Source organism: Sporosarcina jeotgali (assembly GCF_033304595.1).
Lineage (GTDB): Bacteria > Bacillota > Bacilli > Bacillales_A > Planococcaceae > Sporosarcina > Sporosarcina jeotgali.
The window spans coordinates 1,891,235-1,948,905 of the sequence record NZ_CP116341.1; the positions used below are offsets into that span (position 1 = coordinate 1,891,235).

At 44.4% G+C, this 57,671-nt stretch carries 56 protein-coding genes (2 of these 56 running past the window's edge); 11 read left to right on the forward strand and 45 right to left on the reverse strand.

The genetic code is table 11. The annotated features are described in order from the left end of the window. The 11 genes from PGH26_RS09330 to PGH26_RS09380 form a co-directional block, all read right to left on the reverse strand. Positions 1–488, reverse strand: partial view of a metallophosphoesterase gene (locus PGH26_RS09330; RefSeq protein ID WP_323690809.1) — the 5' portion only. 16 nt of this gene lie to the left of the window's left edge; only the first 488 of its 504 coding nucleotides appear in the window; its start codon is at positions 486–488; its stop codon lies off the left edge, out of view. Continuing rightward, the gene (locus PGH26_RS09335; RefSeq protein WP_323690810.1) at positions 485–1,099 is read right to left on the reverse strand and encodes an XTP/dITP diphosphatase; all 615 of its coding nucleotides are present in this window, start codon (positions 1,097–1,099) and stop codon (positions 485–487) included. The genes PGH26_RS09330 and PGH26_RS09335 overlap by 4 nt, the downstream gene beginning before the upstream one ends. Beyond that, positions 1,096–1,854, reverse strand: coding sequence for a ribonuclease PH (gene rph / locus PGH26_RS09340; RefSeq protein WP_323690811.1), 759 nt, complete (start codon positions 1,852–1,854; stop codon positions 1,096–1,098). The genes PGH26_RS09335 and rph overlap by 4 nt, the downstream gene beginning before the upstream one ends. A gap of 135 nt (positions 1,855–1,989) precedes the next feature. Next, a complete protein-coding gene (gene murI, locus PGH26_RS09345; protein WP_323690812.1) occupies positions 1,990–2,796 on the reverse strand; it encodes a glutamate racemase in 807 nt (268 codons plus the stop codon). A gap of 1 nt (position 2,797) precedes the next feature. Continuing rightward, complete coding sequence (locus tag PGH26_RS09350) at positions 2,798–3,205, reverse strand: MarR family winged helix-turn-helix transcriptional regulator (RefSeq protein WP_431312541.1); 408 nt, start codon at positions 3,203–3,205, stop codon at positions 2,798–2,800. A 215-nt stretch (positions 3,206–3,420) separates the two neighbouring features. Next, positions 3,421–3,810, reverse strand: a complete 390-nt coding sequence (locus PGH26_RS09355; protein ID WP_323690815.1) for an RDD family protein — start codon at positions 3,808–3,810, stop codon at positions 3,421–3,423. 169 nt (positions 3,811–3,979) lie between these two features. Continuing rightward, complete coding sequence (locus PGH26_RS09360) at positions 3,980–4,201, reverse strand: helix-turn-helix domain-containing protein (RefSeq protein ID WP_323693502.1); 222 nt, start codon at positions 4,199–4,201, stop codon at positions 3,980–3,982. 65 nt (positions 4,202–4,266) lie between these two features. After that, positions 4,267–4,722, reverse strand: a complete 456-nt coding sequence (locus tag PGH26_RS09365; RefSeq protein WP_323690816.1) for an acyl-CoA thioesterase — start codon at positions 4,720–4,722, stop codon at positions 4,267–4,269. Positions 4,723–4,891: 169 nt separating this feature from the next. Further along, positions 4,892–5,641, reverse strand: a complete 750-nt coding sequence (gene sdhB, locus PGH26_RS09370) for a succinate dehydrogenase iron-sulfur subunit (protein WP_431312542.1) — start codon at positions 5,639–5,641, stop codon at positions 4,892–4,894. 86 nt (positions 5,642–5,727) lie between these two features. After that, the gene (sdhA, locus tag PGH26_RS09375; RefSeq protein WP_323690817.1) at positions 5,728–7,473 is read right to left on the reverse strand and encodes a succinate dehydrogenase flavoprotein subunit; all 1,746 of its coding nucleotides are present in this window, start codon (positions 7,471–7,473) and stop codon (positions 5,728–5,730) included. Positions 7,474–7,516: 43 nt separating this feature from the next. After that, positions 7,517–8,125, reverse strand: a complete 609-nt coding sequence (locus PGH26_RS09380) for a succinate dehydrogenase cytochrome b558 subunit (RefSeq protein ID WP_323690818.1) — start codon at positions 8,123–8,125, stop codon at positions 7,517–7,519. 230 nt (positions 8,126–8,355) lie between these two features. On the opposite strand from PGH26_RS09380, the gene PGH26_RS09385 reads away from it, so the two are divergent. Continuing rightward, positions 8,356–8,775: a YslB family protein gene (locus tag PGH26_RS09385; RefSeq protein ID WP_323690819.1), complete on the forward strand. Its 420-nt coding sequence runs from the start codon at positions 8,356–8,358 to the stop codon at positions 8,773–8,775. A gap of 315 nt (positions 8,776–9,090) precedes the next feature. On the opposite strand, the gene PGH26_RS09390 is transcribed toward PGH26_RS09385, so the two are convergent. The 15 genes from PGH26_RS09390 to zapA all read right to left on the reverse strand — a co-directional run bounded on the left by PGH26_RS09390 (position 9,091) and on the right by zapA (position 24,608). Further along, positions 9,091–9,621: a transposase gene (locus tag PGH26_RS09390; protein ID WP_431312489.1), complete on the reverse strand. Its 531-nt coding sequence runs from the start codon at positions 9,619–9,621 to the stop codon at positions 9,091–9,093. Positions 9,622–9,642: 21 nt separating this feature from the next. Further along, entirely contained in the window at positions 9,643–10,203 is a 561-nt protein-coding gene (locus tag PGH26_RS09395; RefSeq protein ID WP_323693505.1) for a transposase, read from the reverse strand. Then, positions 10,175–10,657, reverse strand: a complete 483-nt coding sequence (locus PGH26_RS16175; RefSeq protein ID WP_431312490.1) for a transposase family protein — start codon at positions 10,655–10,657, stop codon at positions 10,175–10,177. Before PGH26_RS16175 ends, PGH26_RS09395 begins: the two co-directional genes overlap by 29 nt. Positions 10,658–11,265: 608 nt before the next feature. Beyond that, the gene (uvrC, locus tag PGH26_RS09400; protein ID WP_323690820.1) at positions 11,266–13,068 is read right to left on the reverse strand and encodes an excinuclease ABC subunit UvrC; all 1,803 of its coding nucleotides are present in this window, start codon (positions 13,066–13,068) and stop codon (positions 11,266–11,268) included. A 64-nt stretch (positions 13,069–13,132) separates the two neighbouring features. Then, positions 13,133–13,447: a thioredoxin gene (gene trxA, locus PGH26_RS09405; protein ID WP_191689142.1), complete on the reverse strand. Its 315-nt coding sequence runs from the start codon at positions 13,445–13,447 to the stop codon at positions 13,133–13,135. A 174-nt stretch (positions 13,448–13,621) separates the two neighbouring features. After that, on the reverse strand, positions 13,622–14,605 hold the full coding sequence (locus PGH26_RS09410) for an electron transfer flavoprotein subunit alpha/FixB family protein (RefSeq protein ID WP_323690821.1): 984 nt from the start codon (positions 14,603–14,605) through the stop codon (positions 13,622–13,624). A 36-nt stretch (positions 14,606–14,641) separates the two neighbouring features. After that, complete coding sequence (locus PGH26_RS09415) at positions 14,642–15,415, reverse strand: electron transfer flavoprotein subunit beta/FixA family protein (RefSeq protein WP_323690822.1); 774 nt, start codon at positions 15,413–15,415, stop codon at positions 14,642–14,644. Positions 15,416–15,436: 21 nt separating this feature from the next. Then, entirely contained in the window at positions 15,437–16,210 is a 774-nt protein-coding gene (locus PGH26_RS09420; RefSeq protein WP_323690823.1) for an enoyl-CoA hydratase, read from the reverse strand. A 320-nt stretch (positions 16,211–16,530) separates the two neighbouring features. Next, positions 16,531–17,112, reverse strand: a complete 582-nt coding sequence (gene fadR / locus PGH26_RS09425) for a fatty acid metabolism transcriptional regulator FadR (protein ID WP_323693506.1) — start codon at positions 17,110–17,112, stop codon at positions 16,531–16,533. 91 nt (positions 17,113–17,203) lie between these two features. Next, the gene (locus tag PGH26_RS09430) at positions 17,204–18,910 is read right to left on the reverse strand and encodes a long-chain-fatty-acid--CoA ligase (protein WP_323690824.1); all 1,707 of its coding nucleotides are present in this window, start codon (positions 18,908–18,910) and stop codon (positions 17,204–17,206) included. Between the two features lie 240 nt (positions 18,911–19,150). After that, the gene (locus tag PGH26_RS09435) at positions 19,151–19,564 is read right to left on the reverse strand and encodes a DUF350 domain-containing protein (protein WP_323690825.1); all 414 of its coding nucleotides are present in this window, start codon (positions 19,562–19,564) and stop codon (positions 19,151–19,153) included. 77 nt (positions 19,565–19,641) lie between these two features. Beyond that, positions 19,642–21,999 (reverse strand): endonuclease MutS2, encoded by a 2,358-nt coding sequence (locus PGH26_RS09440; protein WP_323690826.1) that lies wholly within the window; start codon positions 21,997–21,999, stop codon positions 19,642–19,644. 16 nt (positions 22,000–22,015) lie between these two features. Further along, positions 22,016–23,722 carry a DNA polymerase/3'-5' exonuclease PolX gene (polX, locus tag PGH26_RS09445; protein WP_323690827.1) on the reverse strand — a complete coding sequence of 569 codons (1,707 nt, stop codon included), beginning with the start codon at positions 23,720–23,722 and terminating at the stop codon, positions 22,016–22,018. Between the two features lie 76 nt (positions 23,723–23,798). After that, a complete protein-coding gene (locus PGH26_RS09450; RefSeq protein ID WP_323690828.1) occupies positions 23,799–24,338 on the reverse strand; it encodes a CvpA family protein in 540 nt (179 codons plus the stop codon). Between the two features lie 9 nt (positions 24,339–24,347). Continuing rightward, a complete protein-coding gene (gene zapA, locus PGH26_RS09455) occupies positions 24,348–24,608 on the reverse strand; it encodes a cell division protein ZapA (RefSeq protein ID WP_323690829.1) in 261 nt (86 codons plus the stop codon). Between the two features lie 160 nt (positions 24,609–24,768). Here zapA and rnhC point away from each other — a divergent pair, with 160 nt between their 5' ends. Together rnhC and PGH26_RS09465 are read left to right on the forward strand one after the other, a co-directional pair. Further along, on the forward strand, positions 24,769–25,719 hold the full coding sequence (gene rnhC / locus PGH26_RS09460) for a ribonuclease HIII (protein WP_323690830.1): 951 nt from the start codon (positions 24,769–24,771) through the stop codon (positions 25,717–25,719). Positions 25,720–25,748: 29 nt separating this feature from the next. Next, on the forward strand, positions 25,749–25,982 hold the full coding sequence (locus PGH26_RS09465) for a hypothetical protein (RefSeq protein ID WP_323690831.1): 234 nt from the start codon (positions 25,749–25,751) through the stop codon (positions 25,980–25,982). Positions 25,983–26,213: 231 nt separating this feature from the next. Here PGH26_RS09465 and PGH26_RS09470 read toward each other — a convergent pair whose 3' ends face one another. The 5 genes from PGH26_RS09470 to PGH26_RS09490 form a co-directional block, all read right to left on the reverse strand. Next, entirely contained in the window at positions 26,214–27,167 is a 954-nt protein-coding gene (locus tag PGH26_RS09470) for a nuclease-related domain-containing protein (protein WP_323690832.1), read from the reverse strand. Between the two features lie 240 nt (positions 27,168–27,407). Beyond that, on the reverse strand, positions 27,408–28,076 hold the full coding sequence (locus PGH26_RS09475) for a hypothetical protein (RefSeq protein ID WP_323690833.1): 669 nt from the start codon (positions 28,074–28,076) through the stop codon (positions 27,408–27,410). Between the two features lie 5 nt (positions 28,077–28,081). Next, complete coding sequence (gene pheT / locus PGH26_RS09480; protein ID WP_323690834.1) at positions 28,082–30,493, reverse strand: phenylalanine--tRNA ligase subunit beta; 2,412 nt, start codon at positions 30,491–30,493, stop codon at positions 28,082–28,084. 12 nt (positions 30,494–30,505) lie between these two features. Continuing rightward, the gene (pheS, locus tag PGH26_RS09485; RefSeq protein WP_323690835.1) at positions 30,506–31,543 is read right to left on the reverse strand and encodes a phenylalanine--tRNA ligase subunit alpha; all 1,038 of its coding nucleotides are present in this window, start codon (positions 31,541–31,543) and stop codon (positions 30,506–30,508) included. A gap of 369 nt (positions 31,544–31,912) precedes the next feature. After that, positions 31,913–32,677, reverse strand: coding sequence for a TrmH family RNA methyltransferase (locus PGH26_RS09490; protein ID WP_323690836.1), 765 nt, complete (start codon positions 32,675–32,677; stop codon positions 31,913–31,915). Positions 32,678–32,772: 95 nt separating this feature from the next. On the opposite strand from PGH26_RS09490, the gene sspI reads away from it, so the two are divergent. After that, positions 32,773–32,985, forward strand: coding sequence for a small acid-soluble spore protein SspI (gene sspI / locus PGH26_RS09495; RefSeq protein ID WP_039044417.1), 213 nt, complete (start codon positions 32,773–32,775; stop codon positions 32,983–32,985). Between the two features lie 62 nt (positions 32,986–33,047). On the opposite strand, the gene argF is transcribed toward sspI, so the two are convergent. The 3 genes from argF to PGH26_RS09510 form a co-directional block, all read right to left on the reverse strand. After that, complete coding sequence (gene argF, locus PGH26_RS09500) at positions 33,048–34,007, reverse strand: ornithine carbamoyltransferase (RefSeq protein ID WP_323690837.1); 960 nt, start codon at positions 34,005–34,007, stop codon at positions 33,048–33,050. A 130-nt stretch (positions 34,008–34,137) separates the two neighbouring features. Next, positions 34,138–35,226 (reverse strand): M42 family metallopeptidase, encoded by a 1,089-nt coding sequence (locus PGH26_RS09505; RefSeq protein WP_323690838.1) that lies wholly within the window; start codon positions 35,224–35,226, stop codon positions 34,138–34,140. Between the two features lie 75 nt (positions 35,227–35,301). Beyond that, positions 35,302–36,288, reverse strand: coding sequence for a diaminopimelate dehydrogenase (locus PGH26_RS09510; protein WP_323690839.1), 987 nt, complete (start codon positions 36,286–36,288; stop codon positions 35,302–35,304). Between the two features lie 204 nt (positions 36,289–36,492). Between PGH26_RS09510 and PGH26_RS09515 the strand changes: the two genes are divergently transcribed. Continuing rightward, the gene (locus PGH26_RS09515) at positions 36,493–37,659 is read left to right on the forward strand and encodes an MFS transporter (protein ID WP_323690840.1); all 1,167 of its coding nucleotides are present in this window, start codon (positions 36,493–36,495) and stop codon (positions 37,657–37,659) included. A 165-nt stretch (positions 37,660–37,824) separates the two neighbouring features. Here the strand turns inward: PGH26_RS09515 and recQ are convergent, their stop codons facing one another. The 3 genes from recQ to pssA all read right to left on the reverse strand — a co-directional run bounded on the left by recQ (position 37,825) and on the right by pssA (position 40,826). Then, a complete protein-coding gene (gene recQ / locus PGH26_RS09520; RefSeq protein WP_323690841.1) occupies positions 37,825–39,597 on the reverse strand; it encodes a DNA helicase RecQ in 1,773 nt (590 codons plus the stop codon). A gap of 70 nt (positions 39,598–39,667) precedes the next feature. Then, positions 39,668–40,102, reverse strand: coding sequence for a hemerythrin domain-containing protein (locus PGH26_RS09525; protein WP_323690842.1), 435 nt, complete (start codon positions 40,100–40,102; stop codon positions 39,668–39,670). Between the two features lie 190 nt (positions 40,103–40,292). Next, a complete protein-coding gene (gene pssA / locus PGH26_RS09530) occupies positions 40,293–40,826 on the reverse strand; it encodes a CDP-diacylglycerol--serine O-phosphatidyltransferase (RefSeq protein ID WP_323690843.1) in 534 nt (177 codons plus the stop codon). Positions 40,827–40,871: 45 nt separating this feature from the next. Here pssA and asd point away from each other — a divergent pair, with 45 nt between their 5' ends. Continuing rightward, positions 40,872–41,672: an archaetidylserine decarboxylase gene (asd, locus tag PGH26_RS09535; RefSeq protein ID WP_323690844.1), complete on the forward strand. Its 801-nt coding sequence runs from the start codon at positions 40,872–40,874 to the stop codon at positions 41,670–41,672. 16 nt (positions 41,673–41,688) lie between these two features. Continuing rightward, positions 41,689–42,174, forward strand: coding sequence for a DedA family protein (locus tag PGH26_RS09540; RefSeq protein ID WP_323690845.1), 486 nt, complete (start codon positions 41,689–41,691; stop codon positions 42,172–42,174). A gap of 368 nt (positions 42,175–42,542) precedes the next feature. Here PGH26_RS09540 and cydC read toward each other — a convergent pair whose 3' ends face one another. Genes cydC through PGH26_RS09560 form a run of 4 tightly spaced genes read right to left on the reverse strand, consistent with a single transcriptional unit; the run spans position 42,543 to position 48,400 of the window. Further along, positions 42,543–44,273: a thiol reductant ABC exporter subunit CydC gene (gene cydC, locus PGH26_RS09545; RefSeq protein ID WP_323690846.1), complete on the reverse strand. Its 1,731-nt coding sequence runs from the start codon at positions 44,271–44,273 to the stop codon at positions 42,543–42,545. Continuing rightward, entirely contained in the window at positions 44,270–45,994 is a 1,725-nt protein-coding gene (cydD, locus tag PGH26_RS09550; RefSeq protein ID WP_323690847.1) for a thiol reductant ABC exporter subunit CydD, read from the reverse strand. Before cydD ends, cydC begins: the two co-directional genes overlap by 4 nt. Continuing rightward, positions 45,994–47,010 carry a cytochrome d ubiquinol oxidase subunit II gene (gene cydB / locus PGH26_RS09555; protein WP_323690848.1) on the reverse strand — a complete coding sequence of 339 codons (1,017 nt, stop codon included), beginning with the start codon at positions 47,008–47,010 and terminating at the stop codon, positions 45,994–45,996. Before cydB ends, cydD begins: the two co-directional genes overlap by 1 nt. Continuing rightward, on the reverse strand, positions 46,997–48,400 hold the full coding sequence (locus PGH26_RS09560) for a cytochrome ubiquinol oxidase subunit I (protein WP_323690849.1): 1,404 nt from the start codon (positions 48,398–48,400) through the stop codon (positions 46,997–46,999). The genes cydB and PGH26_RS09560 overlap by 14 nt, the downstream gene beginning before the upstream one ends. A 315-nt stretch (positions 48,401–48,715) precedes the next feature. Between PGH26_RS09560 and PGH26_RS09565 the strand changes: the two genes are divergently transcribed. Continuing rightward, a complete protein-coding gene (locus PGH26_RS09565; RefSeq protein ID WP_323690850.1) occupies positions 48,716–50,194 on the forward strand; it encodes a catalase in 1,479 nt (492 codons plus the stop codon). 65 nt (positions 50,195–50,259) lie between these two features. Here the strand turns inward: PGH26_RS09565 and PGH26_RS09570 are convergent, their stop codons facing one another. Next, on the reverse strand, positions 50,260–51,783 hold the full coding sequence (locus tag PGH26_RS09570) for a polysaccharide deacetylase family protein (protein ID WP_323690851.1): 1,524 nt from the start codon (positions 51,781–51,783) through the stop codon (positions 50,260–50,262). 302 nt (positions 51,784–52,085) lie between these two features. Between PGH26_RS09570 and trhO the strand changes: the two genes are divergently transcribed. Then, positions 52,086–53,060, forward strand: a complete 975-nt coding sequence (trhO, locus tag PGH26_RS09575; RefSeq protein WP_323690852.1) for an oxygen-dependent tRNA uridine(34) hydroxylase TrhO — start codon at positions 52,086–52,088, stop codon at positions 53,058–53,060. Between the two features lie 137 nt (positions 53,061–53,197). Next, positions 53,198–54,022, forward strand: coding sequence for a DUF368 domain-containing protein (locus PGH26_RS09580; protein WP_323690854.1), 825 nt, complete (start codon positions 53,198–53,200; stop codon positions 54,020–54,022). A gap of 42 nt (positions 54,023–54,064) precedes the next feature. On the opposite strand, the gene PGH26_RS09585 is transcribed toward PGH26_RS09580, so the two are convergent. Further along, positions 54,065–55,048 carry an NAD(P)/FAD-dependent oxidoreductase gene (locus tag PGH26_RS09585; RefSeq protein WP_323690855.1) on the reverse strand — a complete coding sequence of 328 codons (984 nt, stop codon included), beginning with the start codon at positions 55,046–55,048 and terminating at the stop codon, positions 54,065–54,067. Positions 55,049–55,186: 138 nt separating this feature from the next. Continuing rightward, positions 55,187–55,495, reverse strand: coding sequence for a DUF6509 family protein (locus PGH26_RS09590; protein WP_323690856.1), 309 nt, complete (start codon positions 55,493–55,495; stop codon positions 55,187–55,189). 202 nt (positions 55,496–55,697) lie between these two features. Here PGH26_RS09590 and PGH26_RS09595 point away from each other — a divergent pair, with 202 nt between their 5' ends. Then, positions 55,698–57,395, forward strand: coding sequence for a M3 family oligoendopeptidase (locus tag PGH26_RS09595; RefSeq protein ID WP_323690857.1), 1,698 nt, complete (start codon positions 55,698–55,700; stop codon positions 57,393–57,395). 81 nt (positions 57,396–57,476) lie between these two features. On the opposite strand, the gene PGH26_RS09600 is transcribed toward PGH26_RS09595, so the two are convergent. Continuing rightward, positions 57,477–57,671, reverse strand: partial view of a zinc-binding dehydrogenase gene (locus PGH26_RS09600; protein WP_323690858.1) — the end only. The gene runs 783 nt beyond the window's last position; only the last 195 of its 978 coding nucleotides appear in the window; its start codon lies beyond the right edge, outside the window; it ends in the stop codon at positions 57,477–57,479.

The window sequence follows — 57,671 nt, forward strand, 5'->3', positions numbered from 1 at the left end:
AACACTTTTTCTACAGCTTCGCCAGTCTCCGGACTGCGGAATGTCACCATAAGAGAATCCCCTTGTTCGATCACCGCATACGTCGCAACACGCCCGTCTCTAGGAAGCAGCGTACTCCCTGGATTTACATACAGCACGCCATCCTGCAGTTCCGCCCCGTACAGGTGTGAGTGGCCGAATAACACGATGTTGGCATTCACTTGCTCTGCAGCGTATTTCAGCTGCATGAGCGACTCTTTCACACCATGCTGGTGGCCGTGGACCATTACTATTTTTTGATTGCCCAATTCAGTTGTTGCTGACTCCGGAAATGTCCCGTTCCAGTCACAGTTGCCTTGAACAATTTCAATCCCTTGCAAAATGCCCGCATCTGCCGCCAATTCACTATCACCACAATGGAAATATCCATCTGCACCGGTTTCCCGATCACGGATCGATTGGATCGTTTCCTGATCACCGTGGGAGTCGCTCATTACGATCAGTTTCATGCGTTCATCCCCGCCTCACTGATTAGACTTGGAAGATGCTTTTCGAACTTGCGCATCGCTTCGCCTCTGTGGGAAATCGCAGCTTTTTCAGCCGGCGTCAACTCTGCCATCGCTTTTTCTTCAGATGGCACATAGAAAATCGGATCATAACCGAAGCCATTCTCTCCATGACGTTCAAATAGAATGGATCCCTCACAGCTTCCTGAAAATGTCTGTGTTTCAATTCCAGGACCTGCGATTGCCAGCACGCAGCGGAACCGAGCATCTCTAGAGCCTTCAGGAACGTCTTTAAGGCCGTTTAACGCTTTATCGATATTGGCCTCGTCATCCTTAGGTTCGCCCGCGTAACGTGCCGAGTAGACACCTGGTTCACCGTTTAATGCATCAATCTCAAGACCACTGTCATCAGAAATGACCCATTTGCCTAAAAACTTCGCTGTTTCTTCCGCTTTTAGAATCGCATTCTCTTCGAATGTCGTTCCCGTTTCCTCTACTTCAATCGGCTCGTCTAGATCTTTCAAAGAAATTACTTCGATGCCGTGTGGTTTGAATAACTCTTCGAAATCTCTTACTTTCCCTTTATTGTTTGTTGCAACTAAAATTTGTTTCATTGTGCAGCCTCCTCTTTTGACTCAATCATGTCACAAATCGTTCCGAGTGCTTGTTTTTGCAGGTCAATCAATTGCTGGATGCCGTTTTCCGCAAGATCCAGAAGTCCATTCATCTCTTTGCGAGTGAATGTAGACTCTTCGCCTGTGCCTTGTAACTCAACAAATTCGCCGGTGCTCGTCATGACAACGTTCATATCCACCGCTGCGGATGAATCTTCGACGTAATCCAAATCCAAAATGAGCTCATTTGAATCTGATTTTCCAACACTTGTTGCAGCCAGGTATTGAGTAATCGGGAATTTCGGCAATTTTTTTCGCTCGACGATCCCCGCAGTGGCCATTGCCATCGCTACAAACGCTCCCGTAATCGATGCTGTACGTGTTCCGCCGTCGGCTTGGATGACATCACAGTCGATCCAAATCGTCCGCTCTCCCAGCGCTTCCAGGTCAATGACTGCCCGCAATGCTCTGCCGATCAAACGCTGGATTTCCATCGTACGGCCGCCAATTTTCCCTTTAGATGCTTCACGCTGTGTCCGTTGTCCTGTTGCTCTAGGCAGCATGGAATATTCTGCAGTTACCCAGCCTTTTCCGCTTCCGCGTAAAAACGGCGGTACCCGATCTTCCACAGATGCTGTACAAATCACTTTTGTATTGCCAACTGTGATCAGAACCGAGCCTTCCGGATGAAGTAAATAATCCTTTTCAATCTGTACATTTCTTAGAGCGTCAACTGCTCGTCCATCATGTCTCATTAGTATATTCCTTCTTTCTTTTCATCCATCCATCTTATCATAACCATTCAAACCCGCGCAAAAACCCGGCTGCCAGCTCGCCGGGTTAAGATTACTTTAATTATTTCAACAAGCATCACTGCGGCATCCTGCATCTTAAAGAACTAGCTTCTCCACCATAGGATCCTCTATATGCAGCCAGTCTTTTACGATTAATTCAAAATGAGCTGGGTCACCCGTTGTGTAGAACACAGACTTTCGTGCAGTCACGGTTTCCCGCTGTAACTGCAGTTCATCCAAAATCCGAATGGACATATCTGCTGTCGCTGAACCTGATGTAATGAGTTCAGTGCCTGCAGGCAAATGCTTCCGAATAAAGTGCGACAACAGCGGGAAATGCGTACATCCCAATATTGCAGCATCGAACGTCTCGTCAGATAGTGGAACAAGCGTCTTTTCGACAACTCGGTCCGCCTCTTCTAACTTGTATACGCCGCGTTCTACAATGGGAACAAATTCAGGACACGCGAGTCCATGAATATACGCATCAGGCGCCAATGCTAAAATTGCATGGTCATATGCCTGACTCTTCACAGTCCCGCTTGTCCCGAGAACTACAATCCGCTTTGTCTTCGATTTTTCAACCGCTGTTCGGGCACCTGGCTCAATCACTCCGATAATCGGGAAATTGAACAAAGGCTGAACGTGCTCCAATGCAAATGCGGTCGCCGTGTTACAAGCAATGACAGCCATTTTGACGCCGAATTTGTCGAGTGCACTGATAAGTTCATGCGTGAACTGGACGACTTCTTGCGGAGACCGATTGCCATATGGGCACCGGGCGTCATCTCCTATGTATAAAAATTGTTCGTTCGGCATTCGATTCAGAAGCTCGTCCATCACAGTGAGACCGCCCACTCCTGAGTCGATAATGCCGATGGGTAAATCTGAGAGTTCGGTCATGTTAATCTTTGCTCATTTCCACGTGTAGTTTTGACAGCAGTTCTGTAAACGTTGACAATTCTTTCGGGTTAAAATCTTTTACTACATCTTGCAAGTATTCGCGTCGCTTATCGATTACCTCTTCGATTACTCGCTCTCCTTCAGCTAACAGATGAATTCGTACCACACGACGGTCTTTTTCGTCCCGTACACGTTTCACCAATTCATTCTTTTCCATTCGATCGACTAAATCAGTCGTCGTGCTGAATGCCAAAAACATTCTGTTCGACAAATCACCGATTGTCATATCTCCATGTTCAAATAACCATTGGAGCGCAACGAATTGAGGAGGTGTAATCGTATAGTTACTTAAAATCTTGCGCCCTTGCTGCTTTATGATTGCTGCGATATAACGCAAATCTTTTTCCATATGATGAATTTCTTCAAGATTTGCTGTGACCTTTTCCGTCAATGATACCAGCTCCAAATCATGAGTTTGCTTATTATTTTCCTCTTAAATCATCTAAAAAGCAATACATATCTAGTTGTCTGATCTTCTGAGGTTTCACATTTGACCATGACTCCACGGGATTGTCACATTTGAACGAGGTGCTTGTGCAGTTTCTCTTGGACGTCACTGACCCCTCAAATTTCCTTCACAATTGTTCCTGCATAAGAATCATGAGGTAAAACCTTTCCATCATCTTTCTCGAACCCTTGACGATTGCCGATAAATTGAAACGTATTAAACGTATCTCGATAAAAAGTTCGTTTTAATAGCTGTTTTGTATTCAAATCCGTTCCATTTTCGCTTTCCAAAACTAATCCCATTTTCTTATAACCAACAGTTTGTCCACTTCTAACTAGTTGAACACATTCAAGTGTGCACATAACAACTGATGGCGTCACAAGTGCATGAATTGCTTCATTTTTCACCTTTTTACGGAGAAAATATTCACTTACGCCAATTACGGCAGCGGATAGTGCTAAGTCTATAAAATAGGCTTTCATTCGTTTTTTTGTAATTGGTTTCATTTACTGCTCCCCCTATTGAATTGCATGAATGAATTCGGTAAATCTATTCCTTGTTCACCTATTTTACCACATGCTCAGCTACCCATCCGACTCACATATCTTGCAGCCCCATCATAAAAAGAAAAAAGGCTGCAGATTCCTCCACAACCTTTCTTAAAGCATACAGGTATTAATCCAAACTGAGCTCGCCGAGTCTAAGCAATTCTATCATCGCTTGTGCTCGACCAGAAACGCCCAGTTTTTGAATCGTATTTGAAATGTGATTGCGGACCGTTTTTTCACTGATGCCAAGCTTTGCCGCAATTTCTTTCGTTGTATGGTCAGCTATGAGCAATGTAAAAATTTCACGTTCCCTGCCAGTGAGAACAGATCGGTTGTTTAACTCCTCCATCAAGACGCGCCCCTCCTATTCGGTTTCCCTTTACAGTATTCCAAATAGAGAAAGGCTGTGCCGGCTTAATTCCTAGTTCTTTCGAAGAACAACTCTTTTTCCTCTTCTGTCCAAGCTGCACCCGAGCCTGTTTTCTTCGAAATTTGAACCATCGCACCGCGTCCTGTGAATACAACTTCCCCCTTCGTATTCTTCGCCATATAATGAATATCGACTGAACTGTTCCCAATCGAGTCGGCTTTTACATACACATCAATCGATTCGTCAAAAAACACCTGCTTCATATAATCACACTGCAAATCCGCCACAACCGGAATCCGCTCTCCCTTAGGATCCAGCCAATCATTCATCAAGCCTAAGCTTTTCAAATAATCAATCCGTGCCTGCTCAAAATACGCAAACGTCACGGTATTATTCAAATGCCCAAACATATCGGTCTCCGAAAATCGAACTCGCATAGGCGCTGAAAATCGAAACCCGGCTTCCCACTCTTCAAAATTCTCAATATAACTCTGCTTCATTCTATTCTCCCCCAGTTCAATAAGTGAATCATCATTCATTCTTTGATTATATCAAACAACTCAGACAATAAGTAGCGAAACCCTGCAAGGGATTTTTAGAGTTCATTCCAACAAAAAAAGCCCGGAAAATCAGCTCTCGCTGAATTTCCAGGCAGTTTTCTAGCAGACATCAGTCTACCATATGGTCACTTCCGAAGAAGTTCTTAAACATCTGTACAGTTGTCGCACGGTTCATCGCCGCAATTGACGTCGTCAAAGGAATTCCTTTTGGACACGCAACTACACAGTTCTGTGAGTTGCCGCACTCTGCAATTCCTCCATCCGTCATCAATGCTGCCAAGCGCTCGTCCTTGTTCTGTGCACCCGTTGGATGGGTATTGAACAAACGAACTTGTGAAAGCGCGAATGGTCCCATGAAGTTCGTGCTGTCGTTCACATTCGGGCATGCCTCAAGACATACACCGCAAGTCATACATTTTGAAAGTTCATATGCCCACTGGCGCTTACGCTCAGGCATACGCGGACCTTCACCAAGATCATACGTACCATCGATTGGAATCCATGCTTTGATTTTCTTAAGAGAATCGAACATGCCTTCACGATCGACAACCAAGTCACGAACGACTGGGAATGTACGCATCGGCTCTAATTTAATAGGCTGTGTCAACTGATCAACCAGCGCAGTACATGACTGGCGCGGACGTCCATTGATAACCATTGAACATGCTCCGCAAACTTCTTCCAGACAGTTCATGTCCCAGTTAATCGGCGTAGTCTTTTCACCATTTTTATTCACTGGGTTCCGTCGGATTTCCATGAGTGCAGAAATGACGTTCATGTTGGGCTTATATGGGATTTCGAAAGATTCCATGTACGGTGCAGATTCAGGTGTATCTTGCCGCTGGATATCGAATAGAATTGTTTTACCTGGTGCTGTTTGTTCTTGTACAGCAGTTTGTTGTTCGCTCACTTCTGTCAGTCTCCTTTCGATAGGGAATTATCGACTTACGATTTAGAATAATCGCGTTTACGAGGTGGAATCAAAGAAATGTCTACATCTTCATACGTTAAGATTGGTGCAGATTCTCCGTCGAACGTCGCAATTGTCGTTTTCAAGAAGTTTTCATCATCACGTTCTGGGAAATCAGGCTTGTAGTGCGCACCGCGGCTCTCGTTACGGTTAAGCGCACCGAGCGTAATCACGCGAGCTAGATACAACATGTTCTTTAACTGACGAGTAAATGTCGCACCTTGGTTTGACCACTGTTGCGTATCCGTCATATCGATGTTTTCCCAACGCTCAAGCAATTCAAGGATCTTTTTATCTGTCGCTTCCAACTTATCGTTGTAACGAACAACCGTTACGTTCTCAGTCATGAGTTCACCAAGTTCGCGGTGAATTACATACGCGTTCTCAGTACCCTTCATGTTAAGAATTGCATCCCACTTCTCTTGCTCTTCTTTCACAGCGTCGTCAAATATTTTAGAAGGCATGTCATCTGCAGAGTGCTTCAGACCCTTCATATACTTAACGGCTTCTGGTCCAGCAAGCATTCCGCCATAGATCGCAGAAAGCAATGAGTTCGCGCCTAGACGGTTACCGCCGTGTTGCGAGTAATCACATTCACCAGCAGCAAACAATCCTGGGATTGAAGTATGCTGTTCGTAATCGACCCATAGTCCGCCCATTGAATAGTGAACTGCCGGGAAGATTTTCATCGGAACTTTACGTGGGTCATCCCCAGTAAACTTCTCATAAATCTCAATGATTCCGCCAAGCTTAACATCAAGCTCATGTGGATCTTTGTGGGACAAGTCCAGATAAACCATGTTTTCACCGTTGATACCAAGGCGCTGGTTCACACACACGTCAAAGATTTCACGCGTTGCAACATCACGCGGCACAAGGTTACCGTAAGCTGGATATTTTTCCTCTAGGAAGTACCAAGGCTTACCGTCTTTATAAGTCCAAATCCGGCCGCCTTCACCACGGGCAGATTCACTCATAAGACGAAGTTTGTCGTCTCCAGGAATTGCTGTCGGGTGAATCTGGATGAATTCGCCGTTTGCATATTTCGCACCTTGTTGATAAACGATAGATGCCGCTGAACCTGTATTGATCACAGAGTTTGTTGACTTACCAAAGATGATTCCTGGTCCGCCTGTTGCCATAATGACAGCGTCGCCAGGGAAAGCTTTGATTTCCATCGTTCTAAGGTTTTGTGCTTTAATACCGCGGCAAACCCCTTCGTCATCTATAATAACGCCAAGGAATTCCCAGTGTTCGTATTTCTGAACGAGACCTGCAACCTCTTGCGCACGAACTTGCTCGTCCAATGCGTAAAGGAGCTGCTGCCCAGTAGTTGCACCTGCATAAGCGGTACGGTGGTGCATTGTTCCGCCAAAACGACGGAAGTCAAGAAGACCTTCTGGTGTACGGTTGAACATAACACCCATCCGGTCGAGTAAGTGGATAATACCAGGAGCCGCATCTGCCATCGCTTTAACTGGTGGCTGGTTCGCTAGGAAGTCGCCTCCGTAAATCGTATCGTCAAAGTGGATCCATGGTGAATCTCCTTCACCCTTCGTGTTCACGGCGCCGTTAATACCGCCTTGCGCACAAACGGAGTGAGAACGCTTTACAGGAACGAGGGAAAACAAGTCTACTCCTACGCCTTCTTCTGATGCTTTGATGGTCGCCATGAGGCCGGCTAGACCGCCGCCAACGACAATCACTCTACCTTTTGACATTATTGTTTCACTCCTCAAAGTTTACATAATAACGTATTATTTCTTATGCGAATGCGAATAGTGCGCGCATTCCAATTACAGAAAGTACTACGAAGATAATAAGCGTTACCCAAGTAACGATTTTTTGTGAGCGTGGTGATTGTGCCAATCCCCAAGTAACTAGGAATGACCAAACGCCGTTCGCCAAGTGGAATGTAGCCGCAAGAATACCAAGTGCGTAGAAGACGATCATGAATGGATTAGAGAAAATATCCGCCATCATGTCAAAGTTGACTTCTGCACCGAATAATTTTTGGATACGTGTTTCATAAATGTGCCATGCAATGAAGATGACAAGGAATACACCTGTTATGCGCTGCAACATGAACATCCAGTTACGGAATGTTCCATATCGTTGCACGTTGTTTTTCGAAGTAAATGCTAAATACACTCCGTAAAACGCGTGGAACATGAGCGGTATGTAGATGACGAACCATTCCAGGAAATAAATGAACGGCAGGTTTTCAATGAAATGCGCCGCAGTGTTAAATGATTCAGCACCTCTTGTTGCAAAATGGTTAATGATCAAGTGTTGCGTCACGAACAAACCAATCGGAATAATTCCAAGCAATGAATGCAAGCGGCGCCAGTAAAACTCTGATTCTCTCACCAAGTGATTTACCCTCCCTTATTTATGAGCCGGATGTCTGATTCTGCCTGATAAAACCCCAAGCGAATGTTTGACGGTCCGTCTCTTCATGTTACAATATAATAACATGTACATTGTACTCCTCCATATTGGGAAGGTCAAGGTGACTTACTTGTCTGATTGACCTTTAGTTGCAAATCTTACGACATACCATTTAGAGGGAATTTGATAGATATGAAAGGGATGCTCGCGTTTTGGCACACGAAACAACTGGAGAGCCGACACGATTCGGCTACGAACTACTGAGAGACCATGTAATTCCCGGCATTCTCGGAAAACATGAAGATGACATTTTGTATTGGGCCGGAAAAGAGATTGCCCGGAAGTTCCCTGTCTTTTCCACAGATGAAATTCCTGATTTTTTTAACGAAGCCGGCTGGGGCGAGTTGAGTTTAGCAAGTTCAGGCAAGGAAGAAGCAGATTATCAATTATCAGAACGGATCATTTCTCCTGCCACCAAGGATTCCTACCACTTAGAATCCGGCTTCATTGCCGAGCAATATCAAATTGCGAATGGCTGCTTAACGGAATGTTACGGTTCACGAGATGAAAAAACGGGACAAATTGTCTTGCAGGTACGCTGGGATGAAACCTTTAAAATTGAAAAGAAATAACTGACTGGAGAATGAGCAATGGCTCATTCTTCAGTTTTTTTGTGCGGATCAGTCTTTATGAGATGCGTGCGATGCGATTAGGTCTTCTTTGAAATTGAATTGCTTCGCATGGCGAAGCTCACATTATAAGGTCTTGATTTTGATTGGTTAAGGTCACTTTTTCGCGAGTTGAGATTGGAATTCACCTAGAGTCTCGCCGCGGGATATGGGCTGTGTGTGGTTATGATCGCTTTCCCGGGGGTTATGGTTCTTACGCGAAAACGGGGAGTATCCCTCTAACCTATTACGTCTTAAATGATTACTTTTTGAAAATAATTACAGGTGATACAATACTCTCTTTTCCAAGACCCTAAAGCTTGCTCGACCATACATTAACCGCTTAAGTGTCTTTAACCGATTGACATTTCCCTCTGTCGGACCATTGCTCCAATGCAAACGTATCCCAAGCAGAATGGCATCTAAATCATTTTTCACTCCTTGGAAAAACGATTGGATAGATTTATTTTCAAAACCCTTATGATTTTCTATCCATTGTGGCAATTGGTCAGCTGCTTTTTCTTTGATCAATGATCGAAATGAATGAATCAATTTACTTAATTCTTTTATTTGAGGAAATGTAGACAAAAAATCTGGATAGAAGCTTTGTAGTTCTTCAAGAACGTCTTCATTATCAGGATTCCATAATAACCGTAAGGTCTTTTGCCGAAAAGACAGACCCGGGGTTTCCAAGTTAGCAGAGCGATTACGTGCGCTTGTAATCATTCCAGTCAATGTATCCAGGGATCCAGTATATCCTTGAGATCGGCATGTCTCCTCAATTTGGTCGGAACTCATTTTATCTTTCACCAGTGAAGAAACCAAGGGATATTAGGCGGTATCGGGCGAAGCACGTTCCTCATAAGGAGACACTGTCTGATTTAAGTCGGAGTAGACAGTGTTCCTTACAACACCGAGTTTCCGTGCGATCGTTGCGACACGATATCCCTCTGAAAATAACTGCTGGGATTGTTGAATACGCTGCCATCTTTCTTCAGACCGGTTCCATGGAACCGAATCAGATTCTTGAGCTAAAGTCGTTTCAACTTTTTTATCCACGGTTATAGAAGATGCGTTCCACTTCCTAGGGATACACGAATAAATGGCTTTTTTTGACGCTTCGAACAGCTGATGAAGTACATGCCAGCGATCAGCCACCTGCTGAATAGTAGGCGAAGCATCATGAACTGCCTTGGCATACCCTCTTGATCCGTCCCGAGTAATAAGACAGATTTCCGGATGGCCTAAAAGCCACTTCGTGACTTCCGCTGAATCTCGTGTCGGTATCAACCCTAGCGGCTTGTTTGTCTCCAAATCAATAAAAATCGTTCCATAAGATAGACGCTTCTTGAACGCGAAGTCATCAATTCCTACAAAAGGGAGAGCCCTCAGGGTTCTCTGGGGTAAATGATTTGTTTTTTATGGATCGTAAAATCGTGTCATGACTGACTGGAATGTGAAGAGAGCGGCAGATCTTTTCCGCAGCTAGGCAACTCGTCGAAAAACCAATAGTCTCAATTACTCTTTCTAATCGTTCTGTTCTTCTGTGATAAGGTTGTAGCCATGGGATTCGCTCAGTGAAAACCCGTGCGTTACACTCGGTATTTTCGCAGAACCATTTACTTGTAATCACCTGAATTTCGACCGGAGTATCCGCATTAGCTAAATCTTTCACCAATCGAGTGTATCGGCTATGGCGACGATGGGAAGTTGCCTGGCACTTTGGGCATTTGGAAGAACTAGAACGAAGTTCAATAATAAGAAAAATCACATCATCTGTCTGTTTGAAATACAAGAGTTGATCTTTTTCTATGAACGGAAGTGTTAAATTCGTTAGCAATTCCATAGGGAGCCACCCTTTCGTTTTTTCTAAAACTATACCCAGAAAATGACGAAATGAAGCCTCCCCAAACCACCGTAAGAACCGGGGTTATGATCATATTTACTGGGTTATGAGCGTTTTTTTGTGGGTATGATCACTTTTCCCGGGTTATGATCACCTTTTGTGATTTATGAGCGCAATGTTGTGGTTATGATCACTTTGCTGACTTTTATGAGCACTCCTCCTTCAATACGCAGCGGAGGGAGGAATAGCGAATTCATTTCAACTAAAAATTCGCCATTCACGTTTCTTCTTGATCACTAATTGCTTCGCATGGCGAAGCTCACATTATAAGGTCTTGATTTTGATTGGTTAAGGTCACTTTTTCGCGAGTTGAGATTGGAATTCACCTAGAGTCTCGCCGCGGGATATGGGCTGTGTGTGGTTATGATCGCTTTCCCGGGGGTTATGATCATATTTACTGGGTTATGAGCGTTTTTTTGTGGGTATGATCACTTTGCTGACTTTTATGAGCACATACCTGGTTTTTAGAAACAGCTCCTATGCGGCACTATTATAATAGAAACAACTCTGTCCATATCATGGAAAAAACGGACCAGTGGCCCGTTTTTTTAGTCGCTTGCCGGCTCGGCAGGCTTATTCTTTTCAGCGAAATATTCAGCAACCGATTCAGCAACAGCTGCAGGGAGTCCGGCTTCTATCAGCTGCTCTTTTGATGCAACTTTAATTTTCTTTACTGAGCCAAAGTGCTTCAGCAATTTCTGCTTTCGCTTCGGTCCAACTCCAGGTAGCCCGTCAAGCGCAGATACAAGCGATCCTGTATCGCGGCGCTGCCTGTGGAATGTGATGGCAAAACGGTGGACTTCATCCTGGATTCGCTGCAGTAAATAGAATGCCTCACTTGAACGCTTCAGCGGAATGAGTTCAGGAGGAGATCCATACAACAATTGTGCAGTTTGGTGCTTGTCGTCTTTCGCGAGGCCGGCAATCGGAATGGAAAGTCCCAATTCATCCTCAACTACTTCCCTTGCAATCCCCATCTGCCCTTTTCCGCCATCTATGACAATCAAATCGGGCAATGGCAAATTGTCTTTCAGCACACGCGTATAACGCCGGCGTATGACTTCTCGCATAGCACCGTAATCGTCATGCGCAGCTGCGGTTTTTGTCTTGTATTTGCGGTAATCTTTTCGATTCGGCTTTCCATCGACGAAAGAGACCATTGCTGAAACCGGCTCTACTCCGTGTGTGTGAGAGTTATCAAACGCTTCGATGCGCAGCGGAATTGAAATGTTCATGGCATCACTCAACTCTTCACAAGCTCCAATCGTGCGTTCTTCTTGCCGGTCGATCAGCTGGAACTTTTGCTTCAACGAAATGGAGGCATTCTTATTAGCCAGCTGCACCAAATCTTTTTTCTTCCCGCGCTGCGGAATGTAGACATGGATATCCAGCAATTGCTCAACGATTTCCTGATCAATTCCAGGAGGCAACAACACTTCGCTCGGTTTAATATGCGATAGCTTGCTATAAAACTGCCCGATGAATGTCAGCAATTCTTCTTCTGGATCTCGGTACACCGGAAATAGCGAAACATCTCGCTCTATCAGCTTTCCTTGGCGTACGAAAAATACTTGAACGCACATCCAGCCTTTTTCAACAGCATAGCCAAAAATATCTCGATCCTTAAAATCATGCATCGTCATCGTCTGTTTTTCCATAACGGTTTCAATGTTTGAAATTTGATCGCGATATTCTGTTGCTCGTTCAAACTCAAGACTTTCAGCAGCATCATTCATCTTTTGAGTGAGCTCTTTTTTCATGCTCTTATAGCCGCCATTCAAGAAACGGGCGATATCATCGGTCATTTCTTTGTAGGTCTCTTTAGATACATCATACACACAGGGTGCCAGACATTGACCCAGATGATAGTACAGACAAACCCGATCTGGAAGTGTATGGCACTTGCGATATGGATACAACCGGTCTAACAGTTTCTTCGTTTCTGTTGCTGCCGTCACGTTCGGATAGGGGCCGAAATAGCGGCCTTTATCTTTCTTTACAATACGGGTAACGATTAGTTTAGGATGACGTTCCGCTGTCAGCTTCAAATACGGATACGTTTTATCATCTTTCAGCATGATGTTGTATTTAGGATCGTATTGTTTGATTAAATTCAGCTCAAGAATCAGCGCCTCAATGTCAGACGATGTAATAATCGTTTCAAAGTCTTCAATTTCAGTCACAAGCCGTTGTGTTTTCGCATCATGGGAGCCCGTGAAATAACTGCGGACGCGATTTTTTAAAACTTTTGCTTTACCCACATAAATCACAGTCCCCTGCCGGTCTTTCATCATATAACAGCCCGGCATATCAGGAAGAATCGCGAGCTTATTTTGGATTAATTCATTCATCTTAAATCACCTGCCAAAAAAACCGGGTTCCTCTAGAAAAGGGACCCGGTTCAGGATAGTAAACTTATGCGTGCTGCTCAACCAATTTAGCGAGCTCTTCTTTCGGACGGAAGCCAACCACTTTATCAACAGTCTCGCCGTTTTTCATAACGAGCAATGTTGGGATTGACATGATTCCGAATTTGCTTGCTGTTTCTTGGTTATCGTCTACGTTTACTTTAACGATTTTTGCTTTCCCTTCGATTTCGCCATCCAATTCTTCTAGAACTGGAGCAATCATTTTACAAGGTCCGCACCACGGTGCCCAAAAATCAACAAGTACTACACCATCATTAGTTTTTTCTGTGAAATCTGCATCTGTTGCATTTAAAATAGCCATTGGGTAAGTCCTCCTTTATAGGTAACAACTATGAAGTCATTATAGCATGCAGCTTTTGAACAGGCGAAATATCTGCCTACTCCTGCTGCTGCGCTACTTCACTTCAGATAGGTAAGAGCAGAAGTGACTTCTTCACTTCTGCTCTTATTGTCAGTACCCTATTTCATACTCTGATTAAACAGCAGGTGAACCTTTTAGTTTCTTAACTTCTTCAATCATCATTGGAACGACTTCAAATAGGTCGCCTACGATTCCGTAGTCCGCTACTTTGAAGATGTTCGCTTCAGGATCTTTGTTAATCGCAACGATAACTTTTGAGTTCGACATACCAGCCATGTGCTGGATTGCGCCTGAGATTCCGACAGCAATGTACAAATCAGGTGTTACAACTTTGCCTGTTTGTCCGATTTGCAGTGAGTAATCACAGTAATCCGCGTCACATGCACCGCGTGAAGCTCCAACAGCTCCGCCAAGTAAGTGTGCAAGCTCGTCAAGCGGTTTGAATCCGTCTTCACTCTTCACGCCGCGGCCGCCAGCGATAATTACTTTCGCTTCTGACAAATCTACACCTTCCGTAGATTTACGAACAACGTTTGCAATAACAGAACGAAGATTTGTAATATCGACCGTTAATGATGAAACGTCGCCTGTGCGGCTTTCATCTTTTGCAAGCGGTTCGATGTTGTTCGGACGGATCGTAATGAATAGAAGTCCGCCTTTGCTTTGAACTTTTTCAAATGCTTTTCCTGAATAGATCGGGCGGATGAATTCAGCTGCATCGCCTTCTCCTTCAATCTTAGTTACATCCGAGATAAGACCAGAGCTTAATTTACTTGCCAGTTTTGGAGAAAGGTCTTTCCCCATTGCCGTATGGCCCAATACAATTGCGTCTGGCTTTTCTTGCTCATAGACTGCCATGAACGCTTGACTGTAGCCGTCAGACGTATATTGCTTCAAGTGCGGGTGTTCAACTGTAACAACGCGATCTGCCCCGTATTGAACCATTTCTTGAGCTAAATTTTCAACAGAGTCCCCAAGGAGAACAGCGGTAACTGTTCCGCCTCCTGAAATTGTTTTTGCTGCAGCAATCGTTTCAAATGAGACGTTGCGCAGTTCGCCTTCACGAGCTTCGCCAAGTACTAATACATTTTTAGACATATAGAGTCCCTCCTAGAACGGTTTAAGTTGCCGGTATTATATGACTTTCGCTTCTTTGTTCAATAAGTTTACCAATTCGCTTACCTGATCCGAGATATCGCCTTCAAGAACTCGTCCAGCTGCCTTTTCAGGCGGCATGAAGATGTCTACTGTTTTTGTTTTCGCTTCAACATCGTCTTCATCAAGATCCAGATCATCCAATTCCAATTCTTCAAGAGGCTTTTTCTTCGCCTTCATGATTCCTGGAAGAGATGGGTAACGCGGCTCGTTCAATCCTTGTTGAGCTGTTACGAGCAGCGGCAATGATGTTTCGATTGTTTCAGAGTCTCCTTCAACGTCACGGACAAGTGTTGCGGATGTCCCGTCGATTTTCAACTCAGTAATTGTTGTGACATAGTTAATGCCGAGAAGTTCAGCGACACGCGGTCCGACTTGACCAGAACCGCCGTCAATCGCCACGTTTCCTGCGATAATCAAATCCGCATCTTTGTCTTTTAAGTATTCAGAGATAATTTTAGCTGCTGAGAATTCATCCATCTCATCCAGATCATCCTCCGTGTTGATCAATACCGCTTTGTCTGCGCCCATAGCAAGTGCAGTACGGAGCTGCTTTTCAGCGTCTTCTCCTCCAATTGAAAGGACTGTTACTTCACCGCCGTGTTCGTCACGGACTTGAATCGCTTCTTCAACAGCATACTCGTCGTATGGGTTGATGATGAACTCCGCGCCATCCTCCTGGATCGCACCGTTCTTTACAACAATCTTTTCCTCTGTGTCAAATGTACGTTTTACTAAAGCATAAATGTTCATACTGCAGACCTCCTTGACGTATTATCGTCCATTAAATTTAGGTTCACGTTTTTCTATGAATGCTTGAATGCCTTCTTTGGCATCTTCTGATACAAATACTTCGCCAAACGAATTTGCTTCTGCCTCGACGCCCTTATGATAGGAATCGTCTTTGGTGAATTGAAGCATAGCCAATGCAGCTTTCATTGCTACAGGACTTTTCTTAGCTATTTTGTGTGCAATTGCCATCGTTTCGGATAGCAGCACGTCTTCAGCAAAGACGCGGTTCGCGAGTCCCCATTTCACAGCTTCCAGTCCCGTAATCGGATCGCTCGTCAGCAGCATTTCAGCTGCTTTCGCTTTCCCAACGTACCCTGGAAGTCTTTGTGTTCCAGCGAAGCCGGGAATCAGGCCAAGCTGCAACTCTGGTAGACCGAGTTTTGCGTTTTCAGTGACAAAACGCATGTGACAAGCCATTGCAAGTTCGAGTCCTCCACCCAATGCTGCGCCGTGAATCGCTGCGATCACCGGTTTGTGGTAGGTTTCTAACTGGTCGAAGATGCGTTGACCGTCTGCTGACAGTTTTGAGAACTCCGCTCCTGAAGTGACCGTTGTAAATTCTTTAATGTCGGCTCCCGCAGAGAAGAACTTCCCTTCTCCGTGCAAGACGATGACTCGTACTTCGTCAATGTCTTTCAGTTGTTCTAGCAAGTCGCCAACTTCTAGAATGAGCGCTCTTGAGAGTGCGTTTGCAGGGGGACGGTTGATTGTTGCGACGGCGACCCCTTGGTCAATTGAGACTTTCAAAAAATCCATGTCATCCCATCCTTTTTCAGTACGGTTTGCTGTGATGATTTTTAAAATGGAAGCGCCTTCAATGATAGCATACTAGTTTATTAAAAATAAAGACTTACCACTTTGTTGCGACAATTTGGTGTAAATATAGATGTTTAACTAGGTTGATTTCCACTCCAGATGGACGCGGGCCTACAGGATGTAGGTCACACAACCGTTGCGGCACGATGCCGCGAACTTAGGTTGTTTCCATTTGCATCCCTCCGGAGACGCCATCTTCCGTTACAATCAACGGATTCATATTAGCAAAACAATAATTTTCAATCTTGAAGTTAAACCAGTTACCCTTTCATTCCAGATAGCAGCAGTTTGTGCACTCTTGGAGCCAGTTCAACCAAATCATATTTCTGGTCGTTCATGACCCAGGAGGTTGTGGTTTCGTCGATTGTGCCGAAGACCATTTGTCTTGCGAGCCGGATGTCCAGGTCCGCCGGGAATTCACCGCTGTCGATTCCTTCTCTCAGCAAAGCATCCAGCAAAGTAAGATATTCTTTTAATACCTCGTTAATGCGAAAACGCAGTTCTTTACTGGATTGGCGCAGCTCCAGCTGGGTGACAATCGCTAAGTTGCGATCATCGTGAAGCACTTTAAAATGATTTTCGATCATTTTATAAAGCTTATCGGACGCGGGTAAATCCATTTCCAATATTTCTTTTACGTAGTCTGCAAAAACAGCCATCTTCTCCTGGAATACCGAAATGAGGATGTCTTCTTTGTTTTTGAAGTACAAGTAAATGGTTCCGTCTGCGACGCCTGCTTCTTTTGCGATTTTAGATACTTGTGCTTGGTGGTAGCCATTCTGCGCGATTATCGACACAGCGGCATCCACGATTTTTTTATACTTCGGTTTTTCACGCTTCAGTTTCTCTCACCACCATAAAAAAGAAAATATGAATGATGGTTCATTCATATTTTCATATTAATAGCTATTCAGTTTTTAGTCAAGTATTTTGTCAGGAAGTAAGCTGCTCCTGCTGGTTTTGTTCTGCTTTCTTTTTCTCTTCATCTACCAGAGCTCTTCGCAAAATTTTCCCCACAGCCGTTTTAGGAAGCTCATCTCTGAATTCATAGATACGCGGAATTTTAAATGACGCGATATTTGCCCTGCAATACGTATCCAATTCTTCTTCGGTCAATGAATACCCTTCTTTTAAGACAATATACGCTTTTACAGTCTCCCCTCGATAGGGATCTGGGACACCGGCGACGACACATTCTTGAATGGCTTCATTTTCATACAGCACTTCTTCAATTTCACGCGGTGAAATGTTGAATCCGCTTGCGATAATCATATCTTTTTTACGGTCCACCACATAGAAAAATCCGTCTTCATCCATATAGCCGAGGTCCCCTGTTAAGAACCAGCCTTCGCGGAAGGTTTCCTGTGTTTCTTCAGGACGATTCCAGTACCCTGTCATCACTTGAGGTCCTTTAATCGCAATCTCACCCACTTCTCCGGGTTTCATAGGCTCCGCTGAATCTGGAGGCAAGATAGCTGCATCTGTGTTTGGCCACGGAACACCAATTGAACCGCGCTTCCGCTGTCCTTCCCACACAAAGTTTGCAATTGCTACTGGAGACGTTTCCGTTAACCCGTATCCTTCAACGAGTTTGCCTCCAGTCACTTTTTCGAACTTCTCTTGGACGTCCACAGGAAGAGCTGCCGAACCGCTCAAGCATGCTTTAATGGACGACAAATCATACTTCGCAACATCTGGATGGTTGAGTAAGCCAATATAGATTGTCGGCGCTCCAGGGAATAAGGTTGGCTTCTGTTTATCGATTTCTTTCAACGCTGTCTTGAAATCAAATTTCGGGATCAATACCATTTTGTTGCCGCACATGACGGAGAATATTAAGACCGTCGTCATGCCGTATACATGGAAGAACGGTAAGATTCCCATGGCAACTTCTTCGCCTTCTTTGGATTTGTACAGCCACGCGTTACACATTTCCGCATTCGCAATCAGATTCTTATGCGTGAGCATAACACCTTTCGGAGGCCCAGTCGTGCCGCCTGTGTATTGAAGCAATGCCAGATCTTTTTCAAAATCGAAGTCGAGCGGGATCGTTTCTGCTTGTGCAGATTTCATAATTTCAGTATACAGATGATGAATTCCCCGGTGTTCCACTTTCACGACAATGCCATTCTCTTTCTTTTGAATGAAAGGATAAAGGACGTTTTTCGGGAATGGCAAGTAGTCTTTAATACTCGTGACAATAATATTTTCAAGTTGAGTCTCTTTCAAAATCGATGATACTCTCGGAAATAGTAAGTCTAGAGTAATGATTGCTTTTGCACCTGAATCAGACATAAGATATGAAATTTCACGTTCTTTGTAAAGCGGGTTCGTTTGAACAACAGTGCCGCCAGCATACAAAATTCCATAGTAGGCAATCGCATTTTGCGGACAGTTCGGAAGCATGATTGCTACCCGATCTCCCTTTTCAATTCCCATCTTTCGTAAATAGTTGGCGAACTTCAATGCAGATTCATAAAACTCATTAAACGTAATGTCTTTCCCTAAAAAGTGAATCGCAGTCTTCTTAGGAAACTTTGCTGCAGAACGAGTTAAAAAGTCTTGAAGCGGAATCGGCGCATAGTCAATAACCGCAGGAATTTCGGATGGATATTGTGAAAGCCACGGTTTGTTCGTCATGGAAACAACCTCCTTTTCACTAGTATATTCATAGAATATTCATTCTTTACTAAGTATAACGAATAATGAATGCGTTTACAATGTAAAGAAAGGAAGGAAATTCAAACCCCGTAACTGGACCAGTTACGGGGTTTGCTTGACCATCCACCAAATTCCAATGGCGATGAATAACACGCATAATGCGAGCAGTATTTTTGATAATTTTTCCATTTACATAATCGTCTCCTACTGAATCTGCTTTTATGATATGCTTGCGCCGATTACAAATGACAGACCCACTGAAATAATCATGGAGATGAACCCTACTGAACGGTTGTCTTTCTCAATTTCCTCATCCACTTTAAACATGGGTGTCAAAAATTCAAACAGCACATAAGCAAAAATAAGCAATGTAAATCCAAACAGTCCCCACCCGATCATTTGCGGAAGCGTGTTGTGCTGTTCGATTGAATATCTGAAAATGTTAGCAACGCCAAAGATTTTCCCTCCGGTTGCAAACGCAACGGCCAAGTTCCCTTTTTTTATTTCATCCCAGCATCTGTACTTCGTTACTATTTCGAAAATAACCATCGAAACAATGAGGCAGAGGACAACAGTGCTGAAATAACCGGCTGTTTCTACTAACGGATGACTCCAAAACTCAGTCTTTGACATAGTTTGCAGGCCCCTTTACGGTGATGTCTTAACGTGTACGAATGAGCCTTCAATAGGTTTCACTTTTCTTAAAAAAATTATTTCAACTCAACAACTGTTACTCCAAGTCCGCCTTCACCTGCATCACCGAAACGGAAGTTTTTCACACGGGAATGCTTTTTAAGATACGTTTGGATTCCTTGACGGAGTGCACCTGTACCCTTCCCGTGAATAATCGATACTTGGTGATAATTAGACAGCAATGCGTCATCCAAATACTTTTCTGTTCTGCGAATGGCATCTTCATACCGCTCACCGCGCAGATCGAGTTCAAGTTTAACGTGCTGATCACGGCCTCGGATGGCGGTGGACGCAACGATTTTCTTTTCTTTTTCAGGCTTCACAAATTCCAAACCGGATTGTTCCAGTTTCATTTTCAAAATACCGATTTGAACAACCCATTCCGTATCGGATACTTTGTCAATGAGTGTACCTTTTTGTCCGTAGCTTAAGACTTTCACTTCATCGCCCGCTTGCAGCGGACGCGGCGCGGCTTTTGCTTTCAGCGCTTGCTTCTTCGCTTCTTTTGGAGAAGCATTTTCCAGACGTTTCCGTGCTTCGATCAGTTCGTGTTCTTTCACGGATGCACCAGCAGTCATGCGGAGCGCACGTAAGTCTGAAATGATTGCTTCAGATTCTAGTCTTGCCTCTTCAACTATCTTCTTCGCTTTTTCTTTCGCTTTATCCGTCAACCGAGTTTGCATCTCTTCGTTTTCAGCCAGTTTTTCAGCCAGCTCTTTTTTCAGTACTTCTGTTTCTAAAAGCAACTCATGAGTGCGTTCTGCATCTTTTTCGGATTGAACACGGCTCGACTCTAACGATGCAATCATAGAATCCACTTCGCCGCGATCAGTTCCCGTGAACGTTTTAGCACGTTCAATCAAATGATCTCCCAGACCCAATCGTTTTGAAATTTCAAATGCATTACTGCGTCCAGGCACGCCGATTAACAAGCGATACGTCGGACTTAATGTATCGACATTGAATTCCACGCTCGCGTTCGCAACTCCGCTTCTGTTGTAGCTGTATGCTTTTAGTTCAGGATAGTGCGTCGTAGCCATGACACGCGCCCCCGTTCCATGAACTTCATCTAAAATGGAGATTGCAAGTGCCGCTCCTTCTTGAGGATCGGTTCCTGAACCCAGTTCGTCGAAAATGATAAGCGAATCATGATCGAATTTCTTTAAGATGTCCACGATATTAACCATGTGGGAAGAAAATGTACTCAAACTTTGTTCAATGGACTGTTCATCCCCGATATCAGCAAAAACAGATCCAAACACAGCAATTTCCGAACCGTCCAATACAGGAATAGGCAAGCCCGCTTGCGCCATCAATGTGCACAGTCCCACTGTTTTCAGCGTAACCGTTTTACCGCCTGTGTTCGGTCCTGTAATGACAATCGTCGTAATCTCTTTTCCAAATTCAATCGTATTCGCGACAGCCTCGTCAATCGGCAATAGTGGATGACGGGCCTTCGCCAGTCGCAAATAGCCATCTTGGTTGACTGTCGGCTTGGTACATTTATTGGCCATTCCGTATTTTGCTTTCGCTAAAATGACATCCACTTTCACAAGCTGATCGACTAAGACGAACAATTCATGTGCGTGTTCTTGAACGATTGCAGAAAGTTCGCGAAGAATCTTTTCAATTTCTTCTTTTTCTTTTGATTTCAATGTGCGAATTTCGTTATTCGCCTGTACGACGGCATCGGGTTCAATGTAAACCGTTTGACCCGATGAAGACGAATCGTGAATGACACCGCCATAATGACTGCGGTACTCAGACTTTACAGGGATAACAAATCGTTCATTCCGAATGGTAACGATGCTGTCTGACAACATTTTCGCTGCGTTTTTACCGCGAATGATGCTTTCTAATTTCTCACGCACTCTGCCTTCTTGAATGCGCAGACTTTGGCGGACTGAACGGAGTGCACTCGATGCACTATCCAGCACGCGGCCGTTTTCGTCGACAGCGCTATTGATTTCATGTTCCAGGCCAGTAACGATGGGCATCGCTTCTTTGATCTCAATGAAGTTTGGAATTTCCACTTCTTCATCCTGAACAACCGCTTCGATGAATTGACGGAAAATGCGGCTAGCCCGAATGGTTGACGCAGTTTCCATCAACTCCTGGGCACTTAATACCCCGCCGATTTGTGCACGTCTCGCATGCGGACGAATGTCCGTGATGCCGCCCATCGGAACATTTCCCCGCACACGTAAAATCGCAAGACCTTCATCCGTTTCTTCTAACAATCGTTCCACGGTCTCAAAGTCGGTATTCGGTTTTAATTTTTCCATTTCAGTGCGGCCTGCAGGGAACGTACACTGCTGGGCTGCTTGCGCCAGAACTTTGTCAAACTCTAACGTTTTTAATACGCGTGAATCCATCGCGGATCCCTTCCTTTCACTTATCGACAATTCGCTGTTTGAATTGGTCCAATGACCACGTATTGACGACTGTTTCTTTTTTCAGCCATGCTTTTTGCGCATATTCTACCCCAATTGACATAATCTCTAATTGCTCGGTCGCATGGGCATCTGTATTAATGGAAATCAAAACGCCAGCCTGCTGTGCCATCTCTAAGTATTCTTTGTCCAAATCGAGTCGATGAGGACTGGCATTCAATTCAAGAATTTTACCGTATTTTGCAGCCCATTCGATGAGCTGCGGAACATCTGGGTTGTAGCCATCCCGTTTACCGATAAGACGTCCCGTTGGATGGGCAATCAAATCGACATGCGGGTTTTTCATGGCCGTATGCAGGCGTTCCATGATTTGTTCTTGAGGCTGATTGAAACTCGAATGGATCGATGCGATGACAAAATCGAGCTGAGCGAGCACTTCATCGTCAAAATCGAGTGTGCCATCAGGCAAGATATCCATTTCGGTCCCGCTGAAAATTTCAATATCCGGATACTCTTCGTTGATTTCACGAATTTCTTTCAACTGGTCTAGCAGCCGTTCAGGCGTTAACCCATTCGCTACTTTCAAATAATGGGAGTGATCTGTGATGACCATGTGGCTGTATCCGCGTTCTCTGCACGCGTCTGCCATTTCGCGAATCGAATAGCCTCCGTCCGATGCAGTCGTATGCATATGAAAATCTCCGCGGATATCACCGAGTGTGACGAGACCAGGTAATTCATCGATGCGATCAAGCTCTCTCCCGTCTTGTCGCAAGTTCGGCTGGATAAACGGCAGATCGAAATGAACGAAAAAGTCTTCTTCTGATTCAAACGTAAGGACCGTCCCATCCGCTTGCTCGACACCGTATTCACTGATTTTTTCACCGCGTGATTTTGCGAGCTGGCGCATTCTCACGTTGTGGTCTTTAGACCCGGTGAAATGATGAAGTGCACTGGCGTATTGGGCATCCGTCACGAAACGGAAATCGACGTCGATGACTTCTTCTAATTCCAATGTTACGGATAGTTTGGCGTCACCTGCTGCGATTGTTTCTATCGTAGGAAGTAACTTCAGCAACTTTTCCCGAACCAGTGAAGGCGTATCTGTCACGATGATGAAATCCATATCACTGCTTTGCTCTTTCGTTCTGCGGTAACTTCCCGCAACCGAATACTTACTAATCTCTTCGATTTCATCCAAAATCGGCTCAACTTGTCCGACGAATTTAACCATCTGCCAAAGCGGGAATGAGGTTTTCCGTTCAGACAACTGTTCGATTTCATGGAGAAGCTTTTCTTCGGTTTTCTTTCCGAATCCAGGAAGTGCGCTCACTTCATTTTTCTCACATGCCACTTTTAACGACTCGATCGAATCAATTCCAAGAGCCTCATGAAGTTTCGCAATTCGTTTTCCGCCAAGTCCTGGAATTTCAAGCAAAGGAATCATTCCCGCAGGAACGGTTTCTTGGAGCTCAACCAGCAAGTCAGATTCCCCTTTGTCCAGTAAATCTTGAATGACGGCTCCCGTTCCCTTGCCGATTCCCTTCAAGCTCAAAATATCGTCCATTTCAGCTAAACTTCTTGGGTCGACTTCGAGGACATTCGCTGCTTTACGGAAAGCGCCGACTTTGAAATGGTTCTCTCCGAGTAATTCCATATAGAGTGCAATCTTTTCCATCGTTTGTATAATCACTTTTTTGTTCATCAACAAAACCTCCTCGTTCTATTCGTTCCCTGACTGAACAAAAGCTTCCCGCCGCTCGGAGGGAAGCTGCTCAGACTTATTGTGTGTAAACGTACCACCATTCCTTCACTGTACTGGAAATGACCGGCGTGTGCTCGAACATTGTCTTTGACAGTAAAGAGGAATCTAATAATTTTTGAACAAAGTCGATTGGCAGCAGCGCAAGGAAACTGATGAGTAACAGAATGATAATGTAGAATTCAACAAATCCTAGTGCAGCACCAAAGAAACGTGAGATAAATCCAAGTACAGGCAAGTGTTTCAGGAAGTCGAACATGGATACAAATAGTTGCAGCAAGAATTTAACAACGAAGAAAATCAGGATAAATGCCAATAACCGATAAAACGTCTGGTCCAAATCCAATTGTCCGAATGACCAGCTTAACTTAGACTCCGCGGTTACCCCGGGATACGGGATCCATAGGACGAATTTATCCGCAAGTTGTTTGTAATACGCATATGCAACAATGAATGAAATGATAAAACCTGTCATATGTAAGACTTGTACAAGCAATCCTCTTCGGAAGCCTGTAATCAGTCCTCCAACCAATAGAAATAATATAAGTATATCTAACATTAGCAGCCGTCAGCCCTTCAACTTTTTCAATTCTTCTTCAAGCAATTCTTTTTCGGTTTGCAACTTCAAATAGTCATGTACACTGTTAACAGCTGTCAGCACAGCAACTTTCGTCGTATCCAAATACGTATTTCGCGCACTAAGTTCACGCATCCGGTCGTCCACGAGTGTTGCCACTTGCCGGACGTGAGCAGACGAGTCGGTTCCAATAATCGTATATGTCTGACCGTATATATCGATGGTGATCCGCGTTTTTTGTTCTTCTTCCACTGCCATAACCTCCTGCTGAAAAACTATGAAGTTAATCATACCATGAATACGGTTTATTTGTGAACAAAGGCATTGTCAGCTGACTATTTTTGTGCTTTCTCCTGGACACGGTATACTAGACAAAACGTTTTAGAATGTACGGTTTGAAAGGATGATTTGAATGGCGAATTCTGTACTGATTTTATCTGATGAAAAATTAACAGCGTTAAAAGCATATTATGCGAGCGATGTTGTGAAGCGCAATGCCCCGGGTGTCGTGTTTGCTGCGAAAACAGCGAACGCCTCGATTACTGCGTATCGTTCTGGGAAAGTTCTTTTTCAAGGCGGCGGCGCTGAGATGGAAGCAGCGAAATGGGAAGCAGGTGACGCTTCGGGTGCTTCCGCTGTGTCTTCAAATAAGAAAGTTGTTACAAAAGGCGCGCCTCTTCCCGATCGGCTGGAGATGTTATCTGTAATTGGTTCGGATGAAACCGGGACGGGGGATTTCTTTGGACCGGTGACGGTGTGCGCTTGTTATGTCCGGGCAGATCAGATTCCTCTTGTCGCTGAGCTTGGCGTGAAAGACTCGAAGTTGCTGACGGATCCTTATATGCGCTCAATCGCTCCGGATTTGAAGTCCGTGTTGACATACAGTGTGCTTACCTTGCAGAACGAGAAATACAACACGGTGCAGGCTAAAGGCTGGTCTCAAGGGAAAATTAAAGCATTGCTCCACAATCAGGCGATTCGCCATGTATTGCGTAAATTAGAAGATGAACATCCCGATTACATTTTGATTGACCAATTTGCGGAGCGCGGTGTGTATTACAACCATTTAAAGAACGAACCTGAGATTGTGCGGGAAAATGTGTTGTTTGCGACGAAAGCGGAAGGATTGCATGTCGCAGTCGCGGCAGCATCCATTATCGCCCGTGTCGCATTTTTAGATGAAATGGACCGTCTGAGTGGACTGGCAGGCCGCACACTTCCTAAGGGCGCTGGCAAGAAGGTGGATGAGACTGCGGCTTCAATTTTACTGTCGAAAGGCGAACCGTTTTTACGTTCAATGACGAAGTGGCATTTTGCGAATGCAAAGAAGGCCGCGGTGTTGGCGGCTAAGAAGCGCGGGTGATTTGGGGAACGAGCGGGTGCTAGCCCGGAATGAGCGGGTTCCGGCGTGGAATGAGCGGGTTGCCCAGGGAAACGAGCGGGTTCCGACGGAGAATGAGCGGGTACCTCGGGGAAACGAGCGGGTTCCGACGGAGAATGAGCGGGTTGCCCAGGGAAACGAGCGGGTTCCGACGGAGAATGAGCGGGTTGCCCAGGGAAACGAGCGGGTACCGGCGGAGAATGAGCGGTTGCCCAGGGAAACGAGCGGGTTCAGGACCGGAATGAGCGGGTCCCCCTAGAGATCCCCGCCCCCATCACTAAATGCGCAGCGGAGCGGAGCACACCAATTAGTCTTGGTACTGAATTTGGGAAAGATGGATTGGTCGCGAGCTTGGATATGGATTGAAGAAAGTGGCTTGCCGCGGGCAATTAGTCAGAGAGTTGCAGAATAAATAAATACGCTTCGCAGGGCGAAGCGCACAAATCAACATTTGTAGTTTGTCCTACATCAGGGAGCTAAGTTAATGTCGTGTAACGACTGCCCCGCCCCCTTCCTAGCATTTGAATATCTGATCGGGCTAACATTCTTTTTGCCGTGTGGCGATTGGTTATCCCGGTAAACTCACAAAACTTTCGATTGGTCAAAGGACCTGACATTAGCATGAACCAGTCTAGTACCGCATTTTGATGACTCCCAATTTCTCGTAATCCGCAGACTTGGCAATGCCACCTCAAGTCAGACCATCTCATAATCGTTTGAATTTCACATTCTGAACAAAATACCCCTCCCATGATATCCCGTTCGTCAATCTTAAATCGAGCAGTTACTGGATATGGATTATACTCTTTATGTCCATGCGCTAGCGCCTTTGCAATTTTTGCAATGTCTTGGCTCCCTAATAACTTGGCTTCTTGGATTAACGATCGAAAATAAGTAGGTGCCTCATAGGCTGTAATTACTTCCATAGATGGCTTTTCTTCAATATGCATTTCATTATTATACGCAAATACAATGAGCCCCTTCACTTTCACATGTACATTCTTGCTAGCTAACCACTTTTCGAGAAACTGAATTTTGCGTTCCACTTCGGCAATGGGACTTCGGAATAGCAATCGCGTTCCGTCAGGTAACTGTTTCATGAATTGAGTGGGATTGGCTTTGATGATAATCTTGTCTGCAATGTTTTTAATTTCCGAAATGATAATGGAGTTTGGTGTGATGAAAAGCGAATCGATTTGAAAATGGACGCCTTCGTGTTGTAGGGATAGATCGTGGAGTATGGCGTGCGGATAGTCAGTGCGGACTTCTTTCATGTAGCGATCGTATTCTTGTTCACCTCCATAGCCGGCACGGATTTTATACAGCTCATTCTGGATGAACTCGTATTTTTTATGTGTTGTCGAAAGTCGTTTCTCTAAAGCAAGTAATCCTCTTAATAGTCGTGGCTTTGTTCGATGTTTATAGATCAATGGCGGCACCCCTTTTTTCTTTAGTGTAGCGGTTCATGCAGAGCAAAGGAAGGCTTTGGTCGAAAATAGCATTATCGCGTTTTTGACACAATTCACTTTAGACTATTACTAGGTTGTGGAGTATATGGGCTCAGTAACTAAATGCTTAGGGATAGCGAAGCACACAAATTAATATAGGTTTCATGTATGGGAATGGTTAAAGATTAATTGGTCACGAGTCAGTTTAGGTATGTACAAGTTTTAGTTCCGCGACAATGTGGCTTGTGAAACGAGCGGGTCGCCGTCCGTAATGAGCGGGTTCCGCATTGGAACGGGTGGGTCGCTGTCCGTAATGAGCGGGTTCCCCACCGGAACGAGCGGGTTGCTGCCCGTAATGAGCGGGTTCCCCACCAGAACGAGCGGGTTGCCGTCCGTAATGAGCGGGGTTCTCCTCCGAACGAGCGGGTTGCCGTCCGTAATGAGCGGGTTCCCCACCAGAACGAGCGGGTCGCTGTCCGAAATGAGCGGGTTCCCCACTGGAACGGGCGGGTTCGCCGTCCGTAATAAGCGGATTCCCACCAGAACGAGCGGGTCGCCGTCCGAAATGAGCGGGTTCCCCACTGGAACGGGGTGGTTGCTGCCCGTAATGAGCGGGTTCCCCACCGGAACGGGCGGGTCGCCGTCCGTAATGAGCGGGTTCCCCAATGGAACGGGCGGGTCGCCGTCCGTAATGAGCGGGTTCCGCATCCGAACGAGCGGGTTGCTGTCCGAAATGAGCGGGTTCCCCACTGGAACGGGCGGCTTGCCGTCCGTAATGAGCGGGTTCCGCATCCGAACGAGCGGGTCGCCGGCCGTAATGTGCGTTAAATCTAATACACACAAAAACAGAGGAGGAACCAGCAAATCGCTGGTTCCTCCTCTGTTTTTCATCTAAATCATCCGCGCAAGACTGCACCGGATTTTTCTTTCAATGCCGCGAGTACTTTGTCATGACGCGTGACGACTTCCTCGTCTGTCAATGTGCGTTCTGGATCGAAGTACGTCAACGAGAATGCGAGTGACTTGGTGCCTTCTTCGACTTTGTCGCCTTCGTACAAGTCGAATACAGCTACGTCTTTCAACAATTTGCCGCCTGCTTCTTGGATAATATCCATTAAGCTGCCTGCCGCTTCTTCTTTTGAAACCACTAGTGCGATATCACGTGACATCGAAGGGTAACGCGGCACTTGCTCATAGACGAGTGCTTCAGCTGATTCAGCTAACAACAATGCGAGGTTCATTTCCATCACATATGTTTCTTTCAAATCGCGCTTTTTCTGTTCAGTTGGGTGTAATTGACCGAGCACACCGACTACTGAGCCATTCAACAGGATGTCTGCAGTTCTGCCAGGATGCAAGCCGTCGTGAGTTGCTTTTGCATACGTTACTTTGTCAGTAAGACCAAGTGTATCCATCAGCCCTTCAACGATTCCCTTCATTACAAAGAAATCGACTTTCTTATTTTCTTGCTGCCATGCGTGGTCCACCCATTTGCCCGTGATCACTGCTGCAACGTGACCGACTTCTTTCGGAAGCCCATCTTCCTGCGTTCCTAAGAACACAGAACCCGTTTCATATAACGAAACCGTATCAATGCGACGCGCTACGTTGTAAGTTGTCGCATCCAGCAAGTGTGGTAGCAAACTTTGACGCAATATGCTGCGATCTTCACTCATTGGCATAAGAAGTTCAGTAACCGGAGCTGTCTCCAGTGCAAAGCTTTGAGATTCTGCCCGTGAAGTTAATGAATACGTGATTGCCTGGTAAAGACCAGCGCTCTCCATATAACGGCGAACGAGACGGCGTTTTTCCTGGAAGCTGTTCAATCCGCCCGGAACACTTTCACCAATTGGCAGTGTCATCGGAATTTCATCGTACCCATATAGACGTGCAATTTCTTCGATTAAATCTTCTCGAATCCGCAAATCTTGTCTGCGAGTTGGCGCATCGACGACCAATTGGCCATTCGCTGCTTCAACAGGAATTTGAAGTCGGCCTAAAATCGAGACCATTTCGTCCATCGGAATCTTCATTCCAAGGCGCTGGTTCACATAGTCCGGTGACAATAAAATACGGACGGATTCTTTATCCAACTCATCGAATTGAACCGATCCTGCTAACACTTCTCCGCCTGCTAGTTCAGCCATCAGTTGCGCTGCACGTTCTGCCGCTTCTGCCACTCGGTTCGGGTCTACGCCCTTTTCAAAACGTGTACTTGCATCACTGCGCAAGCCAACGTCTTTCGAAGTTTTACGAACAGATGCAGGCGCAAAATAAGCGGATTCAATGACAACTGTTGTTGTGCCGTCGTGAACTTCGGAATTCGCTCCACCCATGACACCCGCAAGTGCTACAGGCTCTTTACCATTCGTAATCACAAGCTGATCTGCATGTAATGTACGTTCTACATCATCCAGTGTCGTCATCTTTTCACCTTCTGCTGCGTGACGAACGACGATTTCCTTTGTCGCTAGACGATCGTAGTCAAACGCATGCAACGGCTGGCCGTACTCAAGCAATACGAAATTTGTAATGTCGACAACATTGTTATGCGGACGAACACCTGCAGCCATCAAATAGTTTTGAAGCCAAAGCGGGGATTCAGCAACTTTGACATTTTTCACAACTTTTGCAACGTACATCGGATTGTCTTCTACCGCTTCAACTTTCAACGACAAAACATCTTCTGCTTTTTCATTTGAAGCGGTGTACTCAATTTTAGGAAGCTTGACATCTTCAGATAAAATCGCACCGACTTCATACGCAACACCCAGCATGCTGAGTGCATCCGCGCGGTTCGGTGTCAAATCGAATTCCAAGATGACGTCATCCAATCCTGCTAATGAGAGCGCATCAGTACCCGGTGCAGCATCCGCTGGAAGGACATAAATCCCTTCTGCATAAGCTTTTGCAACGGTCTTGCCTTCAACACCCAGCTCTTGAAGAGAACAGATCATGCCGTTTGACACTTCTCCGCGCAATTTCGCTTTTTTTATCTTCATGCCGCCTGGCAATTTTGCGCCTGGAAGTGCAGCAATAATATTTTGTCCTGCAGCTACGTTCGGAGCGCCGCAAATGATTTGAACCGTTTCTTCACCGACGTTCACCTGGCAAATGTTCAATTTGTCTGCTTCCGGATGCTTTTCACATGATTCAACGTGTCCGACGACGATGTTCGTCAAACCTTCAGAACGGTCGATGATTGTATCGACTTCAATGCCCGCACGTGTAATCTTTTCAGCAAGATCCGCAGGTGCGATGCCTTTTGTATCTACATAGTTTTCCAGCCATTTCGTTGATACGTACATGGGGTCTCCTCCTTACACTTCTGTGCGGTTAAATTGTGATAAGAAACGCATATCGTTCGTGAAGAAATGACGGATATCTTCGACGCCATACTTCAGCATTGCAATTCGCTCTGGTCCCATACCGAACGCAAATCCAGTAAAGATTGAAGGATCGTATCCAGCCATTTCAAGGACATTCGGATGCACCATACCGGCACCCAGGATTTCGATCCATCCAGTTTTCTTACAGACGTTACAGCCTGATCCGCCGCATTTGAAGCATGAGATGTCCATTTCAACAGAAGGCTCTGTAAACGGGAAGAAGCTTGGACGCAGACGGATTTCACGTTCTTCACCGAACATTTTTTTCGCAAATAATGCGAGTGTCCCTTTCAAATCGCTCATTCGAATGTCTTCCCCAACGACAAGACCTTCGATTTGTGTGAATTGATGGGAGTGTGTCGCGTCATCGCTATCGCGGCGATACACTTTACCCGGACAGATGATTTTGATCGGCTCGCCTTTTTTAGCAGCCATTGTCCGTGCTTGGACAGGTGACGTGTGTGTACGAAGCAAGACGTCTTCCGTAATGTAGAACGAATCCTGCATGTCACGTGCTGGGTGACCTTTTGGCAAGTTCAACGCCTCGAAATTGTAGTAGTCTTGTTCCACTTCGGGACCTTCCGCGACCTCGTATCCCATGCTGATGAAGAAGTCTTCGATTTCTTCAACGACGCGTGTCAGCGGATGATGATTGCCGAGCTTAACCGGCCGGCCGGGAAGGGAAATATCGATTGTTTCTTTTTCAAGTTTTTCATTCACGGCTTGCTGCTCGAGCAATTCCATTTTTTCTTCTAGAGAAGTCGTAACGGTTTCTCGCACGACGTTGACAAGCGCGCCCATTTTAGGACGTTCTTCTGCCGGGAGTTTCCCCATTCCTTTTAACAGGTCCGTGATCGGCCCCTTTTTCCCTAGATACGCTACACGCACGTCGTTCAGTTCTTTCACTGACGCTGCGGTTTCAATTTTCTGCAGTGCTTCCTGCTTTAACTGTTCCAGCTGCTGCTCCATTGTCATTCTCCTTTCAAAATAGCTTTGTTCAATAAAAGCTTAACAAAATAAAAAAACCCGTCCCCTAAAAAAGGGACGAGGACGAATTCGCGGTACCACCCTGATTATCATGCCAGTCGTGCGCATGATCTCTCAACTTCGGAATAACGGTCCGTAGCCGGCTCATCTTTACAGCGAAATGCTGGTCCTGAAGGCAGCTCGCGGGGTGAACGGTAACAGTTTCGACCATCCATACTTCCAGTCAAGGTATGGACTCCCTAGCGTCAAATGTTCTGTATCCTCTTCCCGGTCAACACTTTTGTTGTCTGTTGCTCTTGTATACTTCATCAGTATAGCGGAATCCGCTTCATACTTCAATACTGGAGCGACTTAGCGGCGTCCATATGTGTACAGCAGGATGCCTGCTGCTACTGCGACGTTCAACGATTCTGCTTCCCCGTACAATGGAATCTTCACAATCGTATCCGCTTGCTCAAGGTATTCATCTGAAACTCCTGCCCCTTCATTGCCCATAAGAAGCGCAAAAGCAGGCATTGCGTCTACCGTGAAATGATCTTTCGCTTGCTGCAGACCTGTTCCAATGACTTGCAGACCGTTTTGTTTGGCGCGGTCAATCCATTCGCTCAAATCCCCTTTTACGATGGGGATATGGAAATGGGAACCTTGACCAGAACGAACGGTTTTCGGATTGAATGGATCCGCACACCCCTTGCCAAGAATCACTGCGTCCATTCCAGCAGCATCCGCTGTACGAATCATTGTACCGATGTTGCCCGGATCTTGGACTGCATCGATGAATAAAAGACGTTTCCATTCGGAATACTTATCTTCTGAAGGAATCGGCTGTTTGCAATGTGCAAAAATGCCCTGCGGGTGCTCCGTTTCAGAAATTTCAGCAGCTACCGCTTTCGTCATTTCAATGATTTGAATCGAAGACTCTTCTAATTCAAACGGAATTTCAACATCTTCACGGAACATGATATGCAGTACGGAACCTTCGATCTTCAAGGCTTCTTCAACCAGATGATGCCCTTCGATGATGAATTCTTCGGAGCGTTCGCGTTCTTTTTTTGTTGTTATAAGTTTTTTCCAATGTTTCACAAGTGCATTTTGCGTAGATTCAATACGTTTCATAGTGTAGGATGACTTCCTTTTTTTCTTTTCAGTGTATCAAAGACAAGCCCTTTTGGCGATACTAAACTCAAGTACGCTGAAAGGAGGTCAGATGAATGGATTTTCAAATTAGAGATGCAATTACGGCAAATATGACGGATAACAAAGCGCAGGATATCCGCGGCGTCGTGGATGATGCCATTGCGCGCGGAGAAGAACATCTGCTTCCTGGCTTAGGTGTGTTCTTTGAAAAGCTTTGGCAGCGCGCCGATGATCAGGAAAAGATGAAGATTACCGGAGAACTCGAGCATGCTTTTGCTGCACAGTGACTCCAAAATCAAAAGGATTGCAACACACCCGTCAGGTGTAATGCGATCCTTTTTTCATTGGATTACAGTAACGCAGCGAGCAATGCTTTCTGTGCATGCATCCGATTTCCAGCCTGTTGGAACACGACGGACTGCGAACCATCGATAACCGATGCGGAAACCTCTTGACCTCGATGAGCAGGTAAACAGTGCATAAACGTGTAATCGGATTTGGCATGGCCAGCAAGTTCTTCATTGATTTCAAATCCTTCGAAATCTGCCAGACGCTGTTCGGATTGTTCATCGTCTCCCATGCTGACCCATACGTCGGTATATAAAATGTCTGCGTCTGTTGCAGCTTTAACCGGATCAGTCAGCTGGGTCATTGTCACACCTGAAAGCTTAGCGGCATTTTCAATAGACTTTGCGATGTCCGCATCCATTTCATATCCGACAGGTGTAGCGATTGCTGTGTGGAGGCCCATTTTAGCTGCCGCCATGAGAAGGGAATGCGCGACATTGTTGCCGTCACCGATATAAACAAGTTTTAATCCTGCCAGCTTCCCTTTCACTTCTTGGATGGTCAATAAATCCGCAAGCGCCTGGCATGGATGCAATTTGTCCGTCAGGCCGTTAATGACAGGAATTGAGGCATTGTCTGCGAATTCTTTCACCATTTCATGTGAATTCGCTCGAATCATTACGCCATCTAAATACTCAGAGAATACTTTCGCTGTATCCGCAATCGACTCGCCCCGGCCGATTTGAAGTTCCGTTGGATTCATCATCAATGCATGCCCGCCTAATTGGAACATGCCCGCATCGAACGAAATGCGGGTTCGCGTTGAATTCTTTTCAAAGACCATTCCTAGGGTTTTTCCTTCAAGCGGTTTAGAAGCGCCCCCTGCTAAAAAGTCTTTCTTCATTTTCGTCGCTTGTTCTAACAGATAATCGATTTCTTCAGTTGAGAAATCCTCGATCGCTAAAAAGTCTTTTCCCTTCAATTGCTTCTCCATATATTTTAATTCGAATGCGCTTGTCATAAAATCATCCTCCATGAATAAAATTGGTTATTCACAGTATAATTATGAATAATTATAAAGTCAAATGTATTTTTATACTTCACTGGAAATAAAAAGAGACAGACCATCACCTGATCTGCCTCTTCCCTATTTATTCAGAAATAATCTTATCGACTGTTTCTCGGTCAAGCTTTTTAATAACTTCCACAATCAGTTTCACAGCGTTTTCATAGTCATCACGGTGTAACATTGCTGCATGGCTGTGAATGTAACGCGTTGCCACTGTGATTGCGATGGATGGAACGCCATTGCCGCTCAAGTGGATTGAGCCAGCGTCTGTTCCGCCGCCTGACATGGAATCGAACTGATACGGAATGCCGTTTTCTTCAGCTGTGTCTACGACGAAGTCACGAAGACCTTTATGCGCGATCATGGAAGCGTCATAAAGAATGATTTGCGGGCCGTCCCCCATTTTAGCTGCTGCTTCTTTTGCAGTAACTCCCGGTGTATCCCCAGCGATACCGACGTCTACTGCAAAACCGATGTCCGGCTTGATTTTGTTGGCTGCTGTTCCAGCACCGCGAAGACCGACTTCTTCTTGGACAGCTCCGACACTATAAAGTGTATTCGGGTGTCCCTGCTTGTTCAGTTCCTTCATGACATCGATGGCAATCGCACAGCCGATCCGGTTATCCCAAGCTTTGGCAAGCAGATATTTTTCATTATTCATGACCGTGAATTCGAAGTAAGGAACCACCATGTCTCCAGGTGAAACGCCCCACTCCATCGCTTCTTCGCGTGAAGATGCACCGATATCGATGAACATATCTTTAATGTCCACTGGCTTCTTGCGCGCTTCAGCAGGCAAAATATGCGGTGGTTTAGAACCGATGATACCTGTAACAGAATCGCCTTTTCGTGTAACGATTGTCACGCGTTGTGCGAGCATGACTTGTGACCACCAGCCTCCGATTGTCTGGAAGCTTAAGAAACCTTTATCGTCAATGCGGGAAATCATGAATCCGACTTCGTCAAGGTGACCAGCGACCATCACTTTAGGACCTTCTGCATCGCCCGTATGTTTTGCGATGAGAGAACCTAGGCCATCCTGGTCAATTTCATCTGCAAACGGTTCAATGTACCGTTTCATTACATCGCGCGGTTCACGTTCGTTCCCGCCTGTACCTTTTGCATCTGTTAGTTCTTTAAGCATGTGCAGTGTGTCATCCATTTTAGCCAAATCCTTCGACCCCCTAAGTAAATATGTTCCTAGTATAGTACAAGTTGGAGCATTTTCAAAGTTTCCACACCATTCTTACAACAATTCTTTTCGCAGCTGTGCTGGACTTTTAGGTGATAAAAGACCTGGCGGAACGTCGAAAACTGTTTTGGCACCGTGCTGTCCTGATTTGTTTAATCGGTGTGCGGCTCGTGCATAGGCAGTGAGGACACTCGAAGTAAACTCTGGATTGCTGTCCAATGTCAACGAATACTCCATTACCTGGTTAGTGCCATTTCCTGTCTTACCGCTGCGGATGACAAAACCTCCATGAGGCATCGAGCTATGGTTCTGCTGCATTTCGTCTTCGCTGATGAAAGAAACAGTTGTATCATAGTCCGCGAAGTAGTCAGGCATTGTAACAATAGTCTCTTCAACAGCCGCTGCATCCGCGCCTTCTTTTAAGACGACATAACACTCACGGACATGCTTCTCGCGTGTCGATAATTCAGGCTGTTCTCCCGCCCGGACTTTAGAAATCGCTTCGTCTGAAGGAATTGTATATTGGACCGCATTCTTTACACCCTCAATCCGGCGTACTGCATCGGAATGTCCTTGGCTTAATCCTTTGCCCCAGAAAGTATACGTAACGCCGTCAGCCAGCACAGTCTCTCCATATAGACGATTCAATGAGAACAGCCCCGGATCCCAGCCGACAGACAAAAGCGCTGTAGTTCCTGCTGGTTTCGCTGCTTCCTCAAGCGCATCAAAATATTCTGGAATTTTAGCGTGTGTATCGAAACTATCGACTGTTGTAAACAGCTTTGCTAAGGCAGGACCTTGTTCAGGTAAATCCGCTCGAGAGCCTCCGCAAAGAATCATGACATCCACTTCTTCTGTATAGTCTTCCACATTTGCTAATGGATAGACAGAAACCCTGTCACCGACCGGGTGAACGCTATCCGGATCTCTTCTCGTGAAAATTCCAGCCAACTCCATATCAGGTTGTTGGGAAATCGCGAATTCTACCCCTTTCCCAAGGTTACCGTATCCGGCGATTCCAATTCTAATCTTCGGTTCCATGCCTCATTCCCCCATTTCGTTTGACTATTCGTTATTTTACAGTTTTTTTAGTGAGATTGCTATTTTTTCTTAACGTTCAGGTCTTTCTACAATTTCGTCACAAGTTTTACCAGATACCTGTGAATTCCTATCTTGCCCGTTGCTTTAAACTCTCTGCATGATAAAATAAGCATGGGTTTTGATTTCTTGAAATGAGGCGGTACTATGCGTTTTTTTGTTTATTTAATCGTGTTCTTTTCCTTTTTTGATTTGTTCTCCCAGCTCCCTATCATGAGTCCATTTGCACTGTCTTTAGGTGCTTCCACTTTTGTCGCGGGGTTAGTTGTTGGAACTTACTCACTTGCGAACGTTTTCGGCAATGTTATTTCAGGATTTGTTACCGATAAAAGAGGTCCATTCAAAATTTTGCTGATTGGTCTTTTAACGAACGCCGTTGCATTGACGCTCTATTCCACAGTTCATGCCCCTTGGCTGCTGGTCGGTGTCCGTTTCGTTCACGGATTTACCAATGGGCTGATCATTCCTGCGGCTTTTACGTTTTTAGCGAATCGGGCAGAACCGGAAAAGCGCGGAAAAAGCGTGGCCATTTCTGGTGCGTTTGTTGGTATGGCCGCAATCGCAGGTCCTGCGTACAGCGGAATCGTCGCTTCCATTATCGGGAATCCAGTAAAGGGAACTCCCACAATCATGCTCGTGAACGGCATCATCATGGCAATACTTGCACTTTTAGCTTTCTTGCTGCTGCGATCCGTCAAGCGGGTCAAAAAGTCAGCAGTAAAGTCCAAGGAAAAGCATGTTGGAGCATTGTTCCGGCACCCGGGCATTCAACGGGCATTCGCAGGCGCCTTTTTCCTGATGTTTTCACAAGGTGTACTGGCGCTGATCCTGCCGCTAAAGGTCGAGTCACTCGGCTTTGATACTAAAACAACAGGAACCCTGTTAAGCACCTTCGGGATCGTGGCAATCCTCGTCTTTCTATTGCCGATCAACCGCGTTTTCGATCGCGTGAGACCGATGATTACACTTGCCTTCGGGATTTCATTAATGGGAGTCAGCATGCTGCTGTTGAGCCGCGCAGATGAGCTTGGCAGTCTTTATGGAACAATGGCTTTATACGGGGTCGGATTCGCATTTCTCTTCCCATCCATCAACTCATTGCTCATCGATTCTTCCGAAGCTGCCTACCGCGGGAAAGCATACGGTTATTTCTATGCCTTTTTCTCAATGGGGGTTGTCGCAGGTTCGTATACAATCGGAGCCTTGAATTTAAATTTCCGCGGCGCGTTTACCTTTACCGGAATACTCTTGCTGATTGTTGCTGGGTATACTATTTATGGGTTGTTCAAACAACGGACAGCTGCGGCTCTGTGACGGAAATTCCCGAGCGATTAACCTATCAAACTCATTGGAATCGGGCAGTCCGGCTGCTTGTCCATCTATTTACAATCAGTCTTGAAGAATAATCGAATGCAAAACAAAAAACATACTAACTTCTAGTATGTTTTTTGTTTTGCCTAGTATTGCGAAATCTCCCGCTCAAATCTCCTGGAGCTGAAAAGATTTAATCTCTTCAATGAATGCCTCTCCATAAATCTCGAGCTTCGTTTGTCCTACACCTACAACGTCCAGAAACTCTGCAGACGTTGCTGGTTTTTTCATCGCCATATCTTTCAGGGTCTTGTCCGAGAACACAACGAATGGCGGAACACCCGCTTCTTGAGCAAGCTGGCGCCGCAGCTGGCGAAGCTGTTCAAACAATGGATCGTTTTCTGTCAGTGCCTTCGAAACAAATGAACCTTTTCTCATAATCTTATCATTGCCAAGCAGGACTTCCTTGCCGCGCTCAGCGACACGGATTGTCGGAAACTGCCCGTTCTCGACTTGTAAACAGTTCGCCGAAATCAGAAACTCGATAAAATCGGAAACTTCTTTCGCATTCTTTTCTTTCAGTAAACCATATGTGGTCAATTGATCAAACTTAAAGTCCAGCAATTTTTTATTTCTAGAACCTGTCAATACTTGTGCGATCATCGTCTTCCCGAACCGCTGTCCCATTCGAATGACACAGGACAATACTTTTTGAGCTTCCAATGTGACATCCATCTGCTCTCGTGTATCTGTACAATTTGCACATCTGCCGCATTTCGGAGCCTCTTTTTCTCCAAAATACGTCACGATGTATTGCTGCAAACAATTTTCTGTATGGCAGTAGTCGATCATTCCTTGCAGTTTTTCGAGCTCTGCTGGCACTCGGGAAGGATCTGGTGATTGGTCGATAAGAAAACGCTGCGTCTGGATATCTTGAGAAGCAAAAAGAAGCACACATTCACTATCCAACCCATCCCGTCCCGCGCGTCCAGCTTCTTGATAATAGCTTTCCATATTTTTCGGCATCTGGTAGTGAATGACGTATCGGATATTTGACTTGTCAATTCCCATTCCAAAGGCATTTGTTGCGACCATCACCGTTGCTTCATCATTCAGGAAACGTTCTTGCTCGTGATGCCGCTCTGTATCTGACATTCCGCCATGATACTTCGCCACTTCAAATCCAGCACGGTTCAGCAATTCATAGATACTCTCAACCGCTTTTCGGGTTGCTGCATAAACAATTCCAGCTTCCCCTTTATTTTTACTTGCAACTTCTTTGATAAACTTCTCGCGATTTTGTCCTTTTACAACCGTAAACACTAAGTTCGACCGCTCAAACCCTGTCATCACCGTCTGTTCTTCGGGAATTCCGAGCTGTATGCGAATATCTTCCCGAACGTTCGGCGTAGCTGTTGCCGTTAACGCAAGCAAAACCGGTTTTTCATCAAAACAGTTCAAGACACGGCTGATATTTCGGTAACTCGGCCTGAAATCATGACCCCATTGGGAAATACAGTGTGCCTCATCAATTGCAATCATCGGAACGTTCATCCGGCTTAATTCTCTCAGAAATGATTCGGACTCCAGTCGTTCAGGTGCAATGTAAAGAAGGCGATATTGTCCTGCAATCGCATTTTCAAGAATTCCGAAATACTCCTCTGAGGATAACGTGCTGTTTATGTAGGCAGCAGGAATTCCGAGTTGCCAAAGTGCATCTACCTGATCTTTCATAAGGGAAATGAGTGGGGATATGACGAGGACCGTTCCTTCAAATAGCATAGCTGGAACTTGATAGCACAACGATTTTCCGCCGCCAGTCGGCATAACACAAAGAGCATCCTGTCCATCCATCACGTGCTGGATGACCTGCTCTTGACCTGTACGGAATGATGTATATCCAAATTTCTCAGCGAGCACAGCAAGTGCTTGTTCCATCATTTAAAGTGCTCCTTTCATTGGAAACACGTCATTCATTTCCAGAATGACGTGTTTGGTTGTTCCATTCATTTCAAGCTTCTTCATCAGGTGATTCTATAAATAACAATCGTTCTTCTTCGCGACTGTGAATTTCGTTCACAACTAGCAATGCATAGAATTTTTGAAGGACGCTTGGACTAATTCCTTCAGTCTCTCTTAACTTTTCAATATCTCCAACGATGATTCTTATCAAATCATGATCGCGCGTCAGCTGGGTAACCGACTTCTCCATCGCAGGATTTTCTGTAACGATTTCTTGATAAAATCCGCCTTCCTCTGCATCGGCATGACTAATAACGCGAGTCTTCCAATAATCGATTAAATCATTCGCTGCACGGTCTGCATTTTTTTGGTCCCCTTCTTGGAGGAAGTCAATCAGCATCTCTGTTTTTCCCACTGCACCAGATAATCCGCCTTCGTGGATCGCCCGGTGAGATTGTAGTTGTTTTAAAGCCGGTCCCGACATTTCAATCATTCCTTTCCGTTGTTTATCTACTTTAAGAATAGCAGATTACACAGGAGAATGGAACGGACATGAGACAAGCGCTGGGTATGAATTGAAAACTGCATAAAACCGCCGCGCACGGCAGCATTCTTCAATTTAAAAACCTCTTCACCGGATCCCGATCTAAGGAACCAAATGAAGAGGTTTTCGTTTATACTTTGGAAATTTTAAAGTTGCTGACCATTGCCCATGAAAGAATGAGCATTGCAATAACAAGATAAGGCGCCCCCACATATGGGATTGCAAAATATAAAGCAGTTAAAATGACACCAGCTGCGGTAATCGGAACGCCGCGGAAAATGCCGTCGAACTCTTCTACATTATAGCGGGCTAACCGGACTGCCCCGCATGCAATGTAAATAATTGTAGCTGCAATCCCAACCCAGAGCATTTCAGATAATGCAGAGTGATAGATAAGAACTGCTGGTGCGATGCCGAACGAAATGATATCACTTAAGGAATCCAATTCTTTTCCGAATGCTGATTCCGTATGGAAGTGACGAGCTGTCATCCCGTCGAAACGATCAAATAAAGCCGCTAGAAAAATGAAAACTAAACTCATGTGGGACAAGTCTCTGGAAATCAGTATAATGGCAATAACTCCAAAACTTAAGTTTACTAAAGTAATTGCATTCGCCAATTGGGCCTTTACTTTAGTATAATCAATATATCTAAATGAAAACATAACAAACCTCCCAATAATATATACTAGTTAAAGATGGTGATTGTATTGAAAAAGAAACTCTTGAAATCATTCGTGGAACTGACCGGAAATCCAGTATCCTCTGGCATACTGCGCCATTTGGCAGCATCCCGTTTCAGCAAACCTCTCATTAAGACATACTCCTCAGCCTATAAAATCGATGAGGCCAGTATGGAATATCCGAGAGGCCACTACAAAAGTTTACAGGCATTTTTCACCCGCAACCTAAAATCCGGAGCACGACCTTTTGACAATTCGGCTGAAACTCTGATCTCCCCCTCAGACGGACAGCTAAGTTCTTTTGGGCGGGTAGTAGACGGACATCAATTTACAATTAAAGGTCATACATACAGTATAAATGAAATATTCATGGATGAGAAGAGGGCATCTGCTTATAAAAATGGATGGTACTTTGTATTCTATCTTTCTCCTGCAGATTATCATCACTTCCACTATCCTGCAGATGGCCGCGTAATCAGCCGTTACGCTCTTGGATCCACATCATATCCTGTTAATAACATGGGACTTACTTATGGAGACAAACCTTTTGAAACAAACTATCGGCTTATCACTGAACTTTCAACTGAACTCGATCGATTAGCACTTGTCAAAGTGGGTGCACTCAATGTAAACTCCGTACAGCTCTACTCTTCTTCAAAAGAAGCTAAAAAAGGAGAAGACTTCGGATATTTCTCTTTCGGATCAACGATTCTGCTATTTGTTGCTGGAGAGACACCATTCACACCGGATGGTTCTGAAAAAGGTGCGATTCGGGTTGGAGAAACTATTGGAACGTGGCAACCGCATACACCATCATCAAAGAATTGACAAAAGAGGGATTTAAGTGAGTATATTTCAAGATTTCGTTACCCATTATGGGTACTTTGCTGTTTTTCTATTTTTGGCGCTCGGTATTTTCGGATTACCCATGCCGGATGAATTCGTCATCGTTTTTACGGGATATTTGTCTTCTTCAGGGCTTCTCAATTTCACAGGGGCAATGACAATTGCGATTTTAGGTGTTTTCATCGGAACACTTGTGACCTATACAATCGGTAAACAAGTGGGCCGCCCAATTGTTGAACGTTTTGGTAAATGGATCGGCCTATCCGAAAAGCGGGTACTGCGGGTCGAACGCTGGTTTAGCCGTTATGGTTCCTGGACGGTAACGCTAGGCTTTTTCGTACCGGGAATGCGTCATTTCGTCTGTTGTTTTTCCGGAATGAGCGGGATGGCGGTAAAGCGGTATATGTTGTTCTCTTCACTCGGTACAACGGTTTCAGGTATTATATGCATCTCACTCGGCTATTTGTTCGGATGGCCATTTTAAACACTCCGCTGCCAGCGGAGTGTTTTTAAATTGGTTAAAGAAGTTTGTATGCGTCGTCCGGAGGAACTGGTTCACTGAAATAGTAGCCTTGAATTCGATCAGCTCTAATTGTTCTTTCGTTTCTACACCTTCCATAATGGTCACTTGACCGATCTTCACGGTCCACTTTTAACTATTGGAAAGGTAAATGGGTTAGGTTTGCTAACGAAGAATACCCCGTCCCAAAATCATCTAATGCTGTACTGATCCCGAGATCATTATTTCAAAAAACAAGAAAAAGACTATGTCAAATGTACGTGTAAAATACATTCGGCATAGTCTTTTCTAAGTATTCAATTTCCCAATCGTCCGCTTCTGATTAGTAAAACTCAGATTCCGCGGTCCAATTCAACAAGGCGTCGGTAGCGCACAGATTTTGCCAGCAGTTCTTCATGTGTGCCTTCATCCGATATTTCTCCAGCTTCTAAAAAGACAATATTGTCCATCAATTCCATTCCCATCAGATGGTGGGTAATCCAAATAACTGTTTTCCCTTTCAGACTCTCCATCATTGTCTGAATGAGGCCGCGTTCAGTTTCAGGATCCAGTCCAACTGCGGGTTCATCGACAATCACCACCGGAGTATGGTTGAGCAAAATTCGTGCCAGCGCAATGCGTTGCCGTTCGCCGCCTGAGAAGCGCCGGCCTGCTTCTTCCGTCTGCGTTTGCAGCCCGTCTGGAAGCTTTTTTAGATAATCTTCTAATCCAACTTGGCGGATTACCCGTTCGACCTCTTCAGTTGTCGCAGAAGGATTGCCTAGACGAATATTATTTTCAATCGTTGTCCCAAACAAATAAGGTTTTTGGTTTAATACACTCACAAGTTGATGGATGTTTTCTCCATACTTTTCTGGGGCTTCCCCTGCGATTCGAATGGTTCCTTCATCCGGCTTTAACGCTCCTAATAAAAGTTGTACCAGCGTCGATTTGCCTGCACCGCTTTTGCCGAGAACCGCTACTCTTTCACCCTGTTTGATGTGGAGAGCAACCCGGTGAAGGGCTTGTCGTTTTTCTGACTCATATGCATAAGACACACCCTCAATGAGGATATCTGCAGCATCGGGCACTTCATCCACCGTTTCAGCTGACTTGAATACGGATTGTGCTGTATCTTCCGTGTGCTGAATACGTGCAAACGATTCGTTGTACGCAGGAATTCGTTCAACGGCGTGTGAAATCGGAATTAACGATTCAATGATTGGAAGTGTGACGAGTGTAAATGCTGCGATATACGTTGGTAAAATCGTTCCATCAATCGCTTGCATTCCAGCCCAGACTCCTACAACCACAGTAATAACACCAGAAATTAAATGAAGCTGGAACGTTCTGTTTTGGTCACGCTTTGCAAGTTCTTTGTCAGTTTCGTAACTGACATTACGCTCAGACTTGAACTTACTAAGGAAATCAGCGGTTCTGCTGCTAATGAGCCAATCGCGAATCCCATAAACTGCGTCCCCTAATGTATGGTACAACTTCGTATGCTGCTGTTTTGACTTTAGTTGGTGTTTCTTCATCATCACTAATGACAGCATTGGATAGATGATGACAATCACACTTAAACACAGTCCGATAAACAAACCGAATTTCCAATCAAAAATAGAGACAGATACAGTTGCAAATACAAATATGAACAAGCCGCTGATTGTAGGGAATAGCGTACGGATATATACGTCTTGTAAATGTTCAATATCGTCTGCTAATGTCCCTAGCAAATCTCCCCGCTTAAAGCGCGAACGGATAAATAGGGCTTGCGGTTCCAGCGCACGATATAGCCGCACGCGCATTTCAGACAGCACTTTTAACACCGCATTGTGTCCCGTCATGCGTTCAGCATAACTGAACGCTGCGCGAGACAATCCGAAAGCCCGGACCAATACAATTGGAACGTAGACAAGTAAAATCGTTTCTGGCCGTTCTGAAGCTGCAGAAATCAAGTAACCCGATGCAAAAATCAGAAGTGCCGCAGATAAGGAAGAACAAATGCCTAAGAGAACAGTCACCGACATTAACTTCCAATACTTGCTCATGTATGGAGTAACGAAGCTTTTGACGTAGTTCATAGCATCATCCCTTCCCGCTGTGCACGCGCTAATTTGCTGTAGACACCGTCTTGTGCAGACAGTTCCTCGTGAGTCCCTTGTTCAGCGATACGGCCATCTTCCATGACAAGAATCCAGTCCATTTCCTTCATCCAGTGCAAGCGATGTGTTGCAAAGAATACGAGCCGATCGTCAAGAATAGGCAGAAGCAATTGTTTGATTTCGTGTTCTGTTTCGATATCCAAGTGCGCTGTCGGTTCATCCAACAACAAGACCGCGGAATCTTCCAGCAGTGCACGAGCAATCGCAACACGCTGTTCTTCCCCGCCTGATAGCGGACGGCCGCCTTGACCAATCATCTCATCATACCCATTCGCCAGTTCATCGACCAGCTGCTCAAGACCCGCTGCTTGCGCGGCTTTATAAACGGTTTCATCACTGGCTTCCGGATGATAAAAACGAATGTTGTTTGCTAGAGTGTCTGAGAAAATTGTTGGGTGCTGCGGGATATAGGTGACTTGCTTGCGCCAAGAATCTGATGCAAGCGAACTGACAGACTCGTTTCCAATCTCAAATGCCCCACTTGAAGGTGATGTAAAGCCTGCTAACAGGTCAATCAGAGTGGACTTTCCAGCCCCTGAAGCTCCGATTATCCCCACTTTTTGTGAACCTGTTACAGAAAACTGTACATCTTTCGTAATTTCAATGTCATGATCGCCTAGTTTACCAATTGAGGCTGCTGTAAATCTGCTGTCTTTCGTAACCAGAGGAATGACAATCGATTCGTGTTCACCATTCGCTTCTGAATCCGCAAGTAGTGAACGTATTTCATCCGCAGCATCTTTTCCATCCATTGTTGCGTGGAAATCAGCCCCTAAATCACGAACCGGCAAAAAGTATTCAGGTGCTAATATGAGAATTACAAGCGCTGCTTCTAGTCCGATCCCGCCATTGATTAACCGTAAACCAAGTTCCACTGCAACGAGGGCTACAGAAAGACTTGAAAAGAAATCCAGGGAGAACGAAGACAAAAATGCATAGCTTAACGAGCGATTCGTAGCAACCCGGTATTTGTCACTCACTTCTTCAATCGCTTTCTCATGGGACTTGCTCCGTCCTAAAAACTTCAGCGTTTCAATCCCTTGAATAGAATCCGCAAAGTGTCGTGAAAGTTGACGGTACGTTCCCATTTGATCATCAATCTTCTTCTTCGATACAATTCCAATCAGAATCAGAAAGATGATTAATATCGGCATTACAAGGAAAAGAGTCACGCCAGACATTAAATCGGACGTGACAATATAAACGAGGATTACTGCTGGGATGATTCCCATTGATAACGATCTTGGGATGAACAGTTCCACGTATTTACGGAATTTCGGGACACCTTCTAAAGTAAGAGTCAGCAAAGATCCTGAACCTTGTCTTGCAATCATTCCAGTGCCATCCCGTAAGAGTGCTTCAGCTAACTGGTCTTGGGTCGAACGAGCAATATCATCTGCAAACTTGAGTGCAACGCGTTCTTTTCCCCATTGAAGGGAATGACGAATCGCATGAGCAACAAAAAACACGGCGAGCGATATAACGGTTCCCTTCCAAGCTAGCCCATGAAACATCCGGGTAATGGCTGAAGACAAGGAGAGAGCTTGCAGGATGATGAATGCCGCTTGAACGACTGTCAAAATCCCAACAAGCGCAAAGGTTTTCTTGCTGCCGTTATACCGAAGAAGATGTCGGTCCATCAATAGTCCAGATGCTCCACATCTGCCGTAACACGTTTACGGAATACGTAGTAACTCCAAATTGTATAGGCAATCACAATCGGAACCATTGTAAACGCAACGAATGTCATTAATTTCAACGAATAGTCACCTGATGCCGCTGCCCGGATTGACATGTTAAATGCAGAATCTAATGAGCTGACCAATACGTTCGGGAACAATCCGATGAAGAACGAAGCCATCACCGCGATCAATGTAATCCCTGTAACCGTAAAGCTTAATGCTTCGCGTCCTTTTGCAATTAAACGGTGAAGGAACGCATACAAAACAATCACAACTGCAAATAGCGGAATCAAGATCGGTCCTCTATTCGCAAACGCTTCTGTATAGACTGCTGTTAGAGCGACAAACGCGATCATCACAACGCCAGTTGCCCAATAGATTTTTAATGCAGCCTCTTTTGCACGGGTACGAATGGATCCTTCTGTTTTTAAAGTGACAAACAGTAATCCGTGTAAATAAGAGATTAGCACAAATGCTAATCCACCCACTACTGTATAGACATTCACGAAGTCAAAGAATCCTGCGTGCATGTTCATATCGGCATCCACAGGCATTCCCTTCAACATACTTGTGAACAAGACACCTAATAGGAAAGGCGGTAAAATACTGCCTGCAAAGATTGCCCAATCCCATGTTTTCACCCATTTTGCGGACTCGAACTTTTCCCTGAACTCGAACGCTACTCCACGGGCAATCAATGCCAGCAGCAAGACGACAAACGGTATATAATACCCGCTGAAAACTGTCGCATACCAATGTGGGAACGCTGCAAACATTGCTCCGCCTGCTGTAATCAGCCACACTTCGTTGGCATCCCAGACTGGCCCAATCGTATTAATGAGCATACGTTTGTCTGTTTCATCTTTAGCGAGGAATTTCAAACTCATTCCTACACCAAAGTCAAAGCCTTCAAGAAATATAAACCCTATGAATAGAACCGCGATTAACACAAACCACAAATCACTTAGAGCCATTAGACACGCCTCCTACATTAAACGGATCTGTAACGGATACGTCTTTTTGCTTACGCTCTTCAGGTCCGCGTTGAATGACCTTCACAAATAACACAACCATAATAATCCCGAGGATTGCATAGATTGTTGAGAACGAAATCAGTGAGAACAAAATCTGTCCTGCTGAAACGTTCGGTGAAACCCCGTCTGCAGTTTTCATGAGACCGTTAACGACCCATGGCTGACGACCGATTTCAGACATGATCCATCCAAATGAGTTACCGATAAACGGTAAGAAAATCACTGGAATCATCACTCTTAAATACCAAGTCGATGCCGCAATCTTTTTGCGGAACAACAATAACAAACCAAGAAGACTCGCACCAACTAGCGCTCCGCCAGTTCCCGCCATAATACGGAAACTCCAAAATGTTGTCTTCACTGGAGGAATGTAATCTCCCTCTCCATACTTCTCAATCATTTGTTTTTCTAGACTTTCCATTCCCAATACTTTACCTGAGAACTCATTGTACGTTAGATAACTCAATAAGTAAGGTATTTCGATTCGACCTGTCGTTACACGATTTTCCGAATCAATATTTGCAATTAATGTCCATGCTGCCGGATCTCCACTATCTTGCCAAAGTCCTTCTGCAGCCGCCATTTTCATTGGCTGCGCATGCATTAAATACTGGGCTTGAGAGTGACCAGTGAACGCAAGACCTAATCCGCCAACTAGACCAACGATCAAACCGATTCCGATAGACTTCTTAAAGAAGTCTACTTGACGCTTTTTAATAAGATAGAACGCACTTACTCCAACTACAAAGAATGCTCCCGTAGCGATACTGCCGAACATGGTATGCGGAAAAGCAACCCACAATTTTTCATTCGTTAACAGCGCGACAATGTCATTCATTTCAGCGCGGCCATTTTGTAAAACATAGCCAACAGGATTTTGCATGAATGAGTTTGCTGCTAAAATCCAAAATGCTGACATCACTGTTCCGAATGAAACAAGCCATATAGAAGCTAAGTGAACTTTCTTAGAGAGCTTCTGTGCACCGAAGATCCAAATCCCTATAAATGTGGACTCAAGGAAAAACGCCAGTAACGCTTCAACTGCTAGTGGTGCTCCAAAAATATCTCCTACAAATCTGGAATATGTCGACCAGTTCATTCCGAATTGGAACTCCTGGAAAATACCTGTGACTACACCGATTGCGAAGTTAATAAGGAAGAACACACTCCAAAACTTCGTCATCTTCATATAGATTTCTTTTTTCTTTACTACGTAGAGCGTTTGCATGATCGCAATGATCAGCGCCAATCCGATAGACAACGGGACAAATATAAAGTGAAACAATGTTGTCGATGCAAACTGGATTCTTGAAAGTAAAACCTCTTCCATCTCTACCTCTCCCCTCAATCTCGATCTGTCTCCATTATAAATTAAACGCTAAAGTACTTTGTGAGCAATTAGCGTATGATCTGTTACAAACCTCAAAACTTCGGGGGGTTTTTGGGGTCTAATGTTGAAATGTTGTCACAAGGTCAGATTTTCATAGAATGCCTCTTCCAAAATAGAATTTTTGTAACGCTAACTATCTGTTAATAATAACTTCTCCTTAACGATAATGATTCTAAACAAAATGCTAGCTATCTAAGAATCCCTCTGCTATAGTTAGGAAACAGTTTCACAATCCATTACATAGGAGGAATACACATGAACAATAATGAGAATGAGTCTCGTAAAAAATTGACAACTGCTGCAGGTGCTCCTGTAGTTGATAATCAGAATTCAATATCTGCAGGTCCCAGGGGTCCTCTACTTCTTCAAGATGTTTGGTTAATTGAAAAGCTTGCACATTTCGACCGTGAAGTTATTCCTGAACGCCGCATGCACGCAAAAGGATCAGGCGCGTACGGTACGTTTACTGTGACAAATGACATTACAAAATACACGAAAGCAAAAATCTTCTCAGAAGTCGGTAAAAAGACAGAGATGTTTGCACGTTTCTCAACTGTAGCTGGTGAACGCGGTGCAGCGGATGCAGAACGCGACATTCGCGGATTTTCACTGAAGTTCTACACTGAAGAAGGTAACTGGGATATGGTAGGAAATAACACACCTGTCTTCTTCTTTAGAGATCCGCTTCAATTTCCAGATTTGAATCATGCGGTCAAGCGTGATCCGCGCACGAACTTAAGAAGCGCGACAAACAATTGGGACTTCTGGACATCACTCCCTGAAGCGCTTCACCAAATCACCATTTTAATGAGTGAGCGCGGAATCCCGCGCACTTATCGTCACATGCATGGATTCGGCAGTCATACGTATAGCTTTATCAGTCCTGATAACGAGCGATACTATGTGAAATTCCATTTCCGCTCTCAACAAGGAATTGAAAACTTAACGGATGAGGAAGCAAGCAAAACAATCGCTACCGATCGCGAAAGCCATCAGCGTGATTTGCTTCTCAGCATCGATAATGGAGACTTCCCGAAATGGAAAATGTACGTACAAGTGATGACGGAAGAAGAAGCAGCGAATATGCCTTTCAATCCATTCGACTTAACAAAAGTTTGGTATAAAGGCGACTTCCCTCTTATAGAAGTTGGAGAGTTCGAATTGAATAGAAATCCAGAAAACTACTTTGCTGAAGTAGAACAAGCTGCTTTCACTCCAGCTGCGGTCGTTCCAGGAATCAGTTTTTCACCTGACAAAATGCTGCAGGCCCGCTTATTCTCTTACGGAGATGCTCAGCGTTATCGTCTAGGTGTCAATCATCATCAAATCCCAGTCAATGCGCCAAAATGTCCGTTCCACAGTTTCCATCGTGACGGTCAAATGCGTGTAGACGGAAATCATGGCAGCAGAACTTCTTACGAGCCGAATAGCGTTGGTGAGTGGCAAGAACAGCCAGATTTCAGAGAACCTCCATTGAAATTACACGGTGCTGCAGATCACTGGAATTTCCGCGAAGATGATGATGATTACTTCACTCAGCCTGGAAAACTCTTCAATCTTATGGATGATGAACAAAAACAACTGCTATTCAGAAATACAGCGGACAATATGGGCGATGCACCAAAAGAAATTAAGATCAGACACATCAAACATTGTTATCATGCGGACCCGGCATATGGTGAAGGTGTAGCAAACGCACTCGACATTTCAATGGATGATGTACTTGTCAACTAATTGTTGAAATAGAGTTCAACCTAAAAAGAACGTACAAGGATTTAAAATCCCTGTACGTTCTTTTTTCATTTATCTAATTCTGAAACAGTGACGAATTTATAGCCTTGGCTTTGCAAATAAGCCATAACACCATCCAATCCATCTGCGGTTGACTGATGTATATCATGCATTAAGATTGTGCTTCCGTCTTTTGTCGATTTTTTCACTTCTTCCAGCAGTTTATTGGCATCCCGATATTTCCAATCCAGTGTATCCACATTCCATAACTTGATTGGGGGGATTGTTTGTTTACTTAACTGATCCGTATATGCACCATATGGCGGCCTGAAAACAGTCGGCTTCTCACCAGTCACTTTTTGAATGATCGCAGTGGTCCGATTAATTTCTTCTAATGCTTTCGGTAATGGCATTTTACTTAAGTCTGGGTGATTCCATGAATGGTTCCCAATTTCATGACCCGCAGCTTTTACGGCTTTAGCTGTATCGGGGTAATATTCTACTCGGCTTCCTAACATGAAGAATGTTGCTTTCGCATCATACTTTTTGAGTATATCCAAAATCTGAACTGTGGATTTCGGATCTGGACCATCGTCGAAAGTGAGCGCAATTTTCTTTTCATGAGGTTCTTCCGTTTTGGGCGCTGCTGTTCCCTCTCCTGATTGCTTGTCGTCTTTCGCTGTTTCATCTTTAGAAGGCTTGTCTTTATCAGCAGTTTCTTCTGTTTTTTCATTCTTTGAAGGGTCTGGTTTAGCTGCTTCCTCTTTTTTCGCAGGAGTTTCCGAAGCTACTTGGAACTCAGGTTTCAATAGATCATTCATTTCTTCGATCGGAATCGTTGCAACTTGCGGACCTGACTTCACATCTTTTAAGGACCCGCTTTCAAAGTAGAAAATCATAGACTCTTCTGAGATTGCATAGTTCTCAAAGTTTTTCCAGTCCGGCTCTGTACGAATCTGCATTTTGTCAGTAATGACTCCATCGCTCAATTTCTCTGTATGCTGGATTTTCTTTCTGACCCGCTCCGTCATTGTGGGAAGCGTATTCGAATCTTCTTTAAAAACCGTTTGAATGTCTTGCTGCTCGCCCGATTTCGTGTTTAAGTGGAATGACTCTATTTCAGATAGACGTTTTTTTCCTAATAGGGACTCATTATTCATCAAAACAAATGAATAATTCCCTTTTTTATCAACATGTGTTTCAAAAGAAATATTCAATTCGCTTTTTCTTTTGTTATCTTCAATTTTCACATCGCGAATTGCTTCTAAATAGTTTTTCTTCGCATGTTTAATATATGTAACTACCTTATTATTAAAGTCTTGGTTTTTACTCTGCGGATATTGAATTGCATATTTGGCTAACGGATCATTAGAAGTTTCAGTCACAATTTTAATGCCCTCAAATTTAGAGTCTGACTTGTCTACAACGACTGCGTCCTTTTCTGATGATGGACTAGTCGCAGATTTCAACTGGTTATTAGAGCTCCCTTTAGAAAAAACAAGCAGAATGGCCGTCATTGCTAAAAACACGATAATTGTCGTAAGCAGCACATCGATTAATTTAAATCTTCTGTTTCCGAACATTTTCTTCATAACATTAAAACTCCTTCATACGCATACTTCCAAGTAATGAACATCCTTTAATTCAGCAAATTTGCTTATCCATGGTAAAATCTAGTTTCTATATCTATTCTAAATACTAGTACAAAAGTTGAGAGATTACAATTGTTTCTAGTCGAATTTTGTTCACTTTTTCAGAACCAGTTTTTATGATATAATATGCTTGTCCCGGATCTTGCAAATGCGGGTTGCTTTTATGTGTAAAAAACTGTAATTGCACCGGGCCGACTGTTTTACCCTATTGCAAAGTGAAAAAACAGAAGGTGGTTAGGACCATGGAAAAAGAAAATTATCGAGTATTGCTGTTTTACAAGTACGTTCAAATTGAAGACCCAGAAACATTCGCAGCAGAGCACTTGAAATTTTGTAAGGAAACCGGCTTAAAAGGACGTATCCTAGTTGGTGAAGAAGGCATTAATGGAACATGCTCAGGTACAATCGCACAAACAGATGCGTATATGGAGCATATGAAGAATGATCCGCGATTTGAGGACCTTTGGTTTAAGATAGATGAATCTGAAGGACATGCATTTAAAAAAATGCACGTGCGCCCACGCAAAGAAATCGTCAACCTCAGCTTGGAAGATGATGTAAATCCTTTAGAAACTACAGGAACTTACTTGTCTCCTGATGAATTCCTTGCACAAATGCAAGAAGAAGATACAGTCGTCATTGATGCTCGAAACGATTATGAATATGATATAGGTCATTTCCGCGGAGCCATCCGACCAGACATCGAAAACTTCCGTGATTTACCTGAGTGGGTTCGTGAAAACAAAGAACAGCTTGAAGGCAAGAAAGTTCTTGCCTATTGTACAGGCGGAATCCGCTGTGAAAAGTTCACAGGCTGGTTAAAGCGTGAAGGGTACGAGGATGTGGGCCAGTTACACGGCGGAATCGTCACATACGGTAAAGATCCAGTCGCAAAAGGACAATTATGGGATGGACAGTGTTACGTATTCGATGAGCGAATTGCAGTTCCTGTAAACCAAGTTGAACACGTCATAGTCGGACGTGATCACTTTGATGGAACACCTTGTGAGCGCTATGTAAATTGTGCAAACCCTGAATGCAATGCTAAAATTCTTTGTTCAGAAGAAAACGAGCATATGTATATGCGCAGTTGTTCCGATGAATGCCGTACACATCCGCGTAACCGCTATTTTGCAGAGCACAACTTGACTAAAGAAGAGTTTAACGAACGGCTGACAGCGATTGAAGCCCGCCGTGCCGAAACACACGTTTCATAATGTATGAAAATGGCGCATAGACGGCACCATCCGACTATGCGCTTTTCTATGCCTGAATTTCTGCGTTATCCTTGATTAGGAACATTTACTAACTAAGTGACGTCATAGGTTCAAGCACTAAATTGGAGGATTCACACATGGAATGGAGAAATATTTATAGAGGATTTTTAATGGGGATTAGTGATTTAATCCCCGGGGTCAGCGGAGGAACAATTGCGTTCCTATTAGGGATTTACGACCGTTTGCTTACTTCAATCAATGGGATATTCAGTAAAGATTGGCGCAAACATATGGGATTCCTGCTGCCGCTTGCAATTGGCATGGGCGCGACGATTATACTTTTCAGCAGAGTTATCAAGTTTCTTTTAGAAAACTACTTCGCTCCGACGCAATTCTTTTTTATGGGATTAATTATAGGAATTCTGCCTTTTATGGCGAAACAAGCAAAAATAAAATCAACGTTTAAAGCTTGGCATTATCTTGTGTTGCTCATTGTTGGTGTTTTGCTGGCGATGACTGCTTTCATAAAACCGGCAGATACTTCCATTATTACATCATTGACTCCCACCACTACAGTAGTTTTATTGCTGTCAGGCTGGGCTGCGAGTACAGCGATGTTATTGCCTGGCATTAGCGGATCATTTGTACTTCTGCTGCTTGGTATGTATTCCACAGCAATCGGTGCCGTGTCTGATTTCAACATCCCGATTATCATCGTGATTGGTTTAGGGGTTGTTTTAGGATTTGCCATTAGCAGTAAAATCATCCACTACCTCCTTAACAACTATGCAACGCTGACGTTTTCAATTATTATCGGTTTGATTGTTGGATCTATTTTTGTCATTTATCCCGGGATTCCTGAAAGCGGCACCCCTTTTGTCATGAGCGGAGTTGCCCTGATTATGGGACTTCTCGTCTCAAACTTGTTCAGCCCGCCTGAAGCGGATTCAAAAAATATGTAAAAAAAAGCCCAGAAGAAATCCTCTGGGCTTTTGTATATTCACTTATGAAAATACGCTTGTACTATGCAATGGCTGTACCCGAGCTTTCGGATCGAGATACGCTTTCGCATTATTTACAGCAATCGGCGCTTCACCAAGTCCAACCGCAATCAATTTCACTTTGCCGTCGTAATTCGTGACATCCCCTGCTGCGTAAATTCCATCAATATTGGTTTCCATGCGAGTATTTACAACAATAGAGTTCTTCTCCATCTCCAGACCCCACTCTTTAATAGGTCCCAATGATGAGATATTTCCGTAGTTGACGATGACATGGTCCATTGGCATAACTTCTTCTGTACCGTCTTTGTGCACAATTTGTACTTCATGCACGTTACCGTCTTCTCCACGCAAGGATTTAATTGAGCGTGAAGTCATGACATTTACTTTCGATTCCATCAGTTGGTTAACGCTAGTTTCGTGTGCTGTGAACCGCTCACGACGATGTACGAGTGTAACGCTTTTCGCAATATCTTCCAGCATTAATGCCCAGTCAACTGCTGAATCCCCGCCGCCGCAGACAAGTACGTTATGGTCTTTAAACATCGCTAAATCTTTAATGCCATAATGTAAGCTCGTATTTTCAAAATGGATTTCTTCTTCAATACCAATTTTACGCGGCTGGAATGCCCCGATTCCTGCTGTTAACAAAATAGTTCTTGTTAAATGCTCCCCTTTGTCTGTCTTTAAAACAAAATGGTCTCCATCGCGAGTCGCAGAAAGTGCAGCTTCGCCCAGCAGAATCTCAGGGTTTGAGTGATGCGCTTGTGTTACTAGGTTAGCAACAAGATCTTTTGCAAGGATTTTTGGGAATCCTCCGACGTCATATATATATTTATCAGGATACAATTCTATTAACTGTCCTCCTAATTGCGGCAGGCTATCGATGATTTTTACTGACATTTCTCGCATCCCTGCATAGAAAGAAGCAAACAGACCTGTTGGCCCTCCGCCAATGATCGTAATATCGACGATTTCTCGATCCATAGTAAACACTCCATTACTAAAAAATTTTGTAGAACTTCCGGACGTTTTTGCATATTTACGCCCTGCCATTCGGCTCTACGCTTATTATCCACTATTTAAAAAAGAATTTCACGTTATTTGAACGCAACCTATACTTTTTTAGTTGTTATTTGACGTTTCTTCTACTTTTTCTACGTTCTCTCTGCAAAACGCGAGAACTTCTTCGATCTCTTCATCTTCCAATTCAAAATCCAATGCTTGCTCTGTTCCTTTTTTAAAGAAGTACGTTGCTGTAACTTTATCTGCTTCCCCATCAACAACGTAAATCGTACGGATTCCAGCGGCATCTTCTTCTACTAATTCATCATCTTCTTCGAACTCCAAGTATAGGTACACCTCATAGCGTTTCCCTGTAAGGATGCCTGTCGGATCTCTCAACTCTGTAACTGTAGACTGTGTAATATTCATAAGTAATTTGTATTCCCCTCTTCAATCAATTTACAATTCGTTCATGCGTACATGTCTTCATCATACCATGATAACCTTATGGGGGATACATTTACACTTGTCCACGTAAAATTACGACTCACAGAAGTTCGTTTTTGCATTTTCCAAGTTTTTCAGGAACAATAGAATGGAATGAAAATTATTAGCAGAGTGGAGGAAGATTATGATTACGTTTGACGAATACCAGTACGCCCGCCCTGAAATGGACGATATTAAAAAAGAATTCACTGAACTTTTGAATGAGTTCAACGACGCCGATTCATTTGAAACCCAAAATGCAGTTATTGAAAAAATCAATGCCATCGGAAATGATTATTCAACACAATCGAATCTCGCTTATATCCGCTCTTCCATTGATACGAATGATGAATACTATCAGCAAGAGAGAGATTACTTTGATGAAGTCAGTCCAGAATTCCAAGGGCTTTCTACTGAATTTTACAAAGCACTCATTGCCTCTAAATTCCGGAAAGAATTAGAAGAACAATGGGGATCACAATTATTCGCTCTTGCTGATCATGCAATTCGCGCATTTTCACCTGAAGTGATGCCGCTCCTTCAGCAAGAAAATAAGTTAACTTCTGAATATGCAAAACTTGTAGCTTCTGCTCAAATCGAATTTGACGGGAAAGAGTTGACGCTTGCTCAACTAGGACCTTATATGGAGTCCACGGATCGAACTGTACGAAAAGACGCTATGAACGCCCAGTATTCGTTCTATGAAAAAAACTCAGAGAAATTTGATGATATTTATGACCGTCTCGTTAAACTTCGTGATGAGATCGCTAAAAAATTAGGATTTGCTACTTTCACCGAACTGGGATATGTAAGAATGTCGCGTGTTGGATACGATGCTGATATGGTTAAAAACTTCCGCGATCAGGTCCGTGACTATATCGTACCGGTTGCAAATAAGTTATACGATCGGCAGGCAGCCCGTATCGGTGTCGACAGTTTGAAGTTTTACGATCAGTCACTTGACTATCTAACCGGCAATGCAGTTCCGCAAGGGTCTCCGGAATGGATCATAGAGCAGGGCAAGGAAATGTATAAAGAATTGTCTCATGAAACGGATGAATTCTTTACGTATATGACGGAAAAGAATTTACTGGATCTCGTTGCGAAAAAAGGCAAAGAAGCTGGCGGCTATTGTACGTTCATCGATAATTACGATTCTCCTTTTATCTTCTCAAACTTTAATGGAACGTCTGGCGATATCGATGTACTGACTCACGAAGCTGGCCATGCCTTCCAAGTCTATTCCAGCCGCAACATTGGAATACCTGAGTATGTGTGGCCAACAAGTGAAGGTGCAGAAGTGCACTCGATGAGTATGGAGTTCTTCACATGGCCATGGATGGAGCTGTTCTTCAATGAGCAGACCGATAAGTATAAGTTCTCGCATCTTAGCAGCGGTCTCTTATTCTTACCTTATGGTGTAGCTGTCGATGAGTTCCAGCATGAAGTGTACAATAATCCGCAGATGACTCCAGCTGAACGTAAAGCAGCTTGGAAGCGGATAGAAGGAATTTATTTACCGAAGCGTGATTATGATGGAAATGAGTATTTAGAAAGCGGCGGCATTTGGCAACGGCAGGCTCACATTTATGAAATTCCGTTTTACTACATCGACTATACGCTGGCACAAATATGCGCATTCCAATTCTGGAAGAAAGACCGAGAAGATCATGATTCTGCATGGAACGATTACGTACATTTATGTAAACTGGGCGGCTCTAAGTCATTCACTGAATTGGTTAAAGAAGCAAACCTAGTCTCTCCTTTTGAAGATGGCTGTGTTGAATCAGTCGTCGGTACTATTGAAGAGTGGTTAGATTCTGTAGATGATAAAGCCCTATAAGGGATATGCTTCAGCATTCAGTTGAATTCATAAAAAAACAGCTCGCTATTTCCTGATTAGGATGATAGCGGGCTGTTGTCTTTATATAGTAAATACGATTTTACCGAACTGCGTACTGTCTTCAAGCATATTGAATCCTTTTATAGCATCATCCAGCGGTATCGTCTGATCGATGACCGGACGGATGTTGTGCTTTTCTGCAAAAGCCAGCATTTCTCTTAACTCATCTCGGCTCCCCATCATTGAGCCGATAATTTCCTGCTGCTTATTGAATAG

Coding starts and splice junctions, on each gene's coding strand:
- PGH26_RS09415 (WP_323690822.1), bottom strand. CDS start 15,415: ATGAACATTTATGCTTTAGTAAAACGTACATTTGACACAGAGGAAAAG.
- pheS (WP_323690835.1), bottom strand. CDS start 31,543: ATGGAGCAGCAGCTGGAACAGTTAAAGCAGGAAGCACTGCAGAAAATT.
- PGH26_RS09430 (WP_323690824.1), bottom strand. CDS start 18,910: ATGACGAACAAACCGTGGCTTTCACAATATCCATCCGAAATTCCTGCG.
- PGH26_RS09525 (WP_323690842.1), bottom strand. CDS start 40,102: ATGTCGGGACCGGCTTTAAAACAACTACAATCTCACCGGGCGATCCAC.
- trhO (WP_323690852.1), top strand. CDS start 52,086: ATGGAAAAAGAAAATTATCGAGTATTGCTGTTTTACAAGTACGTTCAA.
- PGH26_RS09335 (WP_323690810.1), bottom strand. CDS start 1,099: ATGAAACAAATTTTAGTTGCAACAAACAATAAAGGGAAAGTAAGAGAT.
- murI (WP_323690812.1), bottom strand. CDS start 2,796: ATGACCGAACTCTCAGATTTACCCATCGGCATTATCGACTCAGGAGTG.
- rph (WP_323690811.1), bottom strand. CDS start 1,854: ATGAGACATGATGGACGAGCAGTTGACGCTCTAAGAAATGTACAGATT.
- uvrC (WP_323690820.1), bottom strand. CDS start 13,068: ATGAATGAATTAATCCAAAATAAGCTCGCGATTCTTCCTGATATGCCG.
- PGH26_RS09570 (WP_323690851.1), bottom strand. CDS start 51,783: ATGAAGAAAATGTTCGGAAACAGAAGATTTAAATTAATCGATGTGCTG.
- PGH26_RS09565 (WP_323690850.1), top strand. CDS start 48,716: ATGAACAATAATGAGAATGAGTCTCGTAAAAAATTGACAACTGCTGCA.
- PGH26_RS09355 (WP_323690815.1), bottom strand. CDS start 3,810: ATGAAACCAATTACAAAAAAACGAATGAAAGCCTATTTTATAGACTTA.
- PGH26_RS09420 (WP_323690823.1), bottom strand. CDS start 16,210: ATGGATTTTTTGAAAGTCTCAATTGACCAAGGGGTCGCCGTCGCAACA.
- sspI (WP_039044417.1), top strand. CDS start 32,773: ATGGATTTTCAAATTAGAGATGCAATTACGGCAAATATGACGGATAAC.
- cydB (WP_323690848.1), bottom strand. CDS start 47,010: ATGGCTCTAAGTGATTTGTGGTTTGTGTTAATCGCGGTTCTATTCATA.
- argF (WP_323690837.1), bottom strand. CDS start 34,007: ATGACAAGCGCATTCGAATTAAAATATATGGAGAAGCAATTGAAGGGA.
- PGH26_RS09560 (WP_323690849.1), bottom strand. CDS start 48,400: ATGGAAGAGGTTTTACTTTCAAGAATCCAGTTTGCATCGACAACATTG.
- PGH26_RS16175 (WP_431312490.1), bottom strand. CDS start 10,657: ATGGAATTGCTAACGAATTTAACACTTCCGTTCATAGAAAAAGATCAA.
- polX (WP_323690827.1), bottom strand. CDS start 23,722: ATGAACAAAAAAGTGATTATACAAACGATGGAAAAGATTGCACTCTAT.
- PGH26_RS09515 (WP_323690840.1), top strand. CDS start 36,493: ATGCGTTTTTTTGTTTATTTAATCGTGTTCTTTTCCTTTTTTGATTTG.
- cydC (WP_323690846.1), bottom strand. CDS start 44,273: ATGAACTACGTCAAAAGCTTCGTTACTCCATACATGAGCAAGTATTGG.
- recQ (WP_323690841.1), bottom strand. CDS start 39,597: ATGATGGAACAAGCACTTGCTGTGCTCGCTGAGAAATTTGGATATACA.
- PGH26_RS09350 (WP_431312541.1), bottom strand. CDS start 3,205: ATGGAAAAAGATTTGCGTTATATCGCAGCAATCATAAAGCAGCAAGGG.
- PGH26_RS09360 (WP_323693502.1), bottom strand. CDS start 4,201: ATGGAGGAGTTAAACAACCGATCTGTTCTCACTGGCAGGGAACGTGAA.
- PGH26_RS09490 (WP_323690836.1), bottom strand. CDS start 32,677: ATGAAACGTATTGAATCTACGCAAAATGCACTTGTGAAACATTGGAAA.
- cydD (WP_323690847.1), bottom strand. CDS start 45,994: ATGGACCGACATCTTCTTCGGTATAACGGCAGCAAGAAAACCTTTGCG.
- trxA (WP_191689142.1), bottom strand. CDS start 13,447: ATGGCTATTTTAAATGCAACAGATGCAGATTTCACAGAAAAAACTAAT.
- PGH26_RS09440 (WP_323690826.1), bottom strand. CDS start 21,999: ATGGATTCACGCGTATTAAAAACGTTAGAGTTTGACAAAGTTCTGGCG.
- PGH26_RS09435 (WP_323690825.1), bottom strand. CDS start 19,564: ATGTCAAAGACTGAGTTTTGGAGTCATCCGTTAGTAGAAACAGCCGGT.
- PGH26_RS09590 (WP_323690856.1), bottom strand. CDS start 55,495: ATGAATATTACACAGTCTACAGTTACAGAGTTGAGAGATCCGACAGGC.
- rnhC (WP_323690830.1), top strand. CDS start 24,769: ATGGCGAATTCTGTACTGATTTTATCTGATGAAAAATTAACAGCGTTA.
- PGH26_RS09465 (WP_323690831.1), top strand. CDS start 25,749: ATGAGCGGGTTCCGGCGTGGAATGAGCGGGTTGCCCAGGGAAACGAGC.
- pheT (WP_323690834.1), bottom strand. CDS start 30,493: ATGTACGTATCAACGAAATGGCTGGAAAACTATGTAGATACAAAAGGC.
- PGH26_RS09365 (WP_323690816.1), bottom strand. CDS start 4,722: ATGAAGCAGAGTTATATTGAGAATTTTGAAGAGTGGGAAGCCGGGTTT.
- PGH26_RS09410 (WP_323690821.1), bottom strand. CDS start 14,605: ATGTCTAAAAATGTATTAGTACTTGGCGAAGCTCGTGAAGGCGAACTG.
- pssA (WP_323690843.1), bottom strand. CDS start 40,826: ATGTTTTCATTTAGATATATTGATTATACTAAAGTAAAGGCCCAATTG.
- PGH26_RS09510 (WP_323690839.1), bottom strand. CDS start 36,288: ATGGAACCGAAGATTAGAATTGGAATCGCCGGATACGGTAACCTTGGG.
- PGH26_RS09580 (WP_323690854.1), top strand. CDS start 53,198: ATGGAATGGAGAAATATTTATAGAGGATTTTTAATGGGGATTAGTGAT.
- PGH26_RS09585 (WP_323690855.1), bottom strand. CDS start 55,048: ATGGATCGAGAAATCGTCGATATTACGATCATTGGCGGAGGGCCAACA.
- sdhA (WP_323690817.1), bottom strand. CDS start 7,473: ATGTCAAAAGGTAGAGTGATTGTCGTTGGCGGCGGTCTAGCCGGCCTC.
- PGH26_RS09595 (WP_323690857.1), top strand. CDS start 55,698: ATGATTACGTTTGACGAATACCAGTACGCCCGCCCTGAAATGGACGAT.
- PGH26_RS09450 (WP_323690828.1), bottom strand. CDS start 24,338: ATGTTAGATATACTTATATTATTTCTATTGGTTGGAGGACTGATTACA.
- PGH26_RS09475 (WP_323690833.1), bottom strand. CDS start 28,076: ATGAAAAACAGAGGAGGAACCAGCGATTTGCTGGTTCCTCCTCTGTTT.